The 57671-nt window shown below is 35.6% G+C and carries 57 protein-coding genes and 3 pseudogenes (2 of these 60 running past the window's edge); 32 read left to right on the top strand and 28 right to left on the bottom strand.

The genetic code is table 11. The features are described 5' to 3' along the window. From ACFEMA_RS02445 to ACFEMA_RS02435, 3 genes are all read left to right on the top strand, one after another. Window positions 1-60, top strand: partial view of a G-D-S-L family lipolytic protein gene (locus ACFEMA_RS02445; protein WP_411766382.1) — the final stretch only. It extends 1623 nt beyond the left edge of the window; 60 of the gene's 1683 nt are visible here — the last part of the coding sequence; its start codon lies off the left edge, out of view; it ends in the stop codon at window positions 58-60. A 191-nt stretch (window positions 61-251) separates the two neighbouring features. After that, window positions 252-1760 carry a F0F1 ATP synthase subunit beta gene (gene atpD, locus ACFEMA_RS02440; protein WP_411766381.1) on the top strand — a complete coding sequence of 503 codons (1509 nt, stop codon included), beginning with the start codon at window positions 252-254 and terminating at the stop codon, window positions 1758-1760. Window positions 1761-1834: 74 nt separating this feature from the next. After that, window positions 1835-2110 (top strand): F0F1 ATP synthase subunit epsilon, encoded by a 276-nt coding sequence (locus tag ACFEMA_RS02435; RefSeq protein WP_411766380.1) that lies wholly within the window; start codon window positions 1835-1837, stop codon window positions 2108-2110. A 562-nt stretch (window positions 2111-2672) separates the two neighbouring features. Here ACFEMA_RS02435 and ACFEMA_RS02430 read toward each other — a convergent pair. After that, window positions 2673-2834 carry a hypothetical protein gene (locus ACFEMA_RS02430; RefSeq protein WP_411766379.1) on the bottom strand — a complete coding sequence of 54 codons (162 nt, stop codon included), beginning with the start codon at window positions 2832-2834 and terminating at the stop codon, window positions 2673-2675. 140 nt (window positions 2835-2974) lie between these two features. Here ACFEMA_RS02430 and pth point away from each other — a divergent pair, with 140 nt between their 5' ends. Continuing rightward, window positions 2975-3592, top strand: a complete 618-nt coding sequence (gene pth, locus ACFEMA_RS02425; RefSeq protein WP_411766378.1) for an aminoacyl-tRNA hydrolase — start codon at window positions 2975-2977, stop codon at window positions 3590-3592. A 56-nt stretch (window positions 3593-3648) separates the two neighbouring features. Here pth and ACFEMA_RS02420 read toward each other — a convergent pair whose 3' ends face one another. The 4 genes and pseudogenes from ACFEMA_RS02420 to ACFEMA_RS02405 form a co-directional block, all read right to left on the bottom strand. After that, a complete protein-coding gene (locus ACFEMA_RS02420) occupies window positions 3649-4539 on the bottom strand; it encodes a type IX secretion system membrane protein PorP/SprF (RefSeq protein WP_411766377.1) in 891 nt (296 codons plus the stop codon). A 29-nt stretch (window positions 4540-4568) separates the two neighbouring features. After that, window positions 4569-5492, bottom strand: a pseudogene (locus tag ACFEMA_RS02415) (gliding motility-associated C-terminal domain-containing protein); the annotation flags it as partial. A 119-nt stretch (window positions 5493-5611) separates the two neighbouring features. Beyond that, window positions 5612-5828: pseudogene (locus ACFEMA_RS02410) on the bottom strand (thrombospondin type 3 repeat-containing protein); the annotation flags it as partial. Between the two features lie 33 nt (window positions 5829-5861). Further along, window positions 5862-9119: pseudogene (locus ACFEMA_RS02405) on the bottom strand (proprotein convertase P-domain-containing protein); the annotation flags it as partial. Between the two features lie 510 nt (window positions 9120-9629). On the opposite strand from ACFEMA_RS02405, the gene ACFEMA_RS02400 reads away from it, so the two are divergent. The 18 genes from ACFEMA_RS02400 (at window position 9630) to ACFEMA_RS02315 (ending at window position 23649) form a co-directional block, all read left to right on the top strand. Continuing rightward, complete coding sequence (locus tag ACFEMA_RS02400; protein ID WP_411766376.1) at window positions 9630-10538, top strand: bifunctional riboflavin kinase/FAD synthetase; 909 nt, start codon at window positions 9630-9632, stop codon at window positions 10536-10538. Next, window positions 10535-11842 (top strand): HTTM domain-containing protein, encoded by a 1308-nt coding sequence (locus ACFEMA_RS02395; RefSeq protein ID WP_411766375.1) that lies wholly within the window; start codon window positions 10535-10537, stop codon window positions 11840-11842. Before ACFEMA_RS02400 ends, ACFEMA_RS02395 begins: the two co-directional genes overlap by 4 nt. Window positions 11843-11907: 65 nt before the next feature. Next, window positions 11908-13179 (top strand): serine--tRNA ligase, encoded by a 1272-nt coding sequence (serS, locus tag ACFEMA_RS02390; RefSeq protein ID WP_411766421.1) that lies wholly within the window; start codon window positions 11908-11910, stop codon window positions 13177-13179. A 351-nt stretch (window positions 13180-13530) separates the two neighbouring features. Continuing rightward, window positions 13531-15348 carry a tetratricopeptide repeat protein gene (locus ACFEMA_RS02385; RefSeq protein WP_411766374.1) on the top strand — a complete coding sequence of 606 codons (1818 nt, stop codon included), beginning with the start codon at window positions 13531-13533 and terminating at the stop codon, window positions 15346-15348. 158 nt (window positions 15349-15506) lie between these two features. After that, window positions 15507-15830: a DUF4286 family protein gene (locus ACFEMA_RS02380; protein ID WP_411766373.1), complete on the top strand. Its 324-nt coding sequence runs from the start codon at window positions 15507-15509 to the stop codon at window positions 15828-15830. Between the two features lie 48 nt (window positions 15831-15878). Further along, entirely contained in the window at window positions 15879-16655 is a 777-nt protein-coding gene (rsmA, locus tag ACFEMA_RS02375) for a 16S rRNA (adenine(1518)-N(6)/adenine(1519)-N(6))-dimethyltransferase RsmA (protein WP_411766372.1), read from the top strand. A 66-nt stretch (window positions 16656-16721) separates the two neighbouring features. Next, a complete protein-coding gene (gene mgtE, locus ACFEMA_RS02370) occupies window positions 16722-18092 on the top strand; it encodes a magnesium transporter (protein ID WP_411766420.1) in 1371 nt (456 codons plus the stop codon). A 43-nt stretch (window positions 18093-18135) separates the two neighbouring features. Beyond that, the gene (locus tag ACFEMA_RS02365) at window positions 18136-18534 is read left to right on the top strand and encodes a cupin domain-containing protein (protein WP_411766371.1); all 399 of its coding nucleotides are present in this window, start codon (window positions 18136-18138) and stop codon (window positions 18532-18534) included. Next, on the top strand, window positions 18531-19508 hold the full coding sequence (locus ACFEMA_RS02360) for a 2-hydroxyacid dehydrogenase (RefSeq protein ID WP_411766370.1): 978 nt from the start codon (window positions 18531-18533) through the stop codon (window positions 19506-19508). Before ACFEMA_RS02365 ends, ACFEMA_RS02360 begins: the two co-directional genes overlap by 4 nt. Before the next feature lie 8 nt (window positions 19509-19516). Next, window positions 19517-19927 carry a response regulator transcription factor gene (locus tag ACFEMA_RS02355; protein ID WP_411766369.1) on the top strand — a complete coding sequence of 137 codons (411 nt, stop codon included), beginning with the start codon at window positions 19517-19519 and terminating at the stop codon, window positions 19925-19927. A 106-nt stretch (window positions 19928-20033) separates the two neighbouring features. Further along, window positions 20034-20405, top strand: a complete 372-nt coding sequence (locus tag ACFEMA_RS02350) for a VOC family protein (protein ID WP_411766368.1) — start codon at window positions 20034-20036, stop codon at window positions 20403-20405. Window positions 20406-20432: 27 nt separating this feature from the next. Next, window positions 20433-20909 carry a DUF4199 domain-containing protein gene (locus tag ACFEMA_RS02345; RefSeq protein WP_411766367.1) on the top strand — a complete coding sequence of 159 codons (477 nt, stop codon included), beginning with the start codon at window positions 20433-20435 and terminating at the stop codon, window positions 20907-20909. Window position 20910: 1 nt separating this feature from the next. After that, complete coding sequence (locus ACFEMA_RS02340; RefSeq protein WP_411766366.1) at window positions 20911-21366, top strand: DUF1801 domain-containing protein; 456 nt, start codon at window positions 20911-20913, stop codon at window positions 21364-21366. Between the two features lie 15 nt (window positions 21367-21381). Beyond that, entirely contained in the window at window positions 21382-21768 is a 387-nt protein-coding gene (locus ACFEMA_RS02335; RefSeq protein WP_411766365.1) for a VOC family protein, read from the top strand. Window positions 21769-21822: 54 nt separating this feature from the next. Continuing rightward, window positions 21823-22275 (top strand): NINE protein, encoded by a 453-nt coding sequence (locus tag ACFEMA_RS02330; protein WP_411766364.1) that lies wholly within the window; start codon window positions 21823-21825, stop codon window positions 22273-22275. Window positions 22276-22383: 108 nt separating this feature from the next. Then, on the top strand, window positions 22384-22707 hold the full coding sequence (locus ACFEMA_RS02325) for an ArsR/SmtB family transcription factor (protein ID WP_411766363.1): 324 nt from the start codon (window positions 22384-22386) through the stop codon (window positions 22705-22707). 11 nt (window positions 22708-22718) lie between these two features. After that, window positions 22719-23213, top strand: coding sequence for a DUF6428 family protein (locus ACFEMA_RS02320; protein ID WP_411766362.1), 495 nt, complete (start codon window positions 22719-22721; stop codon window positions 23211-23213). A gap of 19 nt (window positions 23214-23232) precedes the next feature. Further along, window positions 23233-23649, top strand: a complete 417-nt coding sequence (locus ACFEMA_RS02315) for an arsenate reductase ArsC (RefSeq protein ID WP_411766361.1) — start codon at window positions 23233-23235, stop codon at window positions 23647-23649. Here the strand turns inward: ACFEMA_RS02315 and ACFEMA_RS02310 are convergent. The 4 genes from ACFEMA_RS02310 to ACFEMA_RS02295 are packed head-to-tail and all read right to left on the bottom strand — an operon-like array spanning window position 23646 to window position 28346. Continuing rightward, the gene (locus tag ACFEMA_RS02310) at window positions 23646-24782 is read right to left on the bottom strand and encodes a carboxypeptidase-like regulatory domain-containing protein (RefSeq protein ID WP_411766359.1); all 1137 of its coding nucleotides are present in this window, start codon (window positions 24780-24782) and stop codon (window positions 23646-23648) included. The two genes, ACFEMA_RS02315 and ACFEMA_RS02310, sit on opposite strands and share 4 nt — an antisense overlap. Continuing rightward, the gene (locus ACFEMA_RS02305; RefSeq protein ID WP_411766358.1) at window positions 24775-26598 is read right to left on the bottom strand and encodes a GNAT family N-acyltransferase; all 1824 of its coding nucleotides are present in this window, start codon (window positions 26596-26598) and stop codon (window positions 24775-24777) included. Before ACFEMA_RS02305 ends, ACFEMA_RS02310 begins: the two co-directional genes overlap by 8 nt. Window positions 26599-26618: 20 nt before the next feature. Then, complete coding sequence (locus tag ACFEMA_RS02300; protein ID WP_411766357.1) at window positions 26619-27869, bottom strand: aspartate kinase; 1251 nt, start codon at window positions 27867-27869, stop codon at window positions 26619-26621. Further along, entirely contained in the window at window positions 27870-28346 is a 477-nt protein-coding gene (locus ACFEMA_RS02295) for an N-acetyltransferase family protein (RefSeq protein ID WP_411766356.1), read from the bottom strand. A 128-nt stretch (window positions 28347-28474) separates the two neighbouring features. Between ACFEMA_RS02295 and fbp the strand changes: the two genes are divergently transcribed. Further along, window positions 28475-29479 carry a class 1 fructose-bisphosphatase gene (gene fbp / locus ACFEMA_RS02290; RefSeq protein WP_411766355.1) on the top strand — a complete coding sequence of 335 codons (1005 nt, stop codon included), beginning with the start codon at window positions 28475-28477 and terminating at the stop codon, window positions 29477-29479. Between the two features lie 51 nt (window positions 29480-29530). On the opposite strand, the gene ACFEMA_RS02285 is transcribed toward fbp, so the two are convergent. Beyond that, window positions 29531-29962 (bottom strand): TerB family tellurite resistance protein, encoded by a 432-nt coding sequence (locus ACFEMA_RS02285; protein WP_411766354.1) that lies wholly within the window; start codon window positions 29960-29962, stop codon window positions 29531-29533. A gap of 114 nt (window positions 29963-30076) precedes the next feature. Here ACFEMA_RS02285 and mfd point away from each other — a divergent pair, with 114 nt between their 5' ends. From mfd to ACFEMA_RS02270, 3 genes are read left to right on the top strand one after another with little or no spacing between them, the layout of a single operon-like run. Continuing rightward, entirely contained in the window at window positions 30077-33451 is a 3375-nt protein-coding gene (gene mfd / locus ACFEMA_RS02280) for a transcription-repair coupling factor (protein ID WP_411766353.1), read from the top strand. Continuing rightward, a complete protein-coding gene (locus ACFEMA_RS02275) occupies window positions 33448-34311 on the top strand; it encodes a DMT family transporter (protein WP_411766352.1) in 864 nt (287 codons plus the stop codon). Before mfd ends, ACFEMA_RS02275 begins: the two co-directional genes overlap by 4 nt. A gap of 43 nt (window positions 34312-34354) precedes the next feature. Continuing rightward, window positions 34355-35662: a TlpA family protein disulfide reductase gene (locus ACFEMA_RS02270; RefSeq protein ID WP_411766351.1), complete on the top strand. Its 1308-nt coding sequence runs from the start codon at window positions 34355-34357 to the stop codon at window positions 35660-35662. 66 nt (window positions 35663-35728) lie between these two features. Here ACFEMA_RS02270 and ACFEMA_RS02265 read toward each other — a convergent pair whose 3' ends face one another. After that, complete coding sequence (locus ACFEMA_RS02265; protein WP_411766350.1) at window positions 35729-36328, bottom strand: hypothetical protein; 600 nt, start codon at window positions 36326-36328, stop codon at window positions 35729-35731. A gap of 229 nt (window positions 36329-36557) precedes the next feature. Then, window positions 36558-37505 carry a nicotinic acid mononucleotide adenyltransferase gene (locus ACFEMA_RS02260; protein ID WP_411766349.1) on the bottom strand — a complete coding sequence of 316 codons (948 nt, stop codon included), beginning with the start codon at window positions 37503-37505 and terminating at the stop codon, window positions 36558-36560. A 206-nt stretch (window positions 37506-37711) separates the two neighbouring features. Here ACFEMA_RS02260 and ACFEMA_RS02255 point away from each other — a divergent pair, with 206 nt between their 5' ends. Continuing rightward, window positions 37712-38713, top strand: coding sequence for an NAD(P)H-dependent glycerol-3-phosphate dehydrogenase (locus ACFEMA_RS02255; RefSeq protein WP_411766348.1), 1002 nt, complete (start codon window positions 37712-37714; stop codon window positions 38711-38713). 183 nt (window positions 38714-38896) lie between these two features. Here ACFEMA_RS02255 and ACFEMA_RS02250 read toward each other — a convergent pair whose 3' ends face one another. Further along, window positions 38897-39292 carry a hypothetical protein gene (locus ACFEMA_RS02250; RefSeq protein WP_411766347.1) on the bottom strand — a complete coding sequence of 132 codons (396 nt, stop codon included), beginning with the start codon at window positions 39290-39292 and terminating at the stop codon, window positions 38897-38899. Window positions 39293-39423: 131 nt separating this feature from the next. On the opposite strand from ACFEMA_RS02250, the gene ACFEMA_RS02245 reads away from it, so the two are divergent. Continuing rightward, complete coding sequence (locus ACFEMA_RS02245) at window positions 39424-39822, top strand: hypothetical protein (RefSeq protein ID WP_411766346.1); 399 nt, start codon at window positions 39424-39426, stop codon at window positions 39820-39822. A gap of 50 nt (window positions 39823-39872) precedes the next feature. On the opposite strand, the gene pheS is transcribed toward ACFEMA_RS02245, so the two are convergent. Next, window positions 39873-40892 carry a phenylalanine--tRNA ligase subunit alpha gene (pheS, locus tag ACFEMA_RS02240; protein WP_411766345.1) on the bottom strand — a complete coding sequence of 340 codons (1020 nt, stop codon included), beginning with the start codon at window positions 40890-40892 and terminating at the stop codon, window positions 39873-39875. A 60-nt stretch (window positions 40893-40952) separates the two neighbouring features. Beyond that, window positions 40953-41309: a hypothetical protein gene (locus ACFEMA_RS02235; RefSeq protein ID WP_411766343.1), complete on the bottom strand. Its 357-nt coding sequence runs from the start codon at window positions 41307-41309 to the stop codon at window positions 40953-40955. Window positions 41310-41377: 68 nt separating this feature from the next. On the opposite strand from ACFEMA_RS02235, the gene ACFEMA_RS02230 reads away from it, so the two are divergent. Together ACFEMA_RS02230 and ACFEMA_RS02225 are read left to right on the top strand one after the other, a co-directional pair. Further along, complete coding sequence (locus ACFEMA_RS02230; protein ID WP_411766341.1) at window positions 41378-41887, top strand: CvpA family protein; 510 nt, start codon at window positions 41378-41380, stop codon at window positions 41885-41887. A 76-nt stretch (window positions 41888-41963) separates the two neighbouring features. Continuing rightward, window positions 41964-42182: a PLDc N-terminal domain-containing protein gene (locus ACFEMA_RS02225; RefSeq protein ID WP_411766339.1), complete on the top strand. Its 219-nt coding sequence runs from the start codon at window positions 41964-41966 to the stop codon at window positions 42180-42182. A 68-nt stretch (window positions 42183-42250) separates the two neighbouring features. Here ACFEMA_RS02225 and ACFEMA_RS02220 read toward each other — a convergent pair whose 3' ends face one another. The 13 genes from ACFEMA_RS02220 to ACFEMA_RS02160 form a co-directional block, all read right to left on the bottom strand. Continuing rightward, window positions 42251-44113, bottom strand: a complete 1863-nt coding sequence (locus ACFEMA_RS02220; protein ID WP_411766337.1) for a SulP family inorganic anion transporter — start codon at window positions 44111-44113, stop codon at window positions 42251-42253. Window positions 44114-44168: 55 nt separating this feature from the next. Continuing rightward, a complete protein-coding gene (locus ACFEMA_RS02215; protein ID WP_411766335.1) occupies window positions 44169-44837 on the bottom strand; it encodes a DUF2490 domain-containing protein in 669 nt (222 codons plus the stop codon). A gap of 23 nt (window positions 44838-44860) precedes the next feature. After that, entirely contained in the window at window positions 44861-45487 is a 627-nt protein-coding gene (locus tag ACFEMA_RS02210) for a carbonic anhydrase family protein (protein WP_411766333.1), read from the bottom strand. A gap of 125 nt (window positions 45488-45612) precedes the next feature. Further along, a complete protein-coding gene (locus ACFEMA_RS02205; protein WP_411766331.1) occupies window positions 45613-45894 on the bottom strand; it encodes a hypothetical protein in 282 nt (93 codons plus the stop codon). A 61-nt stretch (window positions 45895-45955) separates the two neighbouring features. Further along, on the bottom strand, window positions 45956-46714 hold the full coding sequence (locus tag ACFEMA_RS02200) for a tetratricopeptide repeat protein (protein WP_411766330.1): 759 nt from the start codon (window positions 46712-46714) through the stop codon (window positions 45956-45958). Window position 46715: 1 nt separating this feature from the next. Next, window positions 46716-48485, bottom strand: coding sequence for a BatD family protein (locus ACFEMA_RS02195; RefSeq protein WP_411766329.1), 1770 nt, complete (start codon window positions 48483-48485; stop codon window positions 46716-46718). A 9-nt stretch (window positions 48486-48494) separates the two neighbouring features. Then, window positions 48495-49331: a tetratricopeptide repeat protein gene (locus ACFEMA_RS02190; protein ID WP_411766327.1), complete on the bottom strand. Its 837-nt coding sequence runs from the start codon at window positions 49329-49331 to the stop codon at window positions 48495-48497. A 71-nt stretch (window positions 49332-49402) separates the two neighbouring features. Next, window positions 49403-50440, bottom strand: coding sequence for a vWA domain-containing protein (locus ACFEMA_RS02185; protein ID WP_411766326.1), 1038 nt, complete (start codon window positions 50438-50440; stop codon window positions 49403-49405). Further along, complete coding sequence (locus ACFEMA_RS02180) at window positions 50433-51437, bottom strand: vWA domain-containing protein (protein WP_411766325.1); 1005 nt, start codon at window positions 51435-51437, stop codon at window positions 50433-50435. The genes ACFEMA_RS02185 and ACFEMA_RS02180 overlap by 8 nt, the downstream gene beginning before the upstream one ends. Continuing rightward, a complete protein-coding gene (locus ACFEMA_RS02175) occupies window positions 51437-53107 on the bottom strand; it encodes a hypothetical protein (protein WP_411766324.1) in 1671 nt (556 codons plus the stop codon). The genes ACFEMA_RS02180 and ACFEMA_RS02175 overlap by 1 nt, the downstream gene beginning before the upstream one ends. Window positions 53108-53141: 34 nt before the next feature. Next, a complete protein-coding gene (locus tag ACFEMA_RS02170) occupies window positions 53142-54008 on the bottom strand; it encodes a DUF58 domain-containing protein (RefSeq protein WP_411766323.1) in 867 nt (288 codons plus the stop codon). A gap of 96 nt (window positions 54009-54104) precedes the next feature. Next, window positions 54105-55106, bottom strand: coding sequence for an AAA family ATPase (locus ACFEMA_RS02165; RefSeq protein ID WP_411766322.1), 1002 nt, complete (start codon window positions 55104-55106; stop codon window positions 54105-54107). Between the two features lie 157 nt (window positions 55107-55263). Continuing rightward, entirely contained in the window at window positions 55264-56130 is an 867-nt protein-coding gene (locus ACFEMA_RS02160) for a DUF4382 domain-containing protein (protein ID WP_411766321.1), read from the bottom strand. A gap of 210 nt (window positions 56131-56340) precedes the next feature. Here ACFEMA_RS02160 and ACFEMA_RS02155 point away from each other — a divergent pair, with 210 nt between their 5' ends. Continuing rightward, complete coding sequence (locus ACFEMA_RS02155; RefSeq protein WP_411766320.1) at window positions 56341-57207, top strand: aldo/keto reductase family oxidoreductase; 867 nt, start codon at window positions 56341-56343, stop codon at window positions 57205-57207. Between the two features lie 70 nt (window positions 57208-57277). Beyond that, on the top strand, window positions 57278-57671 hold the 5' portion of the coding sequence (locus tag ACFEMA_RS02150; RefSeq protein WP_411766319.1) for an SDR family NAD(P)-dependent oxidoreductase. It continues 359 nt past the right edge of the window; the window shows 394 of its 753 coding nt (coding positions 1-394); its start codon is at window positions 57278-57280; the stop codon falls past the right edge of the window.

Below are 57671 nucleotides of genomic sequence, written 5' to 3'. Positions count from 1 at the left end.
TCTGGGAGCTTATTGGATATCGGAAATTATCCAACAAACTATTCGCCATTACTTCAATAATTGAACATTAAAAATGTATGAAAAGCACGCTTCTAAGAAGCGTGCTTTTTTTGTCTAAAAAAGGTTTTTAAAATCACTTTTATTTTTAAATAAAACTATATCTTTGCAGCGCGAAAAACGCACGTACTCAACTTGATTGGGTAGGGTTTTTTTCATACTTTAAAATATTGCAAAACTAAAATAGATAAGTAATGTCAAAAGTTACAGGTAAAGTTGCACAAATTGTAGGTCCGGTTATCGATGTTGAATTCGCTGCTGGCTCAGAGCTTCCAAAGATTTATGATTCATTAGAAATTAACAGGCCTGATGGTTCAATCTTAGTACTAGAGGTACAATCTCACATTGGTGAAGATACCGTTCGTACTATTGCGATGGATTCATCGGATGGTTTAAGTAGAGGAACAGAAGTTGTCGCAACTGGTGCTCCAATCCAAATGCCAATTGGTGAAGATGTTTACGGACGTCTTTTTAACGTCATTGGTGATGCTATTGATGGATTAGGTGATTTACCTAAAGCTGGTGAAGCAGGTTTACCTATTCACAGACAAGCTCCAAAGTTTGAAGATTTATCTACATCTACTGAAGTTTTATTTACTGGTATTAAAGTCATCGATTTAATTGAGCCTTATGCAAAAGGTGGTAAAATTGGATTATTTGGTGGTGCTGGTGTAGGTAAAACAGTATTGATCCAAGAGTTGATTAACAATATTGCAAAAGGTCACGGTGGTCTTTCTGTATTTGCAGGTGTTGGTGAAAGAACACGTGAAGGAAATGATTTACTTCGTGAGATGTTAGAGTCAGGTATTATCAAATATGGTGATGACTTTATGCATTCTATGGAAGAAGGTGGATGGGATTTGAAGAAGGTTGATAAGTCAATCATGAAAGAATCTAAAGCGACTTTCGTATTCGGACAAATGAATGAGCCTCCAGGAGCACGTGCTCGTGTGGCACTTTCAGGATTAACTATAGCAGAATATTTCCGTGATGGTGCAGGAGACAGCCAAGGAAAAGATGTATTATTCTTCGTAGATAACATTTTCCGTTTTACACAAGCGGGTTCTGAGGTGTCTGCCTTATTAGGTCGTATGCCATCTGCTGTAGGTTACCAACCTACATTAGCAACAGAGATGGGTGCGATGCAAGAGCGTATTACATCAACTAAGAAAGGGTCTATTACATCTGTACAGGCAGTTTACGTCCCTGCGGATGATTTAACGGATCCGGCACCAGCAACAACGTTTGCCCACTTAGATGCAACAACCGTATTATCTCGTAAAATTGCTGAGCTTGGTATCTATCCTGCGGTAGATCCTTTAGATTCGACTTCTCGAATCTTAGCAGCAGATATTTTAGGTGATGAGCACTATAACTGTGCAACACGTGTAAAAGAGTTATTACAGCGTTATAAAGAATTACAGGATATTATTGCCATCTTAGGTATGGAAGAATTATCCGAAGAAGATAAAATGGCTGTAAATAGAGCAAGACGTGTACAACGCTTCTTGTCTCAACCATTCCACGTGGCTGAGCAGTTTACAGGTATACCAGGTGTATTAGTAGATATTAAAGAAACTATTAAAGGTTTTAACATGATTATGGATGGTGAATTAGATCACTTACCAGAAGCAGCATTTAACCTTAAAGGATCTATTGAAGAAGCTATAGAAAGCGGAGAGAAAATGTTAGCAGAGGCGTAAAACGAGTAGGCAGTAATCAGTGTTCAGTCCTCAGTGACTGCAGACTGTAAACTGCAGACTGCAAACTAAAAAGAATGTACTTAGAAATTGTATCCCCAGAAGCAACTTTGTTTAGCGGAGAAGTAACTAGCGTTACGGTTCCTGGTGTAAATGGTGAGTTTGAAATGCTCGAAAATCACGCACCTATTGTATCTGTCTTAAAGGAAGGTCATGTAAAAATAATGGGGAATGTTCAACTCGAAGAAGAAGTAGAAGACAAATTCACCTCATCCGATAAAGGCGTTTGGTTAGCTATTAATTCTGGTACAATAGAAATGAAAGACAATAAGGTTATTGTATTGGCTGATTAAGAAAGCCTATACACTATAATATTTAAAGCGGATAGTTTAAAACTATTCGCTTTTTTATTTACTAAAATTAGAAGGCTAAAAAGGAATATATAAGCTTTCAAAAAGTTTTATCATCTCGATGAGGATAAAAGCGAACGCTACCAAAAACGTTATTGAGACACCTATAGCACAAGCATCATAGACACCTTGAAATTTATTGGATGGATTAGATACCTTCATTTTAATTTACGATTGATTTAGTTAATAAGATTTACCTCATAAAAATAATTATGGGATATTAAAATTACTTAAGCTCGCAATCGAATCACCATAAGCCCTTGTTTCGAAAGTGTCCATAAATGAGGTAATAACATTTACAAAAAGAGCTAAGAATACTATAAACATTAATAATGTAAAAAAACCGAACAACTTATGATACCGAAAATCTTGATTCATCTTTGTCATTTTGTGTGTTCTATTGGATTAGCTTATATCGAAATATACAAAATAATTTTAACATCTCTTTAACTTTTGTAAAGTTATTTTGCTTAAAATCAAATAAATAGGTTTTAACCTATTTATGTTACTCCCATTTCCAAATAATCAACTCCCAAATTTCACTTCCCTCTTTATGCTCATCTAACAATTCAAATCCAACAGTTTTATGCGCTTCGGATGATCGCCTGTTTTTAACATTAACCTCTGTAATTACTGCATCAAATTCGGACTTTAACTCAGATTTCATAAAATTATAAAGCCCTCTGAAAACCCCTTGCTATTAATTTACTTTGTCTATACAAGTTTGAGTCTTAATTACAAAACCCCTAATTTTACAGCAAAATAAGCAAGCTATTTTAAGAGTAATAATTGAATAAATTGAAACCTATGTTAAATTGGTTATTGGCATTATTTGATTCAAAAGAAAAGCACCCAGATATGAAAAAATTCCTCATTGTAGGTTTAGGTAATATTGGCGATAAGTATAAAAATACGAGACACAACATTGGTTTTAAAATTTTAGATCATTTCGCCAAATCTGAAGATTTAATCTTTGAAGACAATAAATTGGGTGCAACTACAATGTACAGGTTAAAAGGACGCTCGTTTATACTCTTAAAACCCAGTACATATATGAATTTGAGTGGAAAGTCTGTAAAGTATTGGTTACAGAAGGAAAACATTTCTTTAGAAAACCTTTTGGTTATAACGGATGACCTCAACTTACCTTTTGGGTCAATCAGGTTAAAAACTAAAGGTAGTGACGGAGGACATAATGGGTTAAAGGATTTACAAGACAAGCTTCAAACAACAAAATACAATCGTTTTAGATTTGGAATAAGTGATGATTTTTCAAAGGGAAGGCAAGTTGATTATGTCTTAGGAGAATGGACTAATGAAGAGGAATCAAAATTAATAGAACGCTTAGACACATCTGTAGAGGTTATAAAATCGTTTGGATTAGCTGGCATGTCTAATACTATGAATGAATTTAATGGAAAATAACAAAGGCCGTTCAACATTGAACGGCCTTTGTTTAAATTAATAATGCTTTTGCATTATTAATTAAATGTAAACTTAACAAGTATTTCGTGAGTGCCATCATTAGCATCAGAAATTTGATTTTCACTTGAACTTTCGTAGCCATAGCCAAGATCCATCCAATCAGCTAAATTTAACATGGCAAATCCTGCCCAGGCTGAATCCGTTCTATACAGTGCACCTAATTCAAATCGTTTAATAAATCTAAATGCTGCTGTAATATCGGCAGATATTGGCGCCCCATTGACATACCTTATCATTGTTGATGGGCGAAACTCTGTGTTTTCGGACAAATCAAAATTATACCCTCCAGATAAGTAAATATGAGCTTTATCTGTTGCGTAAGAAATTCTACCGTTATCATTGCTAATTCGTTCACTTAAAATAAAGTTAGGTATCGATAAGGAAATAAAATACTTATCATTTACTAAGTATCCACCTATTCCTACATTTGGTCGAAATCCCGTATCAATATTTCCAAGTGCTGGGTCATCTGGAAAATCTAAATTATCAAAACGGTCTCTATCAATGTTATAAGTATTACCACCTGCTTTTAAGCCTAAAAATATATTTGTTCCCTCATTAAGGGTTAGCTTATATGAAAAGTCAATATTAAAACTTGTAGTGCTTTCTACAAAGACCTGATCACTAACAATTGACAGACCTAGTCCTACATTGCTTCCAACCGGCTGTGAATAGAAAAAAGATTGAGTCTCAGGCGCACCATCAACATTAACCCATTGGCTTCTCCAATTAGCTGTTAAGCTCGAATGGCCATCAGCCCCTGCATAAGCAGGGTTGATGACGTTCATTGTATATCTGTATAGTGCATAGTTGGGTTCTTGTTGAGCATATAAACTGCCAAACAATAACAATGCAACTATTTTTATTGTGTTTTTATAATATTTCATTGTGTTTATTTATTTTGATTTATATGCTACTATAAAGTGATGTATAACCATCCTTTTAGAATTGTGTCTCCAGCTCCTCCTTGGTCAATCACATAATAGTAAGATCCTGCGGGTAAAGTTTTACCACTAGAACTATCAGTACCTCTCCAATCGTTAGAGTAGTTGCCACTACTAAAGACCTCTTTACCCCATCTATTATAAACTTTAACAGTTGTTCCTGGGAAGCGATTAATATTAATGATGGTCCATGTATCGTTAATATTATCACCATTAGGTGTTAAGACATCATTGGCAGTTAACCCATCGCATAGGTCACCTATACCGTTAAAATCAATATCGGCTTGATCTGAGTTTGGCGTGAACTGACAATTATCGTCTTCATCTAATACTCCGTCATTATCATCGTCATCATCACATAAATCACCTAATCCATCCCCATCATTGTCAGCTTGGTCAGGATTAACAACAAATGGACAGTTATCATTTTCGTTTAACACTCCGTCGTTGTCAATATCTGGGTCACAAGCATCTCCTAATCCGTCTCCATCAACATCTGACTGATCTGAATTGGCTATAAGTACACAGTTGTCATTTTCATTCAATACTCCATCCGTATCATAATCGTCAGGGTCTCTTAAACCACATATTTCTAATGAGAAGGCATTAACGCTACCCCCATCTAAAGACGGAAATACATCTACAACTGCTAGCGTCCAAGTACCTGCAGAGAAATCCCCATAGAAATCAGATAATGGTTCATCTGGTGCAAATAACCCTGTAAACGGTGCCGAACCTGCTCCTATAGGAGTTGGTGCATCGTCATTAAACATCGTGTTCGTATAGTTTTGACCCGAACCTCCATTTTGGTTTGAAAGAATTACAAAGTCACCCGTGGGGTTAAATAATGCAAATAACAAATCAGAATCCCATGTATGAGTAATATCTACAGTTACTGTAATATCTGTAATAATAATATTCTCAGTAATTTCCAATTGTATATTGTATTGTTCAATATCATCAGCATCATCATCAATTACAACTGGATCACCGCTGTAAGCTCCTGTAGTACATTCTACATCACAAGCATCACCGATGCCATTTCCATTTGTATCTTGTTGATTTGCGTTTGCGGCTTCTGGGCAGTTATCATCTGCATTTAAGACTCCATCTCCATCAATGTCATCATCACAAACATCACCAAGACCATCACCATCATTATCTAATTGATCTGAATTTGCAATATCAGGACAGTTATCTAAGCTATCAGCAATACCGTCATTATCACTATCTGGTTGTGGCAATCCACATACTTCTAGTGTCCAACTATTGATTGTGCCTGTATCGAATCCTGCATTATCTGAAACATTCAATGTCCAAACACCTCCACTAGCTTCATCATTAAATGCTGAAAACGGAAACTGTGGTTGAAAAGTTCCAGTAAACGGTGCAGAGCCTTCAAAAATTGGGTCATCTGCATCATCGTCAAAAACAGTATTGGTATAGTTATCTCCACTGCCCCCATTTGAATCTGACAAAATTACCGAAGTCCCTTCAGGACTCGTTAGTGTTATTATTAAGTCAGCATCCCACGTATGTGTAATATCAACTGTAACATTAACATCGTTAATAATGACTGCCTGTGAGAAAGCTATAGTAGAATTAACACCAGCAGCTGTAGCATCTGGAATTGGTAATGGTGTATCCGTTGAATTAAATATACCACACTCAAAATCACAAAGATCCCCAATACCATTTCCGTTAGTATCGGATTGGTCTGGATTTACAATTGTAGGGCAGTTATCGTCTACGTCTAAAACACCATCATTATCACTGTCATCATCACATACATCACCTAAGCCATCACCGTCTGTATCTAGTTGGTCTGCATTAGCTATCATTGGGCAGTTATCCTCAGCATCTTGTATTAAATCCCCATCAGCATCTGGCAATGGACTTCCACAAATTTCTATAGACCAACTATCTATAGTTCCTGTATCAAAGCCTGTATCATCTGCTACATTCAGAGTCCATTCACCCGCTGATACTTCTCCATAAAAGCTTGATAAATCACCATCAGGAATAAAAGACCCAGTAAAAGGTGCAGAAGCCCCACCAATAGGGTCTGCAGCTTCTTGGTCAAAAACTGTATCTACATAATTATCAGAACTTCCTCCGTTTTTAGCGGAAAGAACTACACTTGTCCCTACCGGACTTGTTAATGTTAAAGTTAAATCTGAAACCCATGTATGGGTAATATTAACAGTGACATTAATATCTGTTATGGTAGAAACATTGTTTACCATCAAATCGGAATTAGCACCGTTAGTGTTGCCATCTGGAATAGCCTGAGGAACATCTGTGGAATCATAGTTATTACACGTAATATTTGCAGTTGTAAAACTTGCCGTTGAATACGCCCCACTTCCGCAGTCATTAACTGCTCTTACTCTCCAGAAATATTCTGTTGTAATCATCAGTGTAGAAACTGTTAATTCTGGTTCTGTAACCACAGATCCTACAACTATATTTGTGAATCCTGCATCAGTGGCAATATCGACTTCATAAGCAACAGCATTTATATCAGCATCCCACGAAAGCATAGCCGCATCACCTGGTACTCCTGTTGCACCGTCCATAGGAGTCAAAATATTTAATGTGCTAAAATTAGTGTCATAAACCTCTAAATCTACGTCAGCTCCATAATTTAAACTACCTGACGTTCCCTCTAATCTAAAAGGATAGTTGCCAACCGCAAGAGCGCCTGTACCAGATACTGTTACAGTTACAACAGTTCCATCAGCACTTGCAGACGTTGGGCTAAAACTTGCAGAAGCCCCTGCTGGTAATCCAGTAGTACTAAACGTTGTCGTATCTGTAAACCCTAAAAATGTATTATAGGTAAATGTATAAGTTGCATCATCCGGTGAACAAACTGCTTGAGGTGTCTCATCTACAGATAAAACAAATTCAGACTCTTGAATTGAAAAATTTGAACTGTTAACCGCAAAGAAAATATTATCATTCCCCTCAACCATCACTCGTGCAGTTGTTGTATCTCCTCCTACCAATGGCACTTGTGCATCGGCTGAACCTGTATTTGGAACCCCTGATGCCATTACAAACGGATAAGTTAAGCCACCATCCGTAGACAATAGAATGTTTACCGTAGATGTATTAACAGCTCCACCATCAGTACCTGCAACATCCCATGTCACAGTCTGTGTTGATCCTACTTCCCAATTTTCGTCTGTAGTTTGAGACGTTACTGCGAATGGTCCTGCTGAACCATCAACAGAAACAGTCATAGTATCAAAACTAGATTGGCTTATCATATCCGTAGCAGGATTATAAGTCACATTATCTCTTACTGTCAATGCAAAATTCAAATCCCTAGAAACTGTAGAAACGGTTTCCCAAGATGTATTACCTACTGTCTCAACTGGATTTGTTTCTGTGAGTTCTCCTACAATAACACGCTCAATAAAAGGCATATATCTGTCTGGAGATGTACTTGGAGGTCGAGATCTAAATGTTGATCCACCTGTAAGTGTTGGCCCAAAAGATCCCGAAGTAGAAGCACCAGAATCGATTTGTTCCCATGTATATGTTAATAGATCACCCGCATCCGCATCTGTAGCACTTCCACGTAATACAAATGCTGTTCCTCCAGGGATTGTATAATCTAAACCAGCATCTGCAACTGGCGCATTATTAGGTGTTGGAATTTCGTCATCACAGGTCTTAGAGTCTAAATTATTTAATACTTGATTAATACTGTGGTAATGGAAATAGGCATCACTATGATCTTGTACATCATTGGCACCTGTAATACCCGCATAGCCCATTATTGTTGTTCCACTACCTGGCTCTGAATTAACACCGGTTCCTTCAGTAGAAAATGCCCAAGTATGATTAGCTCCCATTTGGTGGCCAATTTCATGTGGTACATAATCAATGTCAAAAAAGTCGGACATATATGGTCCGCCATCATTATCAACAAAGTCGTGTTGTGAAAATCCACTTCCTTTCGCTCCGTCAACACAAACACAGCCAATACATCCTGCGTTACCATTTTTACCACCAAATGCAAACAAGTGACCAATATCATAATTTGCTTCACCAACTTCAGCTGTTAATGTAGATTGTAAAGCCCCATTTAATCCTCCACCCCCATAAGGATCAGTAGAAGGATCTGGGTAAACCAATTCAGTACCTGTTACTAAAGAAAATGTAACGGCCATGTCCCACTCAAACACCTCATTGTTTCTATTTAAAGTTGAAACCACTTGTGCTAAAGCATCTTCTTGGGCATCTCCATTACCATCATCGCCATCATCCCAAAATTCTGTGTACTCACCATTGGTGGATATTGCAATTTCAAAAACTCTTATGAGTTGGTCGTCAGCATCTCTGCCTGTTAACCCATCTGTTGAAATTGGTACAAATTCATCAGTTGTTGTACATTCAAAATCTTTAATGTCATCAACTCTAACATTTCTATTGTAAGAAATGTAGTCACTTGTATTTCCTTTTGTTAAAGGCACAGTAAATGACGTTGACCTATCAGGGTAAGTTATCATAGACTGTACACCTTGAGGTGTAACAGAAAAACGCGCCCTTACCCCTGCTTCATTTAAACTATACCCTATATAGGTTTTAATATTAGGGTAGCGTTGAGAAAGCCCAGGTGACAAAACCGGTGCTTCAACAACTCTAAAGGGTTCAAATTGATTGTTTTCATTTGGCAAGTAAATAACCACATTTGAGGTTGCGTTGGATCCTCGCTGTGGTGCGCCAATAAGTTCTGTTTTAAACGCATCGATATTTAGTTGATACGTTTCAAAATGATTTTGTTTCAGGTTGGTTAGTTTGTCAGAAATGCTTTCGTCCGAAGATGATAATTTCTGCCAATGCCCCTTTTGAGCGGTGACAGAAAATACCGTTAAAAACATTGAGAATGACAAAACTAAATGTAGTTTTGTTTTCATAAAGTTTTGTTTACTATTTTTAATGGAAGCTAAATTTATAATTTTTTTTAAGAAATCATTAACAATCTGATATAAAATCTATTGAGTTCTTCAGATTTTAACATGAAAAATACGTACAGTAAATCTATAACCACTATAGGAACCTTTGATGGCGTGCACCTAGGACATCAGAAAATTCTTCAAAGATTGGTGGAAAAATCAAAGAAATTGAAATTGGTTCCGACAGTTTTAACACTTTTCCCTCATCCAAGAATGGTATTGCATCCTAATGAACCCATTAAACTGCTGCATACCATTGATGAGCGTATTTCTTTTTTAAAAAGAACAGGCATTAACAATGTTGTTGTGAAGGAATTTACAAAGGACTTTTCTAATCTTTCCCCTCGAGATTATGTTAAGAATATTCTTGTGGATGATTTAAAAACCGATTATATTATTATTGGTCACGACCATCATTTTGGAAAGAACAGAAGTGCTAATATTACTGACTTAAAGGTATTTGCAGAAGACTATAATTTTACGGTTGAAGAGATTTCAGCCCAAGATGTTGATGATGTCACTATAAGCTCAACCAAGATCAGAAACGCCTTGAATGAGGGAGAGGTAACTTTAGCCAATTCGTTTTTAGGCTATGATTATTTTATTACTGGCAAAGTTGTTGAAGGTGATAAATTAGGCCGTAAACTCGGATTTCCAACAGCTAACATCCATATTAAAGAAAATTATAAACTTATTCCTAAAGATGGGGTTTATGTGGTAAAGTCCACTATTGACGATGCTGTGATTTTTGGGATGATGAATATAGGGTCTAACCCAACTGTTGGAAAAAACAAACGTTCTATTGAAGTCCATTTTTTTGATTTTAAAAATGACTTGTATTCAAAAACATTGAAGGTAGAATTCCTTTCAAGACTAAGAGATGAAGTAAAGTTTGAAAATGTTAACGCACTCAGAAATCAGCTCGAGAAAGACAAAACAAATGCGCTAAACTTTATTGCTGCATTGAAATGAAAAGCTATCTCTTTAAACATATAGACAATTCGGGGCTTGTTGTTTTTAGAATCTTTTTTGGGTTATTATGTTTTTTTGAATCTGTTGGTGCAGTATTTACTGGCTGGGTAAAACGCACTTTGGTCGAACCGGAGTTTACCTTTTCATTTATTGGGTTTGAATGGCTTCAACCACTCCCTGGGGGTTGGATGTATGTTTTCTATATTGTTATGGGCATTATGGGGCTGTTTATAATGGTAGGGTACAAATACCGTATGAGTATGCTGGCTTTTGCTCTGATGTGGTCTGCGACATATTTAATGCAGAAATCTTCGTACAACAACCACTATTATTTACTGATGCTTCTGAGTTTTATAATGGTGTTTTTACCAGCAAATCGCTACGCTTCCTTAGATGTAAAACAGAGCCCAAGTCTTAGAAGCATATCCATGCCTAATTGGTGTAAGGCTATTTTTGTTTTGCAGCTTTTTATAGTATATACCTACGCCTCAATTGCCAAACTTTATCCTGATTGGCTAGATGGCACAACGGTAGCTCTTTTAATGAAATCGAAAGCCGATTATGCTATAGGTGACTTATTACAAAAACCCTCTCTTCATTATATTATAGCTTATGGAGGTATATTGTTTGACGGCTTAATTATTCCTGCGTTATTATGGAAACGAACACGAAATATTGCTTTCTTTATCTCTATATTTTTTCATCTGTTTAACTCTATTGTTTTTCAAATAGGAATTTTTCCTTATTTGTCCTTAGCGTTTACGTTGTTCTTTTTCGAGCCAAAAACCATTCGCGATTTATTCCTGAAGAAGAAACAACTATATGAAAAGAGTGAAGTAAAAATCCCTAACAATTATAAATTAATTACCTCTGCGTTTATCATTTACCTTTCTGTTCAGTTAGTTTTACCGATTCGTCATCATTTTATTAAGGATGATGTGCTCTGGACAGAAGAAGGTCACCGCCTATCTTGGCGTATGATGCTACGAGCTAAAAGTGGAAGAACCTCATATTCCGTCGTTGATAAAAATACCAATGAGGTGATTAAAGTTGACATGAATGACTACCTTACTAAAAAACAAAAACGGTCAGCTTCTAATAAACCCGATGTGATATGGCAGTTTGCACAACGACTAAAAAAAGACTTTGCTAAACAAGGCAAAGACGTGTCTGTTTATGTTAGTGCTTACATTAGTGTTAATGGTAAACCATCAAAACAATTAATTGACCCCGAGGTAGATTTGGCAGCTATAGAATGGAACACATTTAGTCATAGCCCTTGGCTTTTACCTTCAAAAGAATAGCTTTCTTTTTTGTTTTATCCGCCACAAAATCTTCTTACTTTTGTGGGCTTAACAGAGGATTGGATATGTTACAAGTTGCTTTTATAAGAGAGAATAAGGATTTGGTCATCGAAAGACTGGCCGTTAGAAATATTGACGCCACCAAAATGGTTGATGACGCCATAGATTTGGACGAAATGCGTCGGCAATTACAAACTCAGCTAGATAGTTCTAAATCTGAAATGAATAGCCTATCCAAGGAAATCGGTCAGCTGTTTAAATCAGGTGAAGCTCAAAAAGCTAACAATCTTAAAGAAAAAACGACGCAGCTCAAGGAAACTATTAAGTCTGGGGAACACGAGCTTTCTGATACCACCAATGCTTTAAACAATGTATTGTACAGCATTCCTAATGTACCACATCCAAGTGTACCAAAAGGAAATTCTGACGAAGACAATGAGGAAATCTATAGAGAAGGTGATGTCCCCATTTTACATGGCAATGCATTGCCACACTGGGAACTTGCCAAAAAATACGATATCATTGATTTTGAATTAGGCAACAAAATTACTGGAGCCGGCTTCCCGGTCTACAAAGGAAAAGGCGCAAGGTTACAACGTGCATTAATAGCTTATTTCCTAGACAAAAATACAGCGGCTGGCTATACAGAATACCAACTGCCCCACTTAGTCAACGAAGCTTCAGGCTTCGGCACAGGACAATTACCAGACAAAGAGGGACAGATGTATCACGTCACTGGAGACAACTTATATCTTATACCAACAGCTGAAGTACCAGGTACAAACATCTTCAGGGATGTTATTTTAAATGAAAGTGAATTACCGATTGGTATTACTGGCTACACTCCATGTTTTAGACGAGAGGCAGGCAGTTACGGAGCGCATGTACGTGGTCTTAACCGCTTACATCAATTCGACAAGGTTGAAATCTTAAGAGTTGAACATCCAAATCGTTCTTATGAAGCGTTGGATGAAATGGTCAATCATGTAAAAGACATTTTAAAAGAATTGAATCTTCCTTACAGAATCTTAAGACTGTGTGGAGGAGACCTAGGGTTTACTTCTGCCCTGACCTATGATTTTGAAGTCTTTTCTACGGCACAAGACCGTTGGTTGGAGATTTCTTCGGTTTCAAATTTTGAAACCTTCCAAGCAAATCGATTGAAGCTTCGTTTTAAAAATACTGATGGTCAAAATGAATTGGCACATACCTTAAATGGAAGTTCTTTGGCTCTACCACGTGTTTTAGCAGGCATTTTAGAGAATTGCCAAACGGAAAAAGGCATAAAAATCCCAGAGGTTTTAGTTCCTTATACAGGATTTGAATATATAAAATAGAAAGAATTTTCATACAATTTGTCGATAAAGTGTTAAAAAAACACGTTATTCGACGAATAAATTCTTTAATCCGTTGATTTCTAATCTTTTTTATCGAAGTTAGAACTATCATAAACAACCAACTTATGAAAGATATTAAACGAATTACATTATTGATAGCTCTTGTAGTTATCGCTTCTAAGGTCCTTTTTTAAAAAGAGTCTTATCCTAGAGAACCCCAAATGAACTTCATAAGAGAATTTTGAAGAGTTAGTTATATTTTTAATACCCGAATTTAGGTTCGGGTATTTTTTTATAAAAACATTTACAATATCTACATAAGTCATTTGTTATATTTACACAAACTTGAAGATGAAAAAGAAATTCCTCATTGTATTCACATTTGCAATAGGCCTGCTATTATCTTATGCCCAAACCACGGAGTTAGAGCGTAAGGCTATGGCTGATGCTCTTATTATTGCCGATGGCTACTTTGATAATGGGGAATTTGAAAAAGCACTTTTGTCTTACAAGAAGCTTTATGAAAAGCAACCTTACAACTATAATTATCTGGTTAAATTGGTGAGTACCTTTCAGCAATTAGAAAACTATGAAGCCGCCAAACAGCTCTTGCTTTCGCGTATAGATAAATCTAGGAATCCAACTTTATTAATAGAACTGGGTTATAACTACCAACAGCAAGACAGTATTGAAAAAGCGCAACCCCTGTATGAAGAAGCTATTGCTTATGTAGACGAAAAACCCAATTACATTTATACTGTAGGTAGACGATTTGAACAGCATTCGTTATTCCAAAACGCTATTAAAACTTATAAGAAAGGAAAGTTATTGCTTCCAGATAAAAATTTCAGTATTCAACTGGCACGTCTATATGCAGATGAGGGTGATATTGAGCAAATGTTTTCAAACTATTTAGATCATATCAGTTATAGACCAGATTTTATCAATAATATTAAAAGGGCTATCAGTGATTTTATTTCTGAAAACAAGGAGAATGAAAATAACCTCATTCTTAGAAAACTACTTTTAAAACGTATTCAACTACAACCAGACACCTATTGGTACGACATGTTAAGCTGGCTCTACGTCCAAGAAAAGGCATACAATAAATCTTTTATTCAAGAAAAAGCTCTATTTAAACGTAATCCCGAAAGTTTAAATCGTATTATCCAATTGGCCTTAACAGCCATGAAAGACGAGGACAATGATACAGCAGTTTCTATATTTAATTACCTTTTAGAAACCTCACAAGATCTTGGTATAGCATTGACGTCCCATCAGTATCTTTTGGAGATTGAAACAGAGCAAGCTGATAAAAATCAGTTAAAAGCTATTAATGACAAATACCAAAGCCTCTTCGAAAGATATGGCAGAAATGATGCCTCTATCTCATTGCAGTTGGCTTATGCACAGTTTTTGGCATTTCATTTTAATCAACCTGAGCAAGGAAGTAACTTTTTAAAAGAAATGGCATCTATTGATAAATCGCCATTTCAGGAAGGATTAGTGAAAATGAAATTGGCAGACATACTTGTTCTGCAAGAAAAGTTTAATGAAGCTTTGATTTATTATTCCCAAATTCAAGCAAACCTTAAAAACAGTACCTTGGCACAAGAGGCTCGTTTTAAAATAGCGAAAACGAGCTACTATAAAGGCGATTTTGATTGGGCAGAATCTCAATTAAAAATTTTGAAATCATCAACATCACAATTAATTGCTAACGATGCTCTAGATTTAAAACTCTTAATTTCAGATAATAAATATGAAGACAGCACACAAACTGCTTTAAAATATTATGCCAAGGCAGATTTATTAGCCTTTCAAAATAAAACTGAAGAAGCCATTGGGCTTTTAGGAAAAATTTTAACAGAGCATAAAGGGGAAAGCATTACACCACAAGCCCTTTTTAAGCAAGCACAACTTTTTGAAACTAACAAAAATTTTGTTGGTGCAGAATCTAATTATCTTACAATTATAAAAGACTACAGAGAGGGAATTTTAATTGACGATGCCTATTTCCACCTAGCAGAACTTTACAACACCTATCTTGGCAACCCAGAGGAAGCTAAATCTCTTTACGAGAAAATTATCTTTGAGCACCAAGACAGTATTTATTTTGTGGAAGCACGAAAAAACTTCAGAATGCTTAGAGGTGATACCATTAATTAAATTCTAATGTTGGCTGAGGCTCTCGAAGCCAGCTTTTACTTTATTGACTTGTGACTTCGAGAGCCTCAGTCACCGATGACTATTTAAATCTATAGAGCCTTTTTTCTTACTCTAAATCCTTACTTTTGCCATTGACTTCAAGAACTTAATCGAAAACTATGATTATATATAACGTTACTGTTAATGTCGATGATGAAGTACATGACCAATGGCTTGTCTGGATTAAAGAACATATTCCACAAGTATTAGCAACAGGCAAATTTTCTGACGCCAAGCTAACAAGGGTTTTAGTAGAAGAGGAAATGGGCGGAGTAACCTATTCCATACAATACAAAGCTCATTCTCGAAAAGCACTTGATGATTATTACAAAGAAGATGCAGAACGTTTGCGTGCAGATGGACTAAAGCTTTTTGCCGATAAAATGCTAGCATTTAGAACAGAACTGGAAGTCATTGACGAATATACGGTTGACTTTAATTAAGTTTGTTCTTTATTTATATCCAGAAACCTCAACAATTAAGCAAAACCTTTGTCAGTAAGAGCAAAAAAACATCTCGGTCAACATTTTTTAAATGATGAAACTATTGCTGAAAAAATTGCAAATAGCTTGTCATATAAAGGCTATGATGATGTTTTAGAAATTGGCCCTGGTATGGGTGTCTTAACAAAGTACCTCCTTAAAAAGGATGTTACTACCCATGTTATTGAAATAGACTCTGAATCTGTTGACTATCTCAAAAACAATTATCTACATCTGGCCAACCGTATTATTGAGAAAGACTTTTTAAAATATGACTTGAGTCAAGTTTTTGATGATAAACCTTTTGCCATCATAGGAAATTTTCCCTACAACATATCGTCACAGATTGTTTTTAAAACTTTAGAAATGCGAGCCCAAATACCAGAATTTTCTGGAATGTTTCAAAAAGAAGTGGCGCAACGTATTTGCTCAAAGGAAGGCTCAAAAGTATATGGTATTTTATCGGTGTTAACCCAAGCATTTTATGATGCAGACTATTTATTCACTGTACCGCCAAATGTGTTTAGCCCACCGCCAAAAGTAGATTCGGGTGTACTACGTCTCACAAGAAAAGACAATTACTCACTGCCTTGTGACGAAAAACTATTCTTTAGAGTTGTAAAAACGGCTTTCCAACAACGTCGAAAAACATTACGCAATAGTTTAAAAATCTTTGATCTTTCTGATAATATAAAAGCAAATGCTATATTTGGGCAGCGTCCAGAGCAATTGAGTGTGCCAGAGTTTATTGAGCTCACCTCATTATTAGAAAATGATAAAAACTAGGCGTATTATTTCGAATGATTTTAAAATTTAATTTTTTGAAATTTTATCGAGAAAACAATTAACGTGGTGGAAGAAACTCAAGAAAATATCCAATTTCAACTTACGGATGAGCTCATCGAAAAGGTAGAAGTTCTTGTCGAAGATAAAAATGACAAAGACCTCAAAACTTTATTGGAGGACTTTCACTTTGCTGATATTGCCGAAATATTAGATGAGCTCGATTTAGAAGATGCTGTCTATGTTATTAAACTTCTAGATTCTGAAACCACATCGGACGTGCTCATGGAGCTCGATGAGGACAATCGAGAACGTGTTCTACAAAACCTTTCTGCCAAAGAAATTGCTGAAGAGGTAGATGAATTGGATACGGATGATGCCGTGGACATGATTGCTGAATTGCCAGAAGACAGGCAAGCAGAAGTGATTTCTAATATTGAGGACCAAGAGCATAAAGCTGAGATCGAAGAGTTATTAGCTTATGATGATGATACTGCTGGTGGTCTTATGGCTAAGGAATTGGTTAAGGTTTATGAAACCTGGACCGTTGCTGGTTGTTTACGTCGCATAAGAGGTCAGGCAAAAGATGTGACGAGAGTCCATTCTATTTATGTTGTCAATAAGCAAGAAAAATTGATTGGCAGACTCTCCTTAAAGGATTTAATTGTTGCTAAGAGTGACCAAAAGATTGCAGATATTGCTAAGGATAACGTCGATTTTGTTAATGTGGAAGATCATGCCGAGGATGTTGCAAAAGTGATGGCAAAATACGATTTGGAGGCAATTCCTGTTGTTAATGATGATCAAACTCTTTTAGGGAGAATTACTATCGATGACATCGTCGATGTGTTAAAAGAAGAAGCCGAAAAAGATTACCAATTAGCAGCTGGTATTACTGGGGATGTTGAAGCAGATGATAGTATTTTACAATTAACACGAGCACGACTACCGTGGCTATTCTTGGGTCTATTAGGTGGTATTGGGGCATTTATTATCATGGAAGGTTTTCAAGAATCATTTACCCAATATGCAGTCTTATTTTTCTTTACTCCTTTAATCGCCGCTATGGCGGGTAATGTTGGAGTGCAATCGAGCGCAATAATTGTGCAAGGTTTAGCCAACGATGATGTTAAGGGAAGCGTCAACGAAAGACTTATAAAAGAAATGCTCTTGGCAACACTCAACGGCATTATATTGGCAATTTTCTTGTTCCTTTTTGTTTGGGGTTACACTGGGGAAATGGATAAAGCGCTGGCCATTTCAGTGTCACTAGTTGCAGTTATCATTATTGCTGGCCTAATAGGTACATTTGTCCCATTGTTTTTAGATAGACGCGGCATAGATCCGGCCATAGCGACAGGTCCGTTCATTACCACGAGCAATGATATTTTAGGTATTCTACTTTATTTCTGGATTGCAAAATTAATATTAGGGATATAGTCTTACAGATTTATTCTAATACAAATCTTCGTAACTTTACGATATGAAGGCAATTAACATTAAGGAAAAGTTTTCAAAATTCAGCAAAAACTGGCACCCACATCAAGTGGCTATCGTGGATGATATGCAAGTGATATTAGCAAAGCTTAAAGGCGAGTTTGTATGGCATAGTCATGACAATGAAGACGAACTATTTCAGGTGATAAAAGGAACACTTTACATGCAATTTAGAGCATCATCTGACGAAGCTGACAGCGAAGGCGGAATCAAAACTGAAGTTGTCAATGAGGGTGAGTTTATCGTCGTTCCAAAAGGTGTTGAACATAACCCAACCACCAAAAATAATGAAGAGGTCCATGTTTTATTATTTGAAAAATTAAATACTGCACATACTGGAAATATACAACACGAGCGCACTCAAACGGAATATCCAAAGATTTGAAAATCCTTCATTTAGATACTAATCATCCCTTACTCATAAATCAGCTTAACGATTTAGGCTTTACCAATCACGAAGATTACACAGCTTCAAAATCTGAAATTGAATCCAAAATCTCAGACTACGATGGCATTATTATTCGTAGTCGATTTACGATAGATAAACCATTTTTAGACGCTGCAAAAAACCTAAAATTTATAGGTCGTGTTGGTGCTGGATTAGAAAATATTGACTGTGATTATGCAGAGCAAAAAGGAATTCACCTCATATCCGCACCAGAAGGCAACAGAAATGCTGTTGGCGAACATACTTTGGGCATGCTTCTTTCCTTATTTAATAAGCTCAATAAAGCCAATGATGAAGTAAAGCAAGGGAAATGGTTAAGGGAAGCGAATCGAGGTATTGAGTTAGACGGAAAAACTGTTGGACTAATAGGTTATGGAAATATGGGTAAGGCCTTCGCTAAAAAACTTTCTGGCTTTGACGTAGAAGTACTTTGCTATGACATAAAAGCTAATGTTGGCGATAATTATGCGCAGCAAGTGTTTCTGGACAAGCTTCAAGAAAAGGCTGATGTGGTAAGTTTACATACGCCTCAGACCCCAAAGACAGTTGGGATGGTAAATTCTGAATTCATTTCAAACTTTAAAAAACCTTTCTGGCTACTAAATACAGCTAGAGGCAAAAGTGTTATTACAAAAGATTTAGTACAAGCTCTAGAGAGTGGAAAAATATTAGGTGCAGGATTGGATGTTTTGGAATATGAAAAAGCATCATTTGAAAATTTATTTAAAGCAGAAGAACCTAAGTTCAGGTGGATGCGAAAGAGCAAAAAATCAAACCTACCAGAGGCCTTTCAATATCTCATCAATGCGGACAATGTAGTTCTAACCCCTCATGTCGCAGGCTGGACGGTTGAAAGCAACATAAAATTAGCTCAAACAATAGTTGATAAGATTAAGGCTAAATTTTGTTAAATTTAAGCATGAAGAAGACCGTTCTCGTTTTTGGATTGCTTATTCTGGCATTACTTCTAATGTTTCAGTTTAGCAAGTATGCTGTTATTTCTGGTGACTTAAAAGTTGAGTTAATAGTTGCCTCTATCGCAATTGTATTCTTTTTTATTGGTGTTTATATCAACAAAAAAACACTACAAAAACCTAATACTCCAATTGAAGAAATTAGTCATAAAAGAATAAAAGAACTTGATATTAGTAACCGTGAGTATGAAGTATTACAAAAAATTGCAGAGGGTTTATCTAATAAAGAAATTGCCCAAAGTTTATTCTTATCAGAAAGCACTATTAAAACCCATGTTTCAAATTTATTGGTTAAACTAGATGCGAAACGTCGAACTCAAGCTGTGAAAAAAGCTAAATCTTTCCAAATCCTTTAATTAAAACTGTTTATAGACTAAAGTATGAATGCTTTGGTACTTTAGTATGAGCAATTTCATACAGACTAATTGTAGTTTTGTACTATAACTCATTAAAACAATAATTATGAAATTAGGTGCATTTTCAATAAGCATCAATGTAAAAGACATTAATGCTTCAAAATCGTTTTATGAAACTCTAGGGTTTGCTGTTTTTGCAGGAGACTTAAAACACAATTATTTAATTATGAAAAATGGTGATTCTATAATAGGACTTTTCCAGGGTATGTTTGAGCAAAATATAATAACCTTTAATCCTGGATGGGATCAAAACGCCAATCAATTAGATGATTTTAACGATGTTAGGGATATTGAGAAGCACCTTAAAACTAATCACATAAAGTTAGAAAGAGAAACAGAAAAAGATTCATCCGGACCAGCTAGTATTGTGCTATACGATCCTGATGGAAATACAATTCTTATTGATCAACATGTCTAACTTTTAATGTAACTTAAAATCAAAAATATGAAAAGTACAGTTCTAAAATATGGCCTTTTTGGTCTCCTTACTGGCTTTGTTGTTTTTACTCTTCATCTTGTTATCGGAATCAAAAACCTAGATTATTCAACAAATGAAATATTAGGATATGTCTCCATCTTTCTTTCACTTTCCTTTATTTTTTTCGGAATAAAACATTATCGAGATAATATAAATAATGGTGTTATCTCCTTAGGCAAAGCCGTAGTGATAGGAATTCTAATTTCAATCTTGGTTAGTTTAGGAATAGCAATGGCGGATTTTATCTATACGCAATTTATCGACCCTTCATTTTTTAATAATTATGAACAACAACTTATTGAACAAGGCAAAGCCGATGAGATTATAAAATTGACTAGTACTACTGCGGCGCTATTCATGTTTATCCTTGTTATTATAATCGGATTTATTATATCTTTAATTTCAGGAATAATCCTTCAGCGTAAACAACTAAATCAATCATAATATGCAATACAAAGCTGACTTACCAGAAGACTACATTAGTCAACTACCAGAAGAACGAAAAGCGCCAATGACAAAACTGCATAATCTCATAAAAGAGAATATGCCTAAAGGTTTAGAATCGGGTATGGGTTATGGGATGCCAGCATATTATGTCCCTAAATCTGTTTATCCCCCAGGATATCACTGCAAGCCTTTCCCTCCCTTACCATTTATAAATATCGCATCTCAAAAAAACTTTATAGCACTTTATCATTCGGGCTTGTATGCAAAAAAAGAGCTTTATGATTGGTTTGTAGCCGAATACCCAAAACATGCTAAATACAAATTAGACATGGGAAAAAGCTGTGTGCGTTTTAAAAAAGTAGATGACATTCCTTATGATTTAATTGAGGAGTTATTAGGAAAAATGACAGTAGAAGAATGGATTGATATTTATGAATCTGCCATAAAAAAGTAAAATATTCAGGATAAAATGAAAAAAAGAGTAACAGGAATCGGGGGGTTGTTTTTTAAAACCAAAGACCCAAAAGCCACAAAAGATTGGTACAGAAAACATCTGGGGTTTAACACAGATGATTATGGATGCACGTTTTGGTGGAAAGATAAAGACGGAAAGGATTGCTCCACGCAATGGAGCCCATTTGCCGAAGACACTAAATATTATAGCCCTTCAAAAAAAGACTTTATGTTTAATTATCGGGTCGAAAACCTTAGGGAACTTCTTAAAGCCCTAAAAGAGGAAGGCGTCACTATAATTGGAGAAGTGGAAGAGTATGACTATGGAAAGTTTGGTTGGATAATAGATAATGACGGTAATAAAGTTGAATTATGGGAGCCTGTAGATTCGGCTTTTCAATAACGAACGTAATTTTTATTAATTTTATCATATTAAACAACCTAAAACCAACAAATTATGTCAGACGATAATAAAAATCTAAGTGACGATCTTAACGACATGTTAGGAGATGCAAAAGAAGGTGCAAAAAAAGCGAATGATAAGGCTAAAGAATTTGCAGGAGATGCCAAGGAAAAGGCGTCAGAATTCTCAAGAGAAGCTAAAGAAAGTGCTCGAGAGTTTTCTGATAGTGCCAAGGAAACGTTCGACAGAACCTCTAGTGAAAATAAAAAAGTACTTACTGGTGTATTAGGGATTCTGTTAGGGTGGCTAGGAATCCATAAATTTATTTTGGGTTATAATAAAGAAGGCATTATACTTCTCATTTTAGGTCTTTTAGGTTTTTTAACCTGTGGACTAACAAGTGGTTTATCTGGAATAATTGGTCTTATTGAGGGGATTATTTATTTAACAAAATCTGACGAAGAGTTTTATAACACATACCAGGCTGGACGCAAGCCTTGGTTCTAACACAATAAAATAACGCCAGAACTTGTTTCTGGTTTTTATTTATATTATTTCATCGTAATATTGCAATATTACGATATAAGTGTTATATTTGCCCTATAACTCATCATTATGGGAGCGACAAAATTTAATATTTACACGGATTACGTCAATGAAATTGCGGCTATTGCAAAGGTTTTTGCACATCCGGCACGGGTAGCCATTATTTCTTATATCAGTAAACAACAATCTTGCATTTGCAACGATATAGTTGAGGAAATTGGCTTGTCGCAAGCTACTATTTCACAACATTTAGAGGTTATCAATAAGGCAGGTCTCATTAGGGGCACATTCAAAGGCACTAGTAAATGTTACTGTTTAAACGTTGAGCGTCTCAAAGATTTTAAAGAGCTAATAGGCTCATTTTTACACACAACAGCAATTAATTGCTGCTAAATAGTATAAGTATGAAAACACAAGAATTACTTTCGCTCCTAAAAGAGCATAAAAACCAATTTCTATATTTTGAATATCAACCAAATGCTTTTGTAGGTTCCAATTACCATATTACAGAAGTAAAACATGTAAAGATTGACTCGGTTGATTGTGGTTCTCAAACAGACTCTTGGAACGAAACAATTATTCAGCTTTGGGAAAGCCCAATGGAAACATCTGCAAAAAATCCGATGAATGCATATAAAGCATTAAAAATTTTAACCAAAGTTGCTGAGTTAAAACCCTATGACTTAATTTCTGAAGTGAAGTTTGAATACGGCAATGCTAAATTTCATACAGCACACCTTTTTATTAATGATTTCGAAATACAAGACAACAAACTAATTCTTAAGTTAGCACACACCAAAACAGATTGTAAGGCCAAAGAACTTTGTGGAGTACCAGAACGCATTGTTGCGATTGCTGAAGCAACTGCATGTTGTTCTCCAGAAACTGGGTGCTGCTAAATAAACAACAACTCGATATATGAAAAATATTTTAGTTCTATGTACAGGAAACTCATGCAGAAGCCAAATGGTACATGGGTATCTTAACCAAATCGCAAAAGGCAAAGCAAAAATTTACAGTGCAGGTATTGAAACACATGGTATTAATCCAGGTGCTGCCAATATAATGAGGGAAGACGGTATTGACATTTCAAATCATACCTCTAACCATGTGGATGAATATTTAGATATAAACTTTGATTACATCATCACAGTGTGTGACCATGCTAAAGAGAACTGTCCTTTTATTCCAAGTAAAAATGCTCTAAGACTGCACCACAATTTCTTTGACCCATCAAAAGTTGTAGGAACCGAGGAAGAAAAGCATAATGCTTTTTTACAGGCTAGAAATGAAATTAAGAATTACTCAAAAAAGTTTGTTGATAAATATATTTAATCTTCTCTTAACCCATAGTCAGAAGGTAACATGTCTGCAATCCGATTATTACCCATATCTCCAGAAAAAAGTACATTAGAAACTGGTGTATAATTACCATATTTGTCAACATAGAACTTATCTGTTTTCATCGTCAAAATGGACTGCAACGTAAATACTTTTCCTGTAATTGCCTTATCCATTGCTTGAGAAAAATTGATGTTTGATGTACTTTGAGAGTCATCTTGAACAAAATTTATCTGTATGGGTGATTCCTTAATTGAAACCTCTTTGATTCCAGTATTTTCTAAATCTTTTATCTTGATATATTCATGAGGGTCTACCAAAAATCCTCCTTGATTCGGAATGTTAAACACATAACCATTACTCTCATAGTCTTCTAAATACAAAGCTCTCATGAACCTTTGAATAGATTTAGTATATACTGATTTTCTAATTTCTAAAACTTTATTAGATTTCTTCTTTTTTTTCTTCGTACTATCATCATTATTTAAGTCTTTAAAGAACATATTCCCCGAAAAGCTTATCATATCAGTCTTAAAATAATCTTCCTTAGGATTTGTGTTTTTATTGAAAAGAATTTCAAAATCACTTATATCGTATGATATTTCATAATTAAGTCTTTTGTTCTCAATTATTATTGGCTGTTTTGAAAAGGCAACTAATGTTTTAGTGGTATTATTGTACCTAAGTCTTATAGTTTTTTCATTTTTAATCTTACAGGAACTTGCATTCTCTGACCTTCCCAAAAATTCTTTTCTAAAAAGGGCTAGCTTCTTTTTGCGAGACAACTCGTCCTTTGAAACAATTAAGACTTCTTCTAACTCATCCACAGCAGGTCGTAATTCCACTTTAACTAAAGGCAAGTCTCTGTAGTTATTTATAATTACCTTTTCGTATCCCAAATAAGAAATAACTAAACCTGATTGAATAGCATCATAATATCTTATAGTAAATTTTCCAGATTTGTCTGTGGCTGTTCCTATAGTTGTATTGTCAAAAAATACAGAAACAGACTCTAGTGGTTGTTTAGTTTCAGAATCAACAATGGTACCTCTAACGATTTGAGAGTTTACACACATCCCAAAACACAAAACACAACTTATAAAGAGAAGAGCCTTGTTACTACTCATGGCTCTCAGTAAATTTTCGTTCTAACTCAGCTTGGAACTCTTCCATTACAGGGCGCACAGTGCTTTCTGGAAGATCAGCAATTTTAATGTACATCAATCCGTCAACGGCATTGTTGAATAAAGGGTCTACATTAAAGGCAACCAATTTTGCATTTTGTTTGATGTATTTTTTCAGTAAAACAGGAAGTCTTAAAGCACCTGGCTCTACCTCATCGATAATTTTATCAAATTTATTGAGGTCCGCTTCTGCCTCATCAAACACAAAGTCTTTGTCTGCGTCTTTGAGTTTTACTTTAAATTCCTTTTTAGGATGAACGTACTGAGCAACATAAGGATCATAGTAATGGGATTTCATAAATTCAATCATCAAACTCTTTGAGAAGTTTGAGAACTGATTACTAATACTTACCCCACCAATTAAATAGTTATGTTCTGGATAGCGCAGTGTTGTATGCACTATCCCTTTCCAAAGTAAAAATAACGGCATTGGTTTTTGTTGGTACTCTTTAATGATAAAAGCACGCCCCATTTCAATAGACTCACTCATCATCTTATGCAACTCAGGCTCAAAACGGAACAGATCCTGAAGATAAAATCCATCTATCCCATAAGCTTTATAAATTTTTGAACCTAGGCCCATTCTGTATGCCCCAGCAATAATATTAGCTTCATTATCCCACAAAAACATGTGATGGTAATAGTTATCAAAACTATCTAAGTCAATAGCTTCATTGGTACCTTCCCCAACTTCTCTAAATGTAATCTCCCTCAGACGACCTATTTCCCTGAGAATATTTGGGATTTCGACAGCTGAAGCCAAAAACACTTCATAGTTTTTACTAATTAAGAGGCGACAATCATTTTTTCTTAACGTTTCTACCTCTTTAAGCATCACTTTAGGAGCAATTGGAGTAACAATCCGTTTTGCAGGTTTTGCTACTTTTAAGGTGGATTGAAGATTGTCTAGCATCTTAGGGCGTTCAAAGGCATTAGAAAGCATATAGGTTTTACGTCTTAAAAAATCAGTGAAATCAACCAAATCGTCGTGCTCTTTCTGGTCATTGACACTTATTGTTCTCCCTATCCTTACTTTTATTACTCTACGTTTTTGAGTTAGTAATTCTGAAGGTAGTTTTGCTGTCCTAAACGTATCACTAATCTTTGAAAGTCTATAGAACAAACGACTGTTTTTGGCATGGAAATAAATAGGAACTACTGGCACCTCAGCTTTTTTTATCAATTTCATGGCTGCCTCTTCCCAGTTTTTATCCACAATGAGTTTGCCGTCCCTATAGGTTGAAACCTCACCTGCCGGAAATAATCCCAATGGGTGGCCGTCTTTTAAATGTGTTAATGCATTTTTAAAACCCTTTACGCTGCTAGCCACATCCTTTCTGTCTTCAAAAGGATTAACAGGCATTATATAAGGTTTCATCGGCTCAATACGGTGTAATAAAAAATTAGCTATAATCTTAAAATCCGTTCTTTTTTCTAACATTAACTTGAGAAGCAAAATACCATCAATACCACCTAGAGGATGATTTGAAATGGTAATAAAAGGACCCTCTTTGGGTAAGCGCTTTAAATCTTCTTCTGGTATTTCGAATTTAATCTGAAATTCATCCAAAATAGCATCTAAAAATTCTAAATGCTCTAAATGCTTATTTCGATTATAAATGCTATTTAATGTAGATATTTTTAATAATTTCATTAAAAGCCAACCGAGAAATGTCCCCAGAAATCCGTACTTATCAAAATGGATTGCTTTAGCAACTTCCTTAGCAGAAACAAGACCTGTATGAGACGTTTTTGGCATAAAACAAATGTAGTGAATGTTTATTTAGTTACAATTTGTACAGTTTCTTGTGTCAACTGTTTCAAAAGCACGGTTTTACCAACTTCTAATTCATTTATGGCCTTGGGTGTAAAATGTCTTATGGTATATAAACTGACGTTTTCGTGACAATGCACTTTAAACTTGGCTTTTAGATGCTGCAATAATTTTTCGAGATTATTATAGATATTATCAATACAAACGGAGAAGCTAATCGCAGAATTTTGAATGACATCCACCTTCATTTTATACAAGTGCAATAAATTAAAAATATCGCTAATGTTTTCTTCAACGATGTATGAAAAATCTAATGACGATAATGAAATAAGAATTTGATTTTTCTTAACAATAAAACATGGAATTTCTGGGTCTAATGTCTTGCCCTTACTGACGCATGTCCCTGCATTTTCAGGATTTAAAAATGATTTTACAAATAGTGGAATCTCCTTTCTTTGTAAAGGCTGTAATGTTTTTGGATGAATGACAGAAGCACCATAAAAAGCTAACTCTATAGCTTCCCTATAGCTAATCTGGTTCAATAATTTTGCATTCTCAAAATAACGAGGATCAGCATTTAAAACTCCAGGCACATCCTTCCAAATGGTAACACTTGTGGCATTTAAGCAGAAAGCAAAAATTGCAGCTGTATAGTCACTGCCTTCTCGCCCTAAACTTGTTGTGAAATTATTGGCATCACTCCCCAAAAACCCTTGAGTAATATTCAACTGAGAGGTATCAAAGTTTGAAGTGATGTTTTTTTGTGTCAAGTCCCATTCTACATTTGCCCGACGATAGTAATTATCGGTTTTAATATATTCTCTTACATCTAACCATGTGTTTTTAAGACCAATTTCATTAAGGTAATGACTTATAATTGTAGTAGAAACCAATTCACCATAACCAATGGTTTGGTCGTACACAAAATTATAGTCTGGTGATTTATTGGTTTTTAAAAAACCCGATAACTCCTCAAAAAGTAATTTAACTGTATTAAAAACAAAATGTCTTTCATTCTCAAAAAGGTCTAAAAGAATTTGGTTATGAAATTTCTTAATATCTTGTATAGAGCTTTGAAGTTCGTCTTTATTTTCAAAATAATTTTTTACTACCGTTTCAAGTGCATTGGTCGTTTTACCCATAGCAGACACTATAATCAAAGTCCCTTTATGACCTGTTTTACTTAAAACTTTTGCCAAATTTTTTACTCCATTAGCATCTTTAACAGAGGCTCCACCAAACTTAAAAACTCTCATCTACAATTGTACTAAATAATTTTTTATCCCTTCTTCATTGAGCTGAACCACATCCCAGTCGCGCATTACATTTGCTCCTTTTTTTTCATAAAATGCAATAGCGGATTCGTTCCAATCCAATACCTCCCAACTTATGCGCTTAACGCCTAAATCAGAACCATACTTTACTACAGCATCCAACAATTTTGTCCCCAATCCTTTGCCACGATGTTCTTTATTAACGATTAAGTCTTCTAAATGCAAAACGGTTCCTTTCCAAGTTGAATATCTTGGATACACCAATGCCAACCCTTCGACAGTAGTATTTACCTCAACCACAAAACACTTAAACTTTGGAAACTCACCAAAACCATCATTCCTTAGCATATCTAAAGTCACTTCAACAGCATCGGGTTCTTTTTCAAATTCTGCTAATTGCTGAATCAATTCCAAAACTCTTGGCATGTCATTTATGGTGGCTAATCTTGGTTGGTACATAGGCGATATTATTGAGTTTCAAATATAGGCTAAACTCAGTTTAGATAATAATTTTTTAAACTACGAAAACGTTGTAGTTGTTCAAAAAACCTCCGATATTTGCATGCATAAATTTAATTCTTCCATTTATGTCGAGACGTAACCAAACCCTAGGTGAATTTATTATTGAAAACCAAGCTTCATTTAAATACACTTCTGGGGAATTATCCCGGCTCATTAACTCCATTCGCTTAGCGGCAAAAGTAGTAAATCACGAAGTCAATAAAGCTGGTTTGGTGGATATTATCGGTGCTGCGGGTGATACCAATATACAAGGTGAAGACCAACAAAAATTGGATGTCTATGCCAACGAAAAATTTATACAGACCATGACCAAGCGTAATATTGTTTGTGGTATTGCAAGTGAGGAAGAAGATGATTTTATTGCGATTAATAGTCAAGATGAAAACAACCAGAATAAATATGTGGTATTGATTGACCCATTGGACGGCTCATCTAATATAGACGTTAATGTCTCTGTCGGTACTATTTTTTCAGTGTACAGACGTGTAACACCTGTAGGCACCCCTGTTACCATAAAAGATTTTCTTCAAAAAGGCAATCAACAAGTGGCTGCTGGTTATGTGGTCTATGGCACTTCGACCATGATTGTTTATACTACGGGTTGTGGTGTCAACGGTTTTACGCTAAACCCTGCTATTGGTACGTTTTATCTTTCACATCCTGATATGGAGTTCCCAGAAGACGGAAAAATTTATTCGGTTAATGAAGGTAATTATATTCATTTCCCACAGGGCATAAAAAATTACATTAAATATTGCCAGATGGAAGAAGGTGATCGCCCATACACATCGAGATATATTGGGTCCTTGGTTTCTGATTTCCATAGAAACATGATAAAAGGAGGTATTTACCTGTATCCTAAAAGTTCTAAAGATTATAACGGTAAACTTCGTCTTTTATACGAGTGCAACCCTATGGCGTTTATTGCTGAGCAGGCTAATGGCAAGGCAAGTGATGGCTTTAAGAGGATTATGGACATAGAACCTACCGAACTACATCAGCGTGTGCCTTTTATATGTGGCAGTAAAAATATGGTTGAAAAAGCTGAAGAGTTTATGCATAACGCATAAAAAAAGCGACAAACTTTCGTTGTCGCTTTTTATAATTCTATTTATAAGCTCCTATTGATTCATGGTTTTCATCTTCATGATAAACTCATCTAAAGTGACGTTATAGTGCACCAAAGTCAATGCCTTATCAGTAATGTACTTTACATTATCCCTGTTAAAACCTAAACCAATACATAGCTTTTGTAACAAACGTTCTTGGTTAGGCCCTTCAATATGATCTGCCCAAACCATTCGTGACAAATCATACAATCTTTCTAAACGCTCGTCATAAGAATGTGGAGCATTTATCGGGTGTGTATTATAATCTTTTAATATTTTTTTATATTCTTCTTCTGTGACGTCCAAACTCGTGGCCAATCTATCTAAAAAGGCTTTTTCGTCCTCATTGATAACACCGTCGCTCATTGCCACTCTAACTATAGCCGCAAAATGATCCTCATTTCGCCTTTTAAATCCACTTTCGAACAAATCTGAAATTGACATATATCTCTACTTTTTAATCAAATATCTTTCGGACAACAAATATAAATTTAATAAAAGATTTAAGCCTAATCCAAGTGTCAAAAATTTTATATTTGCACACTCAATTTATCGCTTTTGAGCAAGACATTGATTTTAAATACCTACACACAGACTTTGCAACTGCAGAATCTGCGAAATACTATTGCCAATACTGAAAATTCCATAAGCTCCAATATCCATTTAAAAGGTCTGGTAGGCTCGTCTTTATCTATTGTTATTTCTGAAGTTTTCAAAACTACCGATAAGCCATTCATCATTGTTTTTGATGACAAGGAAGAAGCTGCCTATCACCTTAATGATTTAGAGCAGCTTATAAATGATAAGGATGTTCTGTTTTATCCTGGCAGTTATCGAAGGCCATACCAACTTGAAGAAACCAATAATGCTAATGTTCTGTTGAGAGCGGAGGTTTTAAATAGAATTAATTCAAGAAAAAAACCTGCCTTAATTGTTACCTATCCAGACGCTCTCTTTGAAAAGGTCATTACCAAAAGAGAACTTGAAAAAAACACCTTAAAAATCAAGGTTGGGGATGATCTGTCAATAGATTTTGTAAACGAAGTGCTTTTTGACTACAAATTTAAGCGTGTAGATTTTGTTACGGAGCCCGGCGATTTTTCAGTCAGAGGTGGTATTGTGGATGTCTTTTCTTTTTCGCACGATGAGCCTTACCGTATCGAATTTTTTGGTGATGAAGTGGACAGCATTAGAACCTTTGATGTCGAAACCCAATTGTCTACAGAGAAGGTCAAAAAAGTGAGCATTATTCCTAATGTTGCCAATAAATTTATTGAAGAAAAAAGAGAAAGTTTCTTAAAATACATGTCTTCAAAAAGTACCGTCTTTTTGAAAAATACGGATCTGCTTTTTTCTAAAATCGACACTAATTTTTCAAAGGCCGAGGAAGCATTTCAAAATGTATCGCAAGATATAAAACATGCATCCCCAAATGAATTGTTTTGTAGTTCTGAAACATTAAAACGGCAATTACTGGACTACACACTAGTGGAGTTTGGGACTCATAGCTATTTTTTGGGAACAAACACTTCGAGAACCTCAGTGTCTGAGATAACTTTCAACACCAAGCCTCAGCCAGCTTTCAATAAACAATTTAATTTGTTGATTGAAGATTTGAATGAAAATCATGCTAACGGCATTACCAACTACATTGCTTGTGTGAGTGAGCAACAAGCGCAACGGTTTCATGATATTTTCGCTTCGAGTGACCTCAGCGACCAAAACGTGCACTACAAAACTATAGTCCTTTCACTGTATCAAGGATTTATAGATACTGAACAAAAAATAGCGGTTTATACTGACCACCAGATTTTTGATCGTTATCATAAATTTCATCTTAAAAATGGTTATGCCAAAAAGCAAGCCATTACCTTAAAGGAACTCACAAATTTAGAGATTGGTGATTACGTCACCCATATTGACCATGGTATTGGGAAGTTCGGTGGTCTGCAAAAAATTGATGTTGAAGGCAAAAAGCAAGAAGCGATAAAATTGGTATATGGTGAACGTGATGTTTTATACCTCAGCATACATTCTCTTCATAAAATCACCAAGTTTAATGGTAAGGACGGAAAACCACCGAAAGTATATAAACTCGGCAGTAAAGCTTGGAAAAACTTAAAGCAAAAAACCAAATCCAGAGTAAAAGAGATTGCTTTTAACCTCATAAAGCTATACGCAAAGCGAAAGCTAAAAAAAGGCTTTCAGTATGGCCCTGACAGTTATTTGCAGCACGAATTAGAAGCCTCATTTGTTTATGAAGACACCCCAGACCAAACTTCTTCTACGGCAGATATAAAAGCCGATATGGAAAGTGAGCGCCCAATGGATCGGTTAATTTGTGGTGACGTGGGGTTTGGAAAAACGGAAGTTGCTATAAGAGCAGCGTTTAAAGCTGTAGACAATGGTAAGCAAGTTGCTGTTCTGGTACCAACTACTATTTTAGCGTACCAACACTACAGGACGTTTACTGAACGCTTAAAAGATTTTCCGGTTACTGTAGAATATATCAATCGTTTTAGAACTGCTAAGGAAAAACGTGAAACTTTAGAAGGTCTAGAAAAAGGCAGTGTCGATATTATTATAGGCACACACCAACTCGCCAATAAATCCGTAAAATTTAAAGATTTAGGTTTGCTTATTGTTGATGAGGAACAAAAATTTGGAGTGGCAGTAAAGGAGCGGCTAAAAACTATAAAAGAAAATGTTGATGTATTGACATTAACAGCGACACCGATTCCGAGGACTTTGCAATTCAGCCTCATGGCTGCACGTGACCTTTCTGTTATTACCACTCCTCCACCAAATCGATACCCAATTGAAAGTCATGTCGTTCGCTTTAACGAAGAAACGATAAGGGATGCTGTTAGTTATGAAATTCAGCGCGGTGGACAGGTGTTTTTTATTCATAACCGTATTGAAAATATAAAAGAAGTTGCTGGATTGATTCAACGTGTCGTCCCTGATGCTAAAATTGGGATAGGCCACGGCAAACTTGATGGTAAAAAATTGGAGCAGCTGATGTTGGCTTTTATGAATGGCGAGTTTGATGTTTTAGTAAGTACCACCATTGTAGAAAGTGGATTGGATGTGCCCAATGCCAATACCATTTTCATCAACAATGCGAATAATTTTGGTTTAAGCGACCTACATCAAATGCGGGGACGCGTGGGCCGAAGCAATAAAAAGGCCTTTTGCTACTTCATTACACCAGAGTATTCTGCCATGACAACTGATGCCAGAAAGCGAATCACAGCCCTAGAACAATTTACAGAATTGGGAAGCGGCTTTAATATCGCTATGAAGGATTTAGAAATACGCGGTGCCGGAGATTTACTCGGTGGCGAACAAAGTGGTTTTATAAACGATATTGGATTTGATACCTATCAGAAAATTCTAAATGAAGCTATTGAAGAATTAAAAGAGTCAGAATTTGCAGATCTTTATAAGGACGACGGAAAGCCAAAACAATACGTTAAGGATATTACTATAGATACAGATTTTCAGTTATTGTTCCCTGATGATTATGTCAATAATATCACAGAGCGATTAAATTTGTACACAAAACTCAACGAGCTTAAAACGGAGGAGCAACTTCAACAATTTGAAACTGAAATTATTGATCGTTTTGGAGAGCTTCCAGTTGAAGTTTCTGACTTATTGGATAGCGTGCGATTAAAATGGTTAGCTACCAAATTAGGAATAGAAAAACTCATCATGAAAAAAGGGAAAATGATTGGGTATTTTATTCAAGACCAGCAAAGTAAATTTTACCAAAGTGATTATTTTACAAAGGTGCTTCAGTTTGTTCAAACCCACCCTAAGGAATGCAAGATGAAAGAAAAGCAGACAAGGAATGGACTTCGTCTTCTCATTAGCTTTGAAGGCATTTCATCAGTTAAAAAGGCTCTAAATATCTTGTCTCAAATATGAAAGAGACACATCTTAAACACTTATTTTGGCTGACATTAGCAACGTTGTTTATTAGTACTTCTGGTAGTTTAGGTAAGTATATCGATATGCCTGCACCCGTGACTATTTGGTGGCGTTCGGCTTTGGCTTCTGTATTTCTTATAGGCTATTGTCTTTTTAAAGGCATTAACCTTAAAATAGAGAAAAGGAAAGATGCAGTTTCTTTTTTTATAAGTGCTGTTTTTATGGGAGCGCATTGGGTAACCTATTTTTATGCGCTTCAACTTTCAAATGTTGCTATTGGCATGCTTTCTCTGTTTACATTCCCTATTATTATAGCTTTGCTTGAACCCTTTTTCACAAAGGTTAAGTTTGACCCTATTCATTTAATTTTGGGGGCATTGGTGTTATTGGGTATTTACATTTTGGCTCCTGATCTCGATTTTAAAAACACCCATTTGCAAGGCTTATTATTAGGTCTTTTTTCTGCATTATGTTATGCACTTAGGACCTTGATTTTAAAACAACAGGTTTCAAAATACCATGGTACATCATTGATGTTTTATCAAGTGCTTATACTTTCAGTTGTATTAATTCCTGTGTTATTTTTTATGGATGTTTCAAATATTAAAACACAATTTCCATACGTTATTTTGTTAGCTTTACTGACAACGGCCATTGGCCACAGTATGTTTGTCAATAGCCTAAAATATTTTAAAGTAAGTACAGCAAGTATCATTGGTAGTGCGCAACCCGTTTTTGGAATTACAATTGCCTATTTTTTCCTTGGGGAAATTCCTACTTGGAATACGTTCTGGGGAGGTTTGCTTATTTTAACAACGGTAGTTATTGAAAGTGTACGTTCTAAAAAACAAAACTGATATTGATGGCTCGATTATTGAGCCTGACTTATAAAATTATATTATGAAAAAATTACTTATTCTGTTGATTTGTCTGCCAGCTCTTGGGTTTGCCCAGCACGAACTAAAAGCAACATTCTCTCCTGCTGAGGATTTTACTTATGCGTTTTTATACAAAATGACTCCCGCTGACCCCATATTTATTGCCAATGCCAAATTAGATAGCTTAGGAACCGCTTCCATAGCATTAGACTCTACTGCAACACCAGGAATATATAAAGTGATTTACGCATTACCACCAGAAGAAAATAATTTCGATTTTATTTACAATGGAAAAGAAAATGTAGAGCTCTCCTTTGACCTACAAAATGGGGTTGAATTTTTAACATCGAACGAGAATAAATTATGGGCGTCTTACCTTAAAAGCATGGATATTATTAACCGTACTATTAGTAACTACTACTCAAAGGAAAGTACGGACGAAAAAGCCTTCATGGATATTTTTAAGACCTTAAAAGAAACGCAAACCGCTTACGAAAATTCCTCAGAAAACACTTTGGTCAATACATTCATTAAAGCTAATAAACCTTACATTCCTTCTGAATATCAATCTATAAAAACGTACTCACAAAACCTAAAGTCAAACTATTTTACCTCGATAAATTTTGATGATCCACTCCTACAGAGTTCAACCTTTATTAGTGATAGGGTAAATGGGTTTGTTTTTAATCTTGTAGAGACCCCCGAAGATTCCACATACAAAGAACATATTGACCTGGTTGCAACTGCCATTAAGCCCTATTCTGATAAAACCCAAAGTGATATTTTTGTAATGCTATGGGAGCGCTTTGTGACCATGGGTAAAGATCACATCGCCAATTATATTGCTGACACTTATTTATTAGCGATTAGTAGCAAAATGAATGATACTGATTTAACACAACGCCTATCAACTTTTAAAAACACAGCTCTTGGTGTGGTTGCCCCAGATTTTAAAATTAGTGCACAAAATGAGGAAACAAAAATGCTTTCTGACCTTGATGACTCTGAAAACTATATTCTTGTGTTTTGGAGTAGTAATTGTGGTCATTGTTTGGAAGAATTGCCTCAATTAAAAACATTACTGAAAAATTACCCGACCTATAAAGTTATCGCCTTTGGTATTGAAGATAGTGCTTCGCGTTGGTCCAATGAAATAAAGAACTATCCTGATTTCATTCATACACTAGGGTTGCAAAAATGGAACAATCCTATAGTAAACACTTATGGTATTTCTGCAACTCCCACTTATTTTGTGTTAGATAAAGGAAAGAAGATTATGGCAAAGCCCTACGATATGGTTGCATTAAAAACCTATTTGAGCAAAAAATAAAAGGATGCACTTGTAAGTGCATCCTCTTAGCATTATGAATAATAATTATCGCGGTTCGATTCTTATTTATTCTAATTCGGAATAGACAAAACAATTTGTTAAGTCCACCAAAGTATATGTGGCCCAGCTTCTTCCTGGGAACTCTTCCCCTGCAGACCAAGCTGTTTCTCTGTTTCCATTACCGTCCACTACAGTAGCGTGTGCGGCTATAGAAAAATGATTTATATTTTCTTGGCTAAATGTAAACGATACTACATTTGTATCTTCATCAAAGCTCTCGTTGATTTCAAATTGTCCAATTTTTGGGTTCCCTCCACCTGTCATAGGAAAATCAGGTGTTTCTGATTCATTATACTCTCTAATACTTAATTGAGTTTCTAAAATTGTCCATTCACCCTCTGTTTGGTAAGACACTGTTACTTCACCTTCAATTGCATCGGCATTAATAATGATATTTCCTGCGTGAATTGATTGGCCTGCCATTAATTCAGAATAAAAACATTCTTCATCTAAATTAACAACTGTACGAGCGTTAGATCGGTCTATAAAATGAGATTCAACTGTATATTGAAATTCAGCGTTTTCTTCAATTAATTCTATAGGTTCTGAAGAACACGATGCTGATAATAATGCAGCAGTAGCTAGTAGGAATATTACTTTTTTCATTTTTGTTTTAGATTTGGGTTCTGGTGTAAATGTATTGTAAGGTGCTGATGCTCTGCTAAATATTCGATATAAAACAGATATTTACGTTTAATCTGTAGGTGTTCCGATTAAATGCACAATTTTAATGATATAAGCCATTTTTGATGAATTATGACCTTATAATAAAAGAAAACGCCCAGCTAAACTTGCGTTTTGCTGAGCGCTCTGAAACTAAATAACCAACCAAAATTTAGCTTCTAGTACTTTCTCTAGGGTTATCTACCTTAGGGGATTTTTGCTTTCTCTTCTTAGGTGTATCCGTTTTTACAGAACCTTCGACCTTACTTGTTGTCCCCGTTCTTAGGAATTCTATATAACCTCTACCTTTAAATTCATATACTGTACCAGAATCTGCATGGTATAGTTCAATGGTACCGTCATCTATAACGCTCAATTCAAAGAATTCATTGTCAAAATAATCATAATCTAATGTTAAGTTTTTAAGGTTAAGATTTCCCGCAATATTACCTACACCATAGATGCCTGTATAATCCCATTGAATATGACTTGGATTACTGACATTAGCATCTTGCGAGCTTCTAAACTCTGAGTCGTTACCACCAGCTAAAAACTGCAGGTAGTTTTCTTCATCAAACTCATTAAAGACACCAAACTCACTAGTATAGCTTTTCTCCCAAGCCTCGTATTCCTGTAAAAAATAATGAATGTTATCATAGAACACAAAGTCATAATCAAAATTAGACCGCTGATACCCATCTAAAAAATATGATGTGTCCGTTGCCGGATTATAAAGCTCTATAGTATTGTTATCGACTTGAAAGACATCAAACGTATCAAAACCATCTAGGTCGTGGTTTACATCTAATATCATGTCATAAGCCTCATAAACACCTATCGGAATACCAAAACCATTACCTTGTTGCCCAAAACCAACCAAGTTATTGTTAGCATATAACACCCCGTTTCTAAAAGATATGGTAAAACCAATCTGTAAAAATGGTACTTCGCCATAACCTCGGGTCTGGTTAACATTAATATACCATAATTCGTAAGAATTTAATAATTGATTTACAGAGATTCCTGGTTCATCATCAAAGATGACTACTTCTTCTGTGTAACAAGATGTAAATACTGTTGCTGATAAGGCAAATACTAAAAGTAATTTTAAAGTCTTCATAATCGTTCGTTTTTTGTTATTTCTATTTTGAAAGTTTCAAAACACGTGCCAAAGTTTTAAAAGGCTGGTTTTCTGAATATTAAACTACATGTTAGAAAATTTATAAACGTTTCTATTGATAAAGTCCCAATTGATGCAAAGGCACACCGGGAGTCACTCCTTAAAATTTCTGTATTTTTGAAAGACTACAAATTTTAATCCACTATATGAGTTCTAAACAAAAATATGCTGTCTTCGGGGCAGGAAGTTGGGCCACTGCCATTGTTAAAATGCTTTGCGAAAATCTTGATGAAGTGGGTTGGTATATGCGTAGTGTCTATACCAAAGAACATATTTTAAAAGAGCAGCATAATCCAAGTTATTTAAGTTCTGTAGAATTTAAGACGGAGCAGTTAAAATTGAGCAACGACATCAACGAGATGGCTAACTATGCCGATGTACTCATTTTTGTCATCCCTTCTGCTTTTATTCATGCAGAGCTAGAAAAGCTTACTACCGATATTTCTGATAAGATAATTGTATCAGCTGTAAAAGGTATAATGCCCGAAAGTGGCTTGTTGGTTGGTGAGCACTTCCATGATATTTATAAAATTCCTTTTAAAAACATTGCTGTTATCGCTGGTCCCTGCCATGCTGAGGAAGTTGCTTTAGAGCGCTTGTCTTATCTCACCATCTCTTGTGCTGACCCTATTACCGCACAAGGCATAGCAAACGCATTGTCTAGTGATTACATAAAAACCAAAACCTCTGATGATATTATTGGTGTAGAATATGCGGTAATGATGAAAAACATCTATGCTATTGCTGCTGGTATTGCCCACGGATTAGGTTATGGGGATAATTTTCAGAGCGTGTTGATGAGCAATGCCATACGAGAGATGAAGCGTTTTATTAAAAAGATGCACAAGATGAAGCGCAATATCAATAATTCTGCCTATTTGGGCGATTTATTGGTGACAGGCTATTCTACATTTTCGCGTAATAGAATGTTTGGTAATATGATAGGCAAGGGATACACCGTAAAATCTGCTCAAATGGAGATGAATATGGTTGCCGAAGGTTATTATGCCACTAAAAGTGCCCACGAACTCAACAAAAAGAACAAAAAGAAAACTCGATTACCTATTATCAATGCCGTTTACGAGATTTTATACGAAAACAAAAATCCGAAAAAGGTGTTTAAGAAATTGACTGATAAGTTGGATTGAGACTCTTCTGTCATCCTGAACTTGATTCAGGATCTCATCACAATGGATTCCGCATTATGTTTTTTGCACTTCGGTCACTTCGAGAACCTCAGTGACTAAAAAAATCAGTTAATGTTGTTTACATATTATCAGATTTCTGCCTTGCGCCTCCGTTAAAGCTTCTGCGAACGTGGGCGTAGAAAGTTATTTCACCAAAACACCCTTCAACTGCATCAAAGGAATATTCTGTAAAGCTTTTTCGTTAATCGTATTCTTTCTGAAGAAATACGTTTTATCAAACATCTGATTGCCTTTAAAAAATGTGACTTTAAACTCATTGTTTAATTCTAAGACTGCATTTTGTAGATATTCGACCTTAGCATAACTTCTAGCTGGTAATTTGGCAATTGTATGTCGCATTACAGGTGTCATTTTTTTGGTGTTGAAACCTTTTGATACTATGAGAACTGTGTCTAAATCATTATCGCTATTATTAATGATATAGGCATTCCAGTCTTGGGTTTTGTATTCTAAATGCTTTTCTGATACCACAGCAATATGGACGTCTTTTACTTCTGGGATTTGGATGTCTTTTTTCATTTTATGCTGTACTTATTTCACTATCTCATCTACAATAGCAGAAATTTGTCCTTTGTTAATTAACACTTAAAAACAAAAGTATAAAAACCTAAATCTTTAATTTAGAAACGCATCATTAAAAACAATACATCATGAAGTTAAAATTCTTTTTTGCAGCTATCCTTTTCTGTTATTTTGGCTTTTCTCAGACTAGTGATAAAATCACCACCATTGAAACTGTAGAAATATTAAATAATAATGAGGCTGAAGCAATTTATTACTTTCAAAATAACTGGAAGCAATTAAGAATTAAAGCGGTTAAGAAAGGTTATATCCATTCATTTCAATTACTGAAAACGGAATATAGTGACGAAACCCCTTTTCACCTGCTATTAGTGACTACATATTCTAACAAGGCACAATACCAAAATAGAGAAAAACACTTTTCTGAACTGATTAAAGCAAGTGGCGGATTAAAACTTTTGAATGACAAAAAACCTTCACAATTCAGAAAGTCTGTGTTTAGCGTTGAAGGTGCTGTAAATTTTTAATAAAGGTTCAGATTTCAATTATGAGATTCCTGCCTACGCAGGAATGACAATTACAAAGCAGATTTAAACTGCTCTAAAAAACGCACATCGTTTTCGCTTAACAAACGGATATCACTAATTTGATGTAATAATAAAGCTATACGATCTATCCCCATACCAAATGCGAAACCTGAGTATTGCTTAGAATCAATGCCGCAATTATCGAGCACATTAGGATCAACCATACCGCAGCCCATAATCTCTAACCAACCTGTGCCCTTGGTCATTTTATAATCGGTTTCTGTTTCTAGACCCCAATACACATCTACCTCAGCACTTGGCTCAGTAAAAGGAAAGTACGATGGTCTTAAACGAATCTTAGATTTCCCGAACATCTCAGTCGTAAAATATTGTAATGTTTGTTTTAAATCGGCAAAGCTTACATCTTTATCAATGTATAGTCCTTCAACCTGATGGAAAAAACAATGTGATCTCGCAGAAATGGCTTCATTGCGATACACGCGGCCAGGAGAAATAGTCCGTATTGGCGGTTTGTTATTTTCCATATAACGCACTTGTACCGAGCTGGTATGTGTTCGCAATAAAATATCTGGATTCGTTTGAATAAAAAACGTGTCCTGCATATCTCTCGCCGGGTGGTATTCTGGCAAATTCAATGCCGTAAAATTGTGCCAATCGTCCTCGATTTCTGGGCCTTCACTAACGTTAAACCCAATACGAGAAAATATATCTATAATTTGATTCTTTACAATCGAAATAGGGTGACGAGCACCTAAAGCAATAGGTTCACCAGGGCGGGATAGATCCCCATAAATCCCTTTGTCAGTTTCCTTATTTTCTAGCTCTTCTTTTAAGGCGTTCACCTTTTCTTCAGCTGTTTTTTTAAGCTGATTAATGGTTTGTCCAAATTCCTTTTTTTGATCGTTAGCAACATTTTTAAACTCTGCAAAATACTGCTTTAAAAGCCCCTTGGACCCTAAATATTTTATACGGAATGCCTCAACCTCTTCCTTAGACTGTGTTGTAAATTCTTCTGCTTCAGCAATAAGCTCTTTAATCTTATCTATCATGGTTTCAACTTTTATATGCCCCTAATTGTTGCATGTAAAGGACTGCAAATTTAAAAAATACTAATCGATATATTCTGTTTCCAAAAAATAATTGACAATGGCTTCTTTCATTAAAATACTCTGCTCACCTGCTTTTAGGTGGGGTAGCTGAGACTTTACTTTATAGTGAGGCCAGCCTTCCTCATCCACATAGTCAAATTCATAGTAGCCATAAGGCTCTAAAACTTTGCAAATAGCAATATGCATCAGATCTAACTTATGGTCTTTTCTATATGTTCTATGCAACTGCCCTAGTTCTTGAACTCCAATTAAATAAATGATACCGTCCAAGTCTAAATCCTCACCATCAGCGAATTGGGTGGACAATTTTTCTACTATCAATTCCCACCTTTCCTTTAACTGTTCATCTCTTGCCATAATTTAACACTCCATTCTATCGTTATAGATTTGCAAAGTTAATTTATATTTGCTTAAACCACTAGTATATGAGTGTCATTGATATTGTATTAGCTGCCTTAATTTTATTTGGATTAATTAGAGGGCTTTTTAAAGGGCTTTTTGTTGAAATTGCATCTTTACTGGCATTGGTTTTAGGTATTTATGGTGCCATCCACTTTAGTCATTTTGCAGCTGAATTCTTAATATCAAGAACAGAATGGGATGAGAAAACCATTAATATTGTTGCCTTTGCCATTACCTTTATTATTATTGTTATAGTCATTGGTTTAGCAGGAAAAGCGTTGACAAAAATAGCAGACTTTGCTGCACTCGGTCTCTTAAATAAATTATTAGGAGGAGTTTTTGGAGGGCTAAAGATTGCACTAATACTCAGTATCGTTTTAAATATTTTTGATTCCCTAAATAGAACTTTGCCATTTGTAGATGAAGAAACTGTAGATGACAGTGCGCTTTATAAACCTGTAAAATCTATTGCCCCAAAAGTATTTCCCTACATCATTAAAGTAGAGTCAGAGCTGACAGATGAAGAACAATAAACAACTGTTAAATTCTGAAGTTGTTTTCTGGAATAAGTTTTAATAGTCTATATTTCAAAAAAGTCATAAACTCATCATGATGATAAACTATTTATTCATTGGTCCATATCACATAATAGCCTTTGTGGTTTTAAGCCTAATTAGCTTTATCACTTCCTTTATTTTAATTTCAAAAAATGAAAATGGTATTAAATTTTTGGTATGGGCAGCCCTTATTCTGTTTATGCCAATAGTAGGGCCATTGTGTTATTTAATAAATCATTTTCTTTATAAAAATCAGAAGAAAATAGCATAAATAAAAAAGCTCAGCTGGAGTTTTAAATTCCATCTGAGCTTTATTTTTGTTGTTTATTCCTTATTTAATTAAACTTTATCTTCAACATTTCCTTTAATCCATTGCACGCAACTGTGAAAATTCTTGAAAATATGCTCTTCTGGAATAAAGTCTGGAATGATATCGATACGCTCCATCATATAACGTGGTTGTTTTAATAGGTTGACAAAAAGAACTGTAACGTTTTTCTTCTTTAAGTCTAGCAACATATCTTCCATAGCATAAAGTCCTGACTGGTCCATATATTGCATTCTTCCTAATCTTATAATAACATGAGAAGCAGTATCTGGTATTTGCAAGCTCAATGCCTGAAAATCACTGGTAGAACCAAAGAACAATGGTCCTTTGACGTGCTTAATAAACACCTCTTCTTTGAACTTTTCGGGAAAATCTAGTTCATCTGCCCATGTCTCTTCCTTAAGGCTCTTAACATCACTTCGTTCAGCTGTAAGATCTCCGATCTTTTTCATAAACATTAAGGACGCAATAACTAATCCTATCCCTACTGCGTAAACTAAATCCCAGAAAGAGGACAAGATTAATACGATTAACATTACCAAAACTTCAGAACTTAATTTGAGCGGCCCTAGTTTAATGTCTTTTGGTAAGAACGGAATAGCACGTAAGCCTTTGTAATCCATAACACCGATACCTACTGTAATTAAAATCCCGGCTAAAACTGCTGCTGGAATTTTAGAAGCAAGTGGTGCTATTGCTAACAATATAACAAACAATAATATACCAGCTATCATACCAGATAATCTTGTTTTACCACCTGATTTGATATTGACGACTGTTCTAATCGTCGCTCCTGCCCCAGGAATACCTCCAAACATAGCAGCGATACTATTACCTATACCTTGACCTACTAATTCTTTGTTCGGCTTATGCTTTGTTTTAGTCATATTATCCGCTACAACACTAGTCAATAAGGAATCGATTGCTCCCAATAATGAAAGTGTTAACGCGGTAAATATATAGGGTGTGAGACTCCCTAAGCTAAAACTTGTAAATATCTCCGTCTTTAATTCTGGTAATCCTTGTGGAATTTCTGGTATTGGGCGGTAATCCAAGCCAGCAAGTATGGCAATAGCCGACATTACAATCAGTGCTACCAAAGTACTTGGTACTGCAGTTGTAATCCGTTTAAATCCATAAATGATGAAAATAGTACCCAATGCTAAAATCAACTCAAGCCAATTAATGTTCTGTAAAGCTCTTGGTAAAACTTTCAAAGACCCTAAAACACCTGAAGCATTTTTAGCTGCCAATGTCTGTGATTCTTTGGCAATATCATCTTGAGTAATTTTTTCTGCCCTACTGATTGTTTCCTTAAAATCCTCTAGCACTAATATGCCTTCGCCAGCTTCTTCCTTAAGGATATTCTCTAAAATAATCTCTTCGGCTTGTGGCTTAAATTGTTCTACGTATTCGGCATCTTCTTTGGGATAATAACCTATAGAAGGTAAAATTTGAGTGACTAATATAATGACACCTATCGCCGTCATAAACCCTGAAACAACAGGATATGGTATATACCGAATGTATTTTCCTAAGCCCATAGCCCCAAGACCTATCTGCATAAGACCAGCCAGTAAAAATACCGTTAAAATTGCTGGAAGTGCTTTCTCTAAACTTCCATCATTAGCTGCAATAATACCAGCAATAATGACCATACTCACAGCAGTCATTGGTGCTGTAGGACCAGAAATTTGTGTGTTGGTTCCGCCAAAAAGAGCCGCGAAAAAACTGATGAAAATTGCACCATACAATCCTGCACTTGGCCCTAAGCCCGAAGATACACCAAAGGCTAGTGCCAATGGTAATGCTACAATACCTGCAGTGATACCACCAAAAGCATCACCTTTAAAATGTTTGAAAAAGTCTTTCATATTGCGTTTTATCTTAGTTAGTTTATTTTTTAAAAATAATAGTATTTCCTATCAATTAGAAATTTACAAATGCTATAATATTGATCTGGTCCCTACTCGATGTTTCAAACAATTGACTCATATATCCCAGTTCAAATTTAAGCCCGTTATTTACTTTATAACCAAGCCCAAAATACACACGATTTCTATCAAACACACTTGATTCGGTGTTCAAGAAAATTTCGTTGTAGGCAGAGCCATAAAAGAAGTTTTCTTTATCCTCTTTCTCATTTAATGGCACATTTAAACTTAAAAAATACCGAAAACGCATTCTAAAGTCATCCTCTACAAAACGTTGTTCAAAACGATAGCGATGCGTTAGCTTAACAGCCCAAAGAGATTGCTTTGTTGTAAATTGCTGGAATATACGGTGCTCGTTAATCGATATCTTATCGTCTGTATCTCCAATGTAATTTTCAGATAAAATATAACCGTAACCCAATAGAACATTGTTGTTGTTTTCTGTTAAATTATAACCTAAACCTGTTCTTAAAAGTAATTGTTCCAAATCACCAACAGCATTGTAATTACGATACTGAACCTCATTATGGATATTCCATTTATTGTTGAGCTTTTTGTTTCCTATATAAATAAGCCAGTTCCCAAGATTACTATCTTGAGCTAGACTTCCAAGAGGAAACATAAGCGCACATAAAAGAGATAGGATCTTAATTTTTTTAGTCATCAAATTTTGAAAATAGTTAAGGATTAATAAAAGGTTACTGCACCCGTTTTAATATCGTACATGGCACCGACAATTTTTATCTCACCATTGTCCTCCATTTCTTTTAATACGGGACTTTGACTCCTGATATTTTCTATGGTCATATTAACATTTTTCTCAGCCACATTATTTACAAACTCAATGTTGCCAGAATTTCTTTGACTAGGGTCTTGTGGTTCAGTAACGGCTGCTACAGCTGGCTTAATTTTACTGACCAATGCCGTTAGATTGCCTAATTTGGCGTCATCACAAGCACCTTTAACTGCACCGCAGCTTGTGTGCCCTAAAACAACCACAACCTTGGTCCCTGCTAGCTTACAAGCAAATTCCATGCTTCCGAGAATGTCTTCATTGACAAAGTTTCCTGCTATACGAACGCTAAAAATATCACCAATACCTTGATCAAAAATCAACTCTGATGATACACGAGAATCGATACAACTTAAGATTGTTGCAAAAGGATATTGTCCAGTACTCGTATCCCTTACTTGATCTAAGAGGTCGCGTTCCACTTCTTTATGCGCTACAAATCTTTCGTTACCCTCTTTTAAAAGGTTAATAGCTTTATCTACTGAAATTGCAGCTTGTGTTTCTTTAGTATGTGCTTTCATTTTATAGTTTTTTATAATGGTTTATTTTGAATTCTAGGAACTCAAAATTATTAATTCTAAAAATTAAGGAATTACTAACTACAAAAAATTGCAGTTAATTGATGCATTAATGACATCAGTTATTATTACATAATAAATTCGGGAGGGGGCGAAACCAAGTTAAGATGTGGCTTCGGATAGTTTTTAAAAGTGTAGCCTGTTGAATGGTCGTCAGAATACATCTCAACAAAGTGATCTGATTTTTCTTGTTTATCAAAAAGAAGCTTAAAGCTCTCTGTTTCTTCTTCTTCGTTAAGGCTGTAAAATATAGAAATGTCCGCTGAATTATCTACAGACATTATAATAGTAGGGGCTGAAATGATTGCCATAAATAGAATTGTAAAGAAAATGGCAATCTTATGCTTCATATTGGTTTTTTAGTAAGTTGCAAATATACTATTATGAAGTGGCTTTATTGTTAAATTTTTTCTAAAAACTATTCAACAGTTTAATGTCTTCTGAAGGTATCCAACCCTCTGACCCATTTGAAACCTTCACTTTTTTCCAGTCATTAAACGCTTCTAATACCTGAACCTTGGTCCCTTCATGTACTCTTATAATCTCATCACTGCTGGTATTTGGATCCGCTTTAATCTTACTTTCTTGTGCAAAAACGATTGCTGGCTGATCCTTTTTATCCAAGCTATACCTTTGAAATGCCATGCTGACAGCTATTAAGGCCACTATAACCGATAATAAACTTAGCACAAATGCCAATCGCTTTTTGTTAGTGTTGTATGAAAAATAATAGGATAAATACAAAATAACAAACAAAATAACACTAGCAACAGCTAAAATTGCCCAGTTATCAAAACTCAATAAATTAATAGTATTGTTTATGATTTTAGAGAACCCTACCTGAGGGGTTTCCACAAAGCCATCGACAGTCATCTTTTGAGCAAAAGCCCTATTATTTTTTATATCTGGATCATTGGGCTTTAATTGCAAGGCCTTTTCATAATAAAAAATACTCGGAGCAATATTGTTGAGTTTATAATGGGCATTTGCCAAGTTGTAGTAGACCTCGGCAGAATGTTGGTCGTTATCTAATATGGTTTCATATTTTTCTATGGCTTCTGCATACTGCCCTTTATTGTAGAGCGCATTAGCTTTTTCAAAGTGGGTTTCGTTTTGAGCCCAAAGACCAAAACTGAAACCAAAAATCAGTATAGAAAGTAGAGCTCTCATATTAACGCATCTGTTTATCAATAGTATTAATAGTTTCTGCAGCTTTTTCGTAATCACGCTGCATTTCAACCTTTGTCGAAGGTGTATATCTTGCTAGCTCACAACTTTCCAAAAGCGTTAAAAAACTTGAAATTGAATCAACATCAACTTGTTTCCTTTGTAATAAGTCTTCAATCCTATCTTTACTCATCTCACTCGTTTCAATATTCAACTTTGCTTTTAAGTAGTTGTGCAGGGCTTTTTCAAGTGCCACATAAAAGGCTTCTTTGTCACCTATAACTTTCTTGGCCTTACCTAAATATTTTTTTGCCAATCGATCTGCTTTTCTGATGCGATTTCCTGTGACATCAGCATCTCTTTCGTCCTTTTTACGTCTGACTAAAATTGCAATAGGAATTGCTAAAAGGGGTGCCAATAAGGCCGTCCAAAACACTTTAGATTGAAAAAAATGTGATTCATCTATCGGCTTTAAGTCCGTAGTAGTTTTTATAAATGCGAATTGAGAGGATGGTAAGTTTGGTGTGGTTGCTTTATTCGATAATGCCGTTGAATTTGTATTACTTGTTGGCCCATTTAATACATCAATGACTATTTCATCTGAAGTAATACGTTTATAACTTTCTGTAGCCAAATCGAAATATGAAAAGGAAACGCTCGGCACGGGATATTTGCCTTTAAATTGTGGCACTAAGGTATAGGTATCTGAAATTTGTCCCTGCATACCATTAAGATTTGTCCTAACACTTTCATTGTGTTCTGGTTCATAAACCTCTATAGAACTGGGAACGCTTAATTTTGGCAACTCTATGAGTTTTAAATTTCCTTTCCCTGAAACTTCAACTTTAGCCTGTAAAGATTCTGTAGCGTCTAATTCTGTTTTAGACGTGGTTACTTTAAAGTTAAAATCACCAACGGCACCCTTAAAATCTGCTGGTTTTCCTTCTTCAGGGAGGGGTTTAACATTAATAGTTCTATCACCGGCAGTAATAGTGTGGGGGACCTTGGTCATTATTCTATTGCCAAAAATATCATAGCCACTTGTGGGGACTTCAACCGTGACGTCTAAAACAAAAGGTTCTAACTTTAGCTTTCCTGATTTCTGAGGGTATAAAACAACTCTTTTTAGTACCACATAACGATAGTCTTCGCCATTATACTTTCCGTTTTCTGGTTTATAAGCTTTCACAGCTATATTCTGACTCCAAAAATCATTAAACCTTGGATTGTCTTTTTCACGCCAATTGCTCACGCCTGTATTTGGTGACACATAGAGTTTATAAACCACCGTTATGGCTTCATTAAGGTAAGGGCTGCTATTTGAAACTTCAGCGACTAAATGAATATTATCGGATGCAATTGCCGCCGCTCCACTAGACCCACTAGGCTTATTAACAGCTTTGGTCACCTCAATACTAACCGGAAAGGTTTTATACGTTTCACCCTCAATCTCAATAGTTGCTTGTTTTATAGTGAACTTTCCACGCTCATTGGGTGCTAGAAAATAACTATAGGTTTTTGTGTAAGACCGTTTTCCGTTAAACCAGGAATTGCTTACCGAAGTATTTGGCCCACCGACGACAGTAAAGCCTGTAAAATCTGGTGGAACAAAATTGTCTCCATCCTTATTCATTTCAAAATCAATACGCAGTCGTTCGTTGATACCCAACTTACTTTTACTGACTTTAGCTTCAAACTTTACTTGCGATTGAATGCCAGAAAAACTAAGAAACGTAAAAAGTAATAGAAATATGTATTTAAATTTGAATATCATAAACGGATACTACCAGTCTTTTTCGGTTTTAACCTTTGCTCCTTTTTGCTTTTGAGCATTGATTTTTTCTTGAACCTTTTGCTCTTGATTATTCATCGCTTCAAGAATATTTTTTATTTGCTGTGGTGACATTTGTCCAGGTTGAGGCTTCTTTTTTTGTTGGTCTTTATTGTCTTCTCCTTTACCATCATCCTTTTTCTCATCTTTAGGCTTACCGTCTTCATCTTCTTGCTTTTCTCCGTCTTTTTTATCTTCATCGCCTTCTTCGTCCTTCTTATCTTTTTGATCCTCTCCCTCGTCTTTTTTCTTATCCTTATCTTGATTTTCCTTGTCTTGGTTTTGGTCTTTATTCTCGTCCTCTTTATTGTCTTCTCCACCACCGTCTTCGTCTTTAGCACATTCTTTGGCTAATGCCAGATTATACCGAGATTCTTCATCAGTAGGATTATTTCTCAAGGCATTTTTGTAAGCCTCTACCGCATCTTTGCAGCGTTTGTTTTTCATTAATATATTACCAATTGAATGGTAAGCTTTGTGCTTTTCCTCCTTTGAAATTGCATTTTTTGCAGCTTCTTGACTTCTATAAAGCGCTTCGTTATAATTTTCGTTTTTATAATACGTATGCGCCAAATTATAAGCTCCTGCAACCATGTCTTGTTTTTCTGACAATGCCTTACGGTATTCCATTTCGGCTTCAATCGCTTGATCATCATTTAAAAGTTCGTTCCCATTAAAGACCAAACTTTTTGCTTTATTCTCTGCCTTTAGCAACGCTTTTGCATTGTCTTTATCTTGACCAAATGCTATCGCTGAAACCAAAAATAATATGTAGCTTAATCTTTTCATTTTTAAAGTTCTTTGTTTAAAACCAAATTCTAAAATAGTAAAGGCTTTAGTGTCTTTGCGTTAAAATAGTTTTAAAAATTTTCATTAAATAAATTAAGGCGTTTTAACCATGCTGTTTTTCGTTCTAAGAAAAAGATATCTAAAAACAGTAAGAAAATGGCAAAACCTAAAAACCATTGAAATTGATCCTTAAAATCTGCAATCTGTTTAGATTCAAATTCTTTTTTATCCATTTGCTCCAATAAGCCTTGAATTGTATCAACCACCTCACTAGTGTTAGATCCATTTATATAAACCCCATTTGCCTCATCTGCAATATTTTTTAATGTGGTCTCATCCAATTTGGTAATCACCGTTTCGCCTTCATTGTCTTTCTTATAATTTAAAACAACGCCGTTCTTTTTGATTGGGATTGGTCCTCCATTTGGTTTTCCAACTCCAATGGTAAAAATTCGTATTCCCTCTTCGCTGGCTTCTTCAGCAATGCCAATAGCATTAGAGCCATGGTCTTCCCCGTCGGAAATTATTATTAATATTTTATTGGTTTGCTCTTCATCGTCGTAATAGGTCTTTGCCAATTCAATAGCCTCGTTAATTGCTGTACCTTGTGAGGACAGCATATCAGTATTCATATTCTGCAAAAACATTTTTGCTGCAGCATAATCCGTTGTAATCGGTAACTGAGGAAACGCCTTCCCGGCATATGCAATAATCCCCACGCGGTCACTTGCTAAACTATTTAGGATTTGTGTGACCAACTGCTTGGATTTTTCCAATCGGTTGGGAGCTATGTCCTCTGCTAACATACTTTTGGATACATCCACAGCAAATACAATATCGACTCCTTCACTACGGACCGTTTCCATTTTTGTGCCAATTTTGGGATTGACCAAAGCTAATGTCAGAAAGAAAAAGGCAGCACACAACACCAAAACCTTCAAAATTGATTTGAATAATGAACGGTTTGGACTCAACCTTTTCAATAATGGGGCGTCAGCAAATTTACGTTGTACGGAGCGTCTCCAAAGCTGAACAAAAACAAATAGAAGCACTATAACCGGGATTGCCAATAGTGTCCAAAACCATATTTTTTCGTCGAGTCTAAACAAAGCTTCTAAATATTGTGTTTCTAAATAGTAATTCTATCAATAACAAAAGACCTGCCAAAAGCACTAGTGGCCTATACTTTTCTTGATAGTTATAATACTTGCGTTCTTCTATTTCGGTTTTTTCTAGTTTATTGATCTCATTATAGATTTCAGCTAACTTTCTATTGTCCGTTGCCCTAAAGTATTTTCCTCCTGTGGCATCTGCAATTTCCTTTAACAATTGTTCATCTATTTCTACTTGTACACGACCGTATTGTAATCTCCCTGAAGGAGACATCCCAATCGGAGATAATGCCATACCGTTTGTTCCTAAACCAATAGTATATGTTTTGATGTTGTATTCTACAGCTAATTCACTCGCAATTTTAGGGTCGATAAAGCCTCCATTGTTTACTCCATCAGTTAAGAGAATGATGACTTTACTTTTTGCCTTACTATCCTTTAATCTGTTTACAGCAGTTGCCAAGCCCATACCAATAGCGGTACCTCCTTCTATAATGGTATTATATTTTATATCCCTTAATGAACGAACAACAATGTTTTTATCACTTGTAATTGGCGTTTTTGTATAGGCTTCCCCTGCATACTCCACCAATCCAATCCTATCATTTGGCCTCCCCTGGATAAAATCTGCTGCTACCTTTTTTAAGGATTCTAGACGATTAGGTAATAAGTCTTTCGCCAACATACTTGCAGAAACATCAATGGCCATAACAATATCTATACCTCTTGTGGTCTTTGTACGGGTTGAAACATCAACAGTTCTTGGGCGTGCTAAAGCAGTAATTAATAGCCCTAAGGCAATCAATCGTAGTGCAAACAAAACGTGTCTAAAACCCGTCCAGAATGAATTCTTTGTTTTAAAGCCTTTTGTACTCGATATCTTTAATTCTGCGGTTTGGTTTCTATGTTTAAAGATATACCACGCAATAGCAACCGGCAGTGCTAATAACAGCCAAAAAAATTCTTTATTTAAAAATTCTATATTGCTAAACATCAATTACTGGTTTCTTCTTTTGTTTTTTCAACTAATTCAATGGAATTGATAATTCTTTCGACCATATCATCTGCGTAAGTATCATCTTCTGGCCAAGTTATGATGACTTGCTGCAATACATTTTTATTCTTGAAAAATAACAAAGCGTATTTTGCATCAATTTCTGAACTAGTATTCGGAATAGTGATAGTAAAACTTCCAAAGGTTTTGAGACCTTGAGCTCCATTTGGAGTTGTAAAATCATCTCGCTTTACAGTAATATTTTTTGCCCCTTTTTCTTCAAAACCCTTTAGGCTTTCTTCTGAAACCTTTAGTAAATCAATGGTATTTTCCTCTAACTGTTTCTCAGACCCATCGGGTTGTTGAGGCATATTTAAGGTTGTTGTATTGATTGCCACACTGAATATGTCTAATAACGTCCCATAGACAAATGTTGTCATGGTCATTTGCTCTTGTTGTTGGGGAGGCAATTCTATTTTAACCCTTTTTAATACGCGAGGTGTAGAAATTGTTACCGGAGGATACCCATAAGCGCTATTTACCCAATCGCCTTCAAGAAGTTCTTTACTTTCGTGACCGATGACAGTATCCTTTAGATACGTGAAACCATATTTAATGCCTAGGCCAACTACTGTGGCAATAATTAAAAATCCTGCTATGGCAACCGTAAGCACTATCTTTCTGAATTTCTTTTTACGCTCTTGCTCTTCTCGATACTGTTTGTCTAAAAGCTTTTCTTCTTCTGATGGCTCAGGTAATTTCTCCTTTACAGAATCAATTTCCTTATCGATAGTGTTTTTGTCGAGTTTGGCCAATTCAAAATCTGGTTTGGACTTTGCAAACTTTACCAAATCGGCACGCTTTAAAATAGATTTAATGTTTCTTATGGTGTCTGGCTCTAGCTCTAATTCATTAGCGTCTTTTAATAGTTGAAGGCGCGAAATGAGTTCATCCGTAGTGCTTTCTAAAGCTCTATCATACACCTTTTCGTCTAAGTATTTTCTGATGATTAAAGTTAATTCAGAGTAGTAATCCTTAATGGCTTCTTGTTCTAAGTATCCTTTTTCATCTAGTTTTTGTAACGCTAACTTAGCTCTATCATAGGGAGGTAAAAGTGCAATTTCTTCTTCCTCTGTCAATGGCTTCTTTCTCCAAATAAACCAATAGAGCAAAAAGGCAATAAGCGCTATTATTAATAAAACAAGGAGCAAGTAAAACCACCATTTGCTTGCGGATTTTTCTACTTCTATTATAGGCTTAATATCGTAGAGTCCTTGTTTAGTAGTGTCAACCTCAACGGTATTTACTCTAACTTTAAGAGAGTCCGTAAAAAATGTTTGATCCCCAATAATGACTTTCTGTTTCGGAACAAAATACCCCCCAGAGTCAAATTGAGTTAAGGCATAATTTCTAAATAATTGAAACTTAATATCTTTTCTAATGGTATCAATCTCTGAAGCTTCTACCATTTCGAGAGGTGTAAACGTCTGTCCTTCTGGAAAAACTACCAATTTTGTGGAATCCGCTTCAACCTTAATTTTATAATTGATTTGTTCACCGATTTTGATGGTCGTGGTGTCGACTTCTGTAGTGACTTGACCAAATAAGAAAAGAGAATTTAGAATACAGAAAAAAGACAAAATCGCAGTTCTGATTTTGTTAGTCTTCACATTCGGAATTTGTAATTCGTAATCCATCATTCGTTTACCCTCTTCTTTTAAAATAACCTAGTAACTTTTTTACATAACTTTCATCAACACGACAATCAATAGTTCCTGAACCTGATTTTGTAAACGTATCTTTAAAATAGTCCACGCGTTCTTGGTAGTATTTTGAATAATTCTGGCGCACTGTTTTGGAAGATGTATTGACAAGTATGGTTTCACCAGATTCTTCGTCCTCCATCTGCACCATTCCTAAATTAGGGATTGACTCTTCATGTTGGTCATACACTCGAATCCCAGTAATGTCATGTCTCCCAGCAGCTATCTTTATATTTTGCTTATAATCTTCAGCCATAAAATCTGAAAGCACAAACACAATCGCTTTCTTTTTCATCACATTAGATAAAAACTTAATGGCTTCGGCGATATCCGTTTTTTTACTTTTAGGCTGAAACTCTAATAATTCACGGATAATACGAAGCACATGAGACCTCCCTTTTTTAGGTGGTATGTACAACTCTATTTCATCTGAAAATAGAATCAAGCCAATTTTATCATTATTTTGAGTTGCTGAAAAAGCAAGGGTAGCTGCTATTTCGGTAACAATTTCATCTTTAAATTGATTTTTTGTTCCGAATAATTTACTACCTGAAACATCTGCCATGAGCATCATTGTCAATTCACGCTCCTCTTCAAACACTTTTACAAATGGTTCGTTGTAACGCGCTGTAACGTTCCAATCAATATTTCTAACATCATCACCGAATTGGTATTGGCGTACTTCTGAAAACGTCATACCTCTCCCCTTAAACGTCGAGTGGTACTCTCCACCAAAAATATGATCAGACAAGCGGCGTGTCTTAATCTCTATTTTTCGTACTTTTTTAAGAAGTTCTTTGGTGTCCATTTTTTAGTTTACAGTTAACAGTCTCAGTTTTCAGTAAGTCTATTCAAAATCACGTACACAGCAACTGCGTACTGTGACTGAATGCTGCGAACTCTTTTATGGTACCTCAATCTCGTTGACAATTTTATTGATGATATCGACTGAAGTGACATTTTCAGCTTCAGCTTCGTAAGTAATGCCTATTCTGTGTCTTAACACATCGTAAACTACTGCACGCACATCTTCAGGGATAACATAACCTCTTCGCTTAATGAATGCGTAGCACTTAGCTGCTGTTGCCAGGTTGATACTACCACGTGGTGATGCCCCAAATGAAATTAATGGTTTTAAATCAGCAAGCTTATATTTTTCTGGATAACGGGTTGCAAAAACAATATCTAAAATATAACGCTCAATTTTTTCGTCCATATAGACTTCCCTTACCGCTTTTTGAGCATTAAGTATTTGTTCTACGGACACCACAGGGTTTACTTTTTCAAAAGCTCCTTTGAGATTCGCTCTAATAATCAATTGTTCTTCATCCAATTTTGGGTAATCGATAACTGTTTTGAGCATAAAACGGTCTACCTGGGCTTCGGGCAACGGATACGTTCCTTCTTGTTCAACAGGGTTTTGAGTTGCCATAACCAAGAATGGCTTATCTAATATAAAAGTTTCGTCACCAATTGTAACCTGCTTTTCTTGCATGGCCTCTAATAGTGCAGATTGTACTTTGGCTGGGGCACGGTTAATCTCATCTGCCAAAACAAAATTGGCAAAAATCGGTCCTTTTTTTATGGAGAAGTCATTCTCTTTAATGTTGTATATCAACGTTCCTATAACATCCGCAGGCAACAAATCTGGTGTAAACTGTATTCTGCTAAAGCTTCCGGAAACTGCACTAGACAATGTGTTAATTGCTAAAGTTTTTGCCAATCCAGGAACTCCTTCTAATAAGATATGCCCCTGACCCAATAAGCCAATAAGCAAACGTTCTATCATGTGTTTTTGGCCTACGATGACTTTGTTCATTTCCAAAACCAAGAGGTCCACAAAAGCGCTTTCCTTCTCTATTTTTTCATTAATTGTTTTGATATCAATGGTGCTGGTCTCTTCCATAATCATTTAAAATTATTAAATTGAATTCTTCTCAATTTTATCAGGGTTGCAAATTGTTAAAATTATTCTTGTAACGCTGTTAATGATTGGTTAAAAATAAAAGAGCGATAATCCTGAGATTATCGCTCTTTAGCATAATTATATTATAGTTTGAAATCTATTCTGGCTCTACCAAAGTGATCGGTTCTAAAGTATTTACCGAACCTACCTCAATTTCTACACCTTCAATAACCAACTCTTCATACAATGGAGTTGCATCAGGATCTGGTGTTACTGTAACTGTATAAATCCCTGCAGGCAACCCAGGTATTTGAAAATTTCCTTCAGCATCTACCATAGTAGAAGCGGTATAACCATTGCCATCATCTACAGAAACTTCTACGGCAACATCAGTATTTGTTACGTTTCCTGCAAGTGTCCCAGAGCTTAGTTCTAAACTTGCTCTTAATACAGGTTTTAAATTTAAATTTCCTGAATTTCCGGCATCTACTATAGATGCGTCCACATCAAAATCTAAAATAAAATCATAGTTAAAACCACCTTCTAACATTTGGTCAACCTTTACTTTTAATCCAGATTGCTGTGCACTTGGCGTGTTTAATGGAGACTCAACACCTTCTGAAACGACATAGTTCTCGTCTCCTAATACCAATCTAATTTGTTCTATAAATCCGGCTTCTACTTCTTCATTTTCAACCAATTGAAGTGTTACGCCACCTGTTAACTCTAATAAGTCATACGTTCCAGGTGCAATAACTCCTACAGAAATCCAACCTGCATCATCCTCATCTATATCGCCGTCTTGGTCCATATCTTCATCTGCATTTTCATCATCTGCATCGCCATATCTTACCAACACATCAACAACTTCTACAAAAACATTATCATAATCCCCAGGTGCATCTACTAGTTTAACTGATATAGAGGCTGGTTCTGTATTTCCATCATTAGAATCACTACAGCTCATAGCTAATACAACAGCTAACGAAGCTAGTACGAATTTTAATTTCTTTAATAGTTTCATGTTCATTTTATTTAAGGTTTTTTAATTTGAGTTCATTTGATATACGGATAAAACCCCCGCTTTGGATTATATTCAGTAGAATCAACACCAATGTGTCACTAAATAGTCATTTAAATTGATGCTCTTAACCCAATCTTTAACTCTAATACTAAAGAAATTATATTGTTTTGGATATTTTTACGTACCAATTACATTAAAAACATAGATAAGGTGCCGAAATATTCAAAAATCATTGCTGGAACAATGACCTGGGGACAATGGGGAAAGCAGTTTTCAACGTTAGAAGTGGTCGATATGATCAATCATTGTTTATCTATCGGTATTACAACCTTTGACCATGCTGATATCTATGGTGGCTATACTACAGAGGAAGAATTTGGTAAGGCATTTATAGATTCAAAAATAGACAGAAAGTCCATTCAACTGATTTCTAAATGCGGTATTCAGTACCAAGCTGAGACCAGAAATAATACCGTTAAGCATTACGATTACAGCAAAGACTATATCGTTTGGTCCGTAGAAAACTCACTTAAAAATCTTCAGACCGATTATTTAGATCTGCTACTGCTTCATCGACCAAGCCCGTTGATGAAAGCCTCAGAAATTGCTTCTGCAGTTAAACTTTTAAAACAACAGGGCAAAATCAAAGATTTTGGGGTTTCTAATTTTACTCCCTCACAAATGGATATGGTAAGTTTAAGGACGGATATTGATGTTAACCAAATAGAATTTTCATTGACCGTCCATTCTGCAATGCATGATGGAACTTTAGATTATATGATTACCAATGGGGTACAACCTATGGCCTGGTCGCCATTGGGTTCTGTTTTTAGAGAAGATACCGAACAAACTAGACGCATCCATAAACAGTTAGGTGCCTTAAAGGAAAAATACAACGCTACTGAAGACCAATTGCTGTTAGCTTGGCTTTTGAAACATCCCTCTGGAATCATCCCAGTAGTTGGCACAACGACGAAAACACGCTTAAAAGATGCAGTAGCTGCCACCAGTATTGAATTAGAATTAGAAGATTGGTTTTTAATTTTAGTGGCTGCCCAAGGGCATAAAGTGCCTTAGTTTGAATGGGTTTAAAAATATAGTAAATTAATAATAATGAGATTCCTGCTCTCGCAGGAATGACAGAACTATGGATAAAATTGCACTTATTACAGGAGCAACGAGTGGTATCGGAAGAGCCACCGCACATGTTTTTGCCAAACATGGTATTAATTTAATTCTATGCGGTCGCCGTCAACAACGGTTGGACAGTATTGAAAAAGCGTTGTCCCGAGAAACTGATGTCCACACCCTTAACTTTGATGTTAGGGATCGAGAAGCTACTCTTAATGCTATTGCCAGTCTTCCCGAAGATTTTAAAACTATTGATATCCTCATCAATAATGCTGGTAATGCCCATGGGTTGGACCCTATACACTCTGGAAGCTTGGACGATTGGGATGCTATGATGGATATTAATGTAAAAGGTCTCCTTTATGTGAGCAAAGCAGTTATACCAGGAATGACAGAACGCCAATCTGGTC

Origin of the sequence: Winogradskyella sp. A3E31, from assembly GCF_046720935.1 — a bacterium.
Classification (GTDB): Bacteria; Bacteroidota; Bacteroidia; order Flavobacteriales; family Flavobacteriaceae; genus Winogradskyella.
Note: the sequence above shows the minus strand (reverse complement) of the source record. Positions and strands in the feature narration are given on the sequence as shown.

What these genes read in the sequence shown, in the direction of transcription:
- atpD (WP_411766381.1), top strand. Translation starts at nt 252, where the DNA reads ATGTCAAAAGTTACAGGTAAAGTTGCACAAATTGTAGGTCCGGTTATC.
- ACFEMA_RS02435 (WP_411766380.1), top strand. Translation starts at nt 1,835, where the DNA reads ATGTACTTAGAAATTGTATCCCCAGAAGCAACTTTGTTTAGCGGAGAA.
- ACFEMA_RS02430 (WP_411766379.1), bottom strand. Translation starts at nt 2,834, where the DNA reads ATGAAATCTGAGTTAAAGTCCGAATTTGATGCAGTAATTACAGAGGTT.
- pth (WP_411766378.1), top strand. Translation starts at nt 2,975, where the DNA reads ATGTTAAATTGGTTATTGGCATTATTTGATTCAAAAGAAAAGCACCCA.
- ACFEMA_RS02420 (WP_411766377.1), bottom strand. Translation starts at nt 4,539, where the DNA reads ATGAAATATTATAAAAACACAATAAAAATAGTTGCATTGTTATTGTTT.
- ACFEMA_RS02400 (WP_411766376.1), top strand. Translation starts at nt 9,630, where the DNA reads ATGAAAAATACGTACAGTAAATCTATAACCACTATAGGAACCTTTGAT.
- ACFEMA_RS02395 (WP_411766375.1), top strand. Translation starts at nt 10,535, where the DNA reads ATGAAAAGCTATCTCTTTAAACATATAGACAATTCGGGGCTTGTTGTT.
- serS (WP_411766421.1), top strand. Translation starts at nt 11,908, where the DNA reads ATGTTACAAGTTGCTTTTATAAGAGAGAATAAGGATTTGGTCATCGAA.
- ACFEMA_RS02385 (WP_411766374.1), top strand. Translation starts at nt 13,531, where the DNA reads ATGAAAAAGAAATTCCTCATTGTATTCACATTTGCAATAGGCCTGCTA.
- ACFEMA_RS02380 (WP_411766373.1), top strand. Translation starts at nt 15,507, where the DNA reads ATGATTATATATAACGTTACTGTTAATGTCGATGATGAAGTACATGAC.
- ACFEMA_RS02365 (WP_411766371.1), top strand. Translation starts at nt 18,136, where the DNA reads ATGAAGGCAATTAACATTAAGGAAAAGTTTTCAAAATTCAGCAAAAAC.
- ACFEMA_RS02355 (WP_411766369.1), top strand. Translation starts at nt 19,517, where the DNA reads ATGAAGAAGACCGTTCTCGTTTTTGGATTGCTTATTCTGGCATTACTT.
- ACFEMA_RS02350 (WP_411766368.1), top strand. Translation starts at nt 20,034, where the DNA reads ATGAAATTAGGTGCATTTTCAATAAGCATCAATGTAAAAGACATTAAT.
- ACFEMA_RS02345 (WP_411766367.1), top strand. Translation starts at nt 20,433, where the DNA reads ATGAAAAGTACAGTTCTAAAATATGGCCTTTTTGGTCTCCTTACTGGC.
- ACFEMA_RS02340 (WP_411766366.1), top strand. Translation starts at nt 20,911, where the DNA reads ATGCAATACAAAGCTGACTTACCAGAAGACTACATTAGTCAACTACCA.
- ACFEMA_RS02335 (WP_411766365.1), top strand. Translation starts at nt 21,382, where the DNA reads ATGAAAAAAAGAGTAACAGGAATCGGGGGGTTGTTTTTTAAAACCAAA.
- ACFEMA_RS02330 (WP_411766364.1), top strand. Translation starts at nt 21,823, where the DNA reads ATGTCAGACGATAATAAAAATCTAAGTGACGATCTTAACGACATGTTA.
- ACFEMA_RS02325 (WP_411766363.1), top strand. Translation starts at nt 22,384, where the DNA reads ATGGGAGCGACAAAATTTAATATTTACACGGATTACGTCAATGAAATT.
- ACFEMA_RS02320 (WP_411766362.1), top strand. Translation starts at nt 22,719, where the DNA reads ATGAAAACACAAGAATTACTTTCGCTCCTAAAAGAGCATAAAAACCAA.
- ACFEMA_RS02315 (WP_411766361.1), top strand. Translation starts at nt 23,233, where the DNA reads ATGAAAAATATTTTAGTTCTATGTACAGGAAACTCATGCAGAAGCCAA.
- ACFEMA_RS02310 (WP_411766359.1), bottom strand. Translation starts at nt 24,782, where the DNA reads ATGAGTAGTAACAAGGCTCTTCTCTTTATAAGTTGTGTTTTGTGTTTT.
- ACFEMA_RS02305 (WP_411766358.1), bottom strand. Translation starts at nt 26,598, where the DNA reads ATGCCAAAAACGTCTCATACAGGTCTTGTTTCTGCTAAGGAAGTTGCT.
- ACFEMA_RS02300 (WP_411766357.1), bottom strand. Translation starts at nt 27,869, where the DNA reads ATGAGAGTTTTTAAGTTTGGTGGAGCCTCTGTTAAAGATGCTAATGGA.
- ACFEMA_RS02295 (WP_411766356.1), bottom strand. Translation starts at nt 28,346, where the DNA reads ATGTACCAACCAAGATTAGCCACCATAAATGACATGCCAAGAGTTTTG.
- fbp (WP_411766355.1), top strand. Translation starts at nt 28,475, where the DNA reads ATGTCGAGACGTAACCAAACCCTAGGTGAATTTATTATTGAAAACCAA.
- ACFEMA_RS02285 (WP_411766354.1), bottom strand. Translation starts at nt 29,962, where the DNA reads ATGTCAATTTCAGATTTGTTCGAAAGTGGATTTAAAAGGCGAAATGAG.
- ACFEMA_RS02275 (WP_411766352.1), top strand. Translation starts at nt 33,448, where the DNA reads ATGAAAGAGACACATCTTAAACACTTATTTTGGCTGACATTAGCAACG.
- ACFEMA_RS02270 (WP_411766351.1), top strand. Translation starts at nt 34,355, where the DNA reads ATGAAAAAATTACTTATTCTGTTGATTTGTCTGCCAGCTCTTGGGTTT.
- ACFEMA_RS02265 (WP_411766350.1), bottom strand. Translation starts at nt 36,328, where the DNA reads ATGAAAAAAGTAATATTCCTACTAGCTACTGCTGCATTATTATCAGCA.
- ACFEMA_RS02260 (WP_411766349.1), bottom strand. Translation starts at nt 37,505, where the DNA reads ATGAAGACTTTAAAATTACTTTTAGTATTTGCCTTATCAGCAACAGTA.
- ACFEMA_RS02255 (WP_411766348.1), top strand. Translation starts at nt 37,712, where the DNA reads ATGAGTTCTAAACAAAAATATGCTGTCTTCGGGGCAGGAAGTTGGGCC.
- ACFEMA_RS02250 (WP_411766347.1), bottom strand. Translation starts at nt 39,292, where the DNA reads ATGAAAAAAGACATCCAAATCCCAGAAGTAAAAGACGTCCATATTGCT.
- ACFEMA_RS02245 (WP_411766346.1), top strand. Translation starts at nt 39,424, where the DNA reads ATGAAGTTAAAATTCTTTTTTGCAGCTATCCTTTTCTGTTATTTTGGC.
- pheS (WP_411766345.1), bottom strand. Translation starts at nt 40,892, where the DNA reads ATGATAGATAAGATTAAAGAGCTTATTGCTGAAGCAGAAGAATTTACA.
- ACFEMA_RS02235 (WP_411766343.1), bottom strand. Translation starts at nt 41,309, where the DNA reads ATGGCAAGAGATGAACAGTTAAAGGAAAGGTGGGAATTGATAGTAGAA.
- ACFEMA_RS02230 (WP_411766341.1), top strand. Translation starts at nt 41,378, where the DNA reads ATGAGTGTCATTGATATTGTATTAGCTGCCTTAATTTTATTTGGATTA.
- ACFEMA_RS02225 (WP_411766339.1), top strand. Translation starts at nt 41,964, where the DNA reads ATGATGATAAACTATTTATTCATTGGTCCATATCACATAATAGCCTTT.
- ACFEMA_RS02220 (WP_411766337.1), bottom strand. Translation starts at nt 44,113, where the DNA reads ATGAAAGACTTTTTCAAACATTTTAAAGGTGATGCTTTTGGTGGTATC.
- ACFEMA_RS02215 (WP_411766335.1), bottom strand. Translation starts at nt 44,837, where the DNA reads ATGACTAAAAAAATTAAGATCCTATCTCTTTTATGTGCGCTTATGTTT.
- ACFEMA_RS02210 (WP_411766333.1), bottom strand. Translation starts at nt 45,487, where the DNA reads ATGAAAGCACATACTAAAGAAACACAAGCTGCAATTTCAGTAGATAAA.
- ACFEMA_RS02205 (WP_411766331.1), bottom strand. Translation starts at nt 45,894, where the DNA reads ATGAAGCATAAGATTGCCATTTTCTTTACAATTCTATTTATGGCAATC.
- ACFEMA_RS02200 (WP_411766330.1), bottom strand. Translation starts at nt 46,714, where the DNA reads ATGAGAGCTCTACTTTCTATACTGATTTTTGGTTTCAGTTTTGGTCTT.
- ACFEMA_RS02195 (WP_411766329.1), bottom strand. Translation starts at nt 48,485, where the DNA reads ATGATATTCAAATTTAAATACATATTTCTATTACTTTTTACGTTTCTT.
- ACFEMA_RS02190 (WP_411766327.1), bottom strand. Translation starts at nt 49,331, where the DNA reads ATGAAAAGATTAAGCTACATATTATTTTTGGTTTCAGCGATAGCATTT.
- ACFEMA_RS02180 (WP_411766325.1), bottom strand. Translation starts at nt 51,437, where the DNA reads ATGTTTAGCAATATAGAATTTTTAAATAAAGAATTTTTTTGGCTGTTA.
- ACFEMA_RS02170 (WP_411766323.1), bottom strand. Translation starts at nt 54,008, where the DNA reads ATGGACACCAAAGAACTTCTTAAAAAAGTACGAAAAATAGAGATTAAG.
- ACFEMA_RS02165 (WP_411766322.1), bottom strand. Translation starts at nt 55,106, where the DNA reads ATGGAAGAGACCAGCACCATTGATATCAAAACAATTAATGAAAAAATA.
- ACFEMA_RS02160 (WP_411766321.1), bottom strand. Translation starts at nt 56,130, where the DNA reads ATGAAACTATTAAAGAAATTAAAATTCGTACTAGCTTCGTTAGCTGTT.